The sequence below is a fragment of the Sphingomonas sp. URJC2 genome (assembly GCF_059803575.1).
The window spans coordinates 1-56,163 of the sequence record NZ_JAPFGX010000014.1 but is presented as its reverse complement, the minus strand read 5'-3'; the positions used below and the strand labels follow the sequence as shown (position 1 = coordinate 56,163).

General features: G+C 68.5%; 56 protein-coding genes (1 of these 56 only partly in view). 30 read left to right on the top strand and 26 right to left on the bottom strand.

The window, feature by feature from the left end; genetic code table 11:
• The 6 genes from OPU66_RS07465 to ribA all read left to right on the top strand — a co-directional run.
• Window positions 1-695: the end of an FtsK/SpoIIIE family DNA translocase gene (locus tag OPU66_RS07465; RefSeq protein WP_498552989.1), read on the top strand. Its footprint begins 1,621 nt before the window's first position; only the last 695 of its 2,316 coding nucleotides appear in the window; the start codon falls outside the window, past its left edge; it ends in the stop codon at window positions 693-695.
• A complete protein-coding gene (locus OPU66_RS07460; protein ID WP_498552981.1) occupies window positions 679-1,311 on the top strand; it encodes a hypothetical protein in 633 nt (210 codons plus the stop codon). The genes OPU66_RS07465 and OPU66_RS07460 overlap by 17 nt, the downstream gene beginning before the upstream one ends.
• A gap of 79 nt (window positions 1,312-1,390) precedes the next feature.
• A complete protein-coding gene (locus OPU66_RS07455; protein ID WP_498552980.1) occupies window positions 1,391-3,310 on the top strand; it encodes a S9 family peptidase in 1,920 nt (639 codons plus the stop codon).
• A 74-nt stretch (window positions 3,311-3,384) separates the two neighbouring features.
• Window positions 3,385-4,056, top strand: a complete 672-nt coding sequence (locus OPU66_RS07450) for a LolA family protein (RefSeq protein ID WP_498552979.1) — start codon at window positions 3,385-3,387, stop codon at window positions 4,054-4,056.
• Window positions 4,057-4,254: 198 nt separating this feature from the next.
• A complete protein-coding gene (locus tag OPU66_RS07445; protein ID WP_498552978.1) occupies window positions 4,255-5,046 on the top strand; it encodes an exodeoxyribonuclease III in 792 nt (263 codons plus the stop codon).
• The gene (gene ribA, locus OPU66_RS07440; protein WP_498552977.1) at window positions 5,043-6,095 is read left to right on the top strand and encodes a GTP cyclohydrolase II; all 1,053 of its coding nucleotides are present in this window, start codon (window positions 5,043-5,045) and stop codon (window positions 6,093-6,095) included. Before OPU66_RS07445 ends, ribA begins: the two co-directional genes overlap by 4 nt.
• 60 nt (window positions 6,096-6,155) lie before the next feature.
• Here the strand turns inward: ribA and OPU66_RS07435 are convergent, their stop codons facing one another.
• Window positions 6,156-6,824: an HAD family hydrolase gene (locus OPU66_RS07435; protein WP_498552976.1), complete on the bottom strand. Its 669-nt coding sequence runs from the start codon at window positions 6,822-6,824 to the stop codon at window positions 6,156-6,158.
• A complete protein-coding gene (locus OPU66_RS07430; RefSeq protein WP_498552975.1) occupies window positions 6,821-7,516 on the bottom strand; it encodes a YggS family pyridoxal phosphate-dependent enzyme in 696 nt (231 codons plus the stop codon). The genes OPU66_RS07435 and OPU66_RS07430 overlap by 4 nt, the downstream gene beginning before the upstream one ends.
• Window positions 7,517-7,539: 23 nt before the next feature.
• On the opposite strand from OPU66_RS07430, the gene OPU66_RS07425 reads away from it, so the two are divergent.
• The gene (locus OPU66_RS07425) at window positions 7,540-8,151 is read left to right on the top strand and encodes a thiamine phosphate synthase (RefSeq protein WP_498552974.1); all 612 of its coding nucleotides are present in this window, start codon (window positions 7,540-7,542) and stop codon (window positions 8,149-8,151) included.
• On the opposite strand, the gene OPU66_RS07420 is transcribed toward OPU66_RS07425, so the two are convergent.
• Entirely contained in the window at window positions 8,141-8,842 is a 702-nt protein-coding gene (locus OPU66_RS07420; RefSeq protein ID WP_498552973.1) for a porin, read from the bottom strand. The two genes, OPU66_RS07425 and OPU66_RS07420, sit on opposite strands and share 11 nt — an antisense overlap.
• A gap of 192 nt (window positions 8,843-9,034) precedes the next feature.
• On the opposite strand from OPU66_RS07420, the gene OPU66_RS07415 reads away from it, so the two are divergent.
• From OPU66_RS07415 to OPU66_RS07400, 4 genes are read left to right on the top strand one after another with little or no spacing between them, the layout of a single operon-like run.
• A complete protein-coding gene (locus OPU66_RS07415; protein WP_160591820.1) occupies window positions 9,035-9,514 on the top strand; it encodes a DUF3576 domain-containing protein in 480 nt (159 codons plus the stop codon).
• A gap of 6 nt (window positions 9,515-9,520) precedes the next feature.
• A complete protein-coding gene (gene leuS, locus OPU66_RS07410) occupies window positions 9,521-12,025 on the top strand; it encodes a leucine--tRNA ligase (RefSeq protein ID WP_498552972.1) in 2,505 nt (834 codons plus the stop codon).
• Window positions 12,022-12,525: an LPS assembly lipoprotein LptE gene (gene lptE, locus OPU66_RS07405; protein WP_498552971.1), complete on the top strand. Its 504-nt coding sequence runs from the start codon at window positions 12,022-12,024 to the stop codon at window positions 12,523-12,525. The genes leuS and lptE overlap by 4 nt, the downstream gene beginning before the upstream one ends.
• A gap of 22 nt (window positions 12,526-12,547) precedes the next feature.
• Window positions 12,548-13,576, top strand: coding sequence for a DNA polymerase III subunit delta (locus OPU66_RS07400; protein WP_498552970.1), 1,029 nt, complete (start codon window positions 12,548-12,550; stop codon window positions 13,574-13,576).
• 39 nt (window positions 13,577-13,615) lie between these two features.
• On the opposite strand, the gene OPU66_RS07395 is transcribed toward OPU66_RS07400, so the two are convergent.
• From OPU66_RS07395 to OPU66_RS07370, 6 genes are read right to left on the bottom strand one after another with little or no spacing between them, the layout of a single operon-like run.
• Window positions 13,616-14,509, bottom strand: coding sequence for a ParB/RepB/Spo0J family partition protein (locus OPU66_RS07395; protein ID WP_498552969.1), 894 nt, complete (start codon window positions 14,507-14,509; stop codon window positions 13,616-13,618).
• Between the two features lie 40 nt (window positions 14,510-14,549).
• Window positions 14,550-15,329, bottom strand: coding sequence for a ParA family protein (locus OPU66_RS07390; protein WP_498552968.1), 780 nt, complete (start codon window positions 15,327-15,329; stop codon window positions 14,550-14,552).
• Complete coding sequence (gene rsmG, locus OPU66_RS07385; protein ID WP_498552967.1) at window positions 15,326-15,943, bottom strand: 16S rRNA (guanine(527)-N(7))-methyltransferase RsmG; 618 nt, start codon at window positions 15,941-15,943, stop codon at window positions 15,326-15,328. The genes OPU66_RS07390 and rsmG overlap by 4 nt, the downstream gene beginning before the upstream one ends.
• Entirely contained in the window at window positions 15,940-17,775 is a 1,836-nt protein-coding gene (gene mnmG / locus OPU66_RS07380; protein ID WP_498552966.1) for a tRNA uridine-5-carboxymethylaminomethyl(34) synthesis enzyme MnmG, read from the bottom strand. The genes rsmG and mnmG overlap by 4 nt, the downstream gene beginning before the upstream one ends.
• Before the next feature lie 57 nt (window positions 17,776-17,832).
• Window positions 17,833-19,128, bottom strand: coding sequence for a tRNA uridine-5-carboxymethylaminomethyl(34) synthesis GTPase MnmE (mnmE, locus tag OPU66_RS07375; protein WP_498552965.1), 1,296 nt, complete (start codon window positions 19,126-19,128; stop codon window positions 17,833-17,835).
• The gene (locus OPU66_RS07370; protein ID WP_498552964.1) at window positions 19,125-19,358 is read right to left on the bottom strand and encodes a DUF6489 family protein; all 234 of its coding nucleotides are present in this window, start codon (window positions 19,356-19,358) and stop codon (window positions 19,125-19,127) included. The genes mnmE and OPU66_RS07370 overlap by 4 nt, the downstream gene beginning before the upstream one ends.
• 92 nt (window positions 19,359-19,450) lie before the next feature.
• On the opposite strand from OPU66_RS07370, the gene OPU66_RS07365 reads away from it, so the two are divergent.
• Window positions 19,451-20,146 (top strand): dienelactone hydrolase family protein, encoded by a 696-nt coding sequence (locus OPU66_RS07365; protein WP_498552963.1) that lies wholly within the window; start codon window positions 19,451-19,453, stop codon window positions 20,144-20,146.
• Between the two features lie 173 nt (window positions 20,147-20,319).
• Here OPU66_RS07365 and OPU66_RS07360 read toward each other — a convergent pair whose 3' ends face one another.
• From OPU66_RS07360 to hemE, 4 genes are all read right to left on the bottom strand, one after another.
• Window positions 20,320-21,024 carry a YjbE family putative metal transport protein gene (locus OPU66_RS07360; protein ID WP_498552962.1) on the bottom strand — a complete coding sequence of 235 codons (705 nt, stop codon included), beginning with the start codon at window positions 21,022-21,024 and terminating at the stop codon, window positions 20,320-20,322.
• A 67-nt stretch (window positions 21,025-21,091) separates the two neighbouring features.
• Window positions 21,092-22,348, bottom strand: coding sequence for a transcription termination factor Rho (gene rho / locus OPU66_RS07355; protein WP_160591845.1), 1,257 nt, complete (start codon window positions 22,346-22,348; stop codon window positions 21,092-21,094).
• A 254-nt stretch (window positions 22,349-22,602) separates the two neighbouring features.
• Window positions 22,603-23,046: a CopD family protein gene (locus OPU66_RS07350; RefSeq protein ID WP_498552961.1), complete on the bottom strand. Its 444-nt coding sequence runs from the start codon at window positions 23,044-23,046 to the stop codon at window positions 22,603-22,605.
• On the bottom strand, window positions 23,046-24,074 hold the full coding sequence (hemE, locus tag OPU66_RS07345) for a uroporphyrinogen decarboxylase (protein WP_498552960.1): 1,029 nt from the start codon (window positions 24,072-24,074) through the stop codon (window positions 23,046-23,048). Before hemE ends, OPU66_RS07350 begins: the two co-directional genes overlap by 1 nt.
• A 273-nt stretch (window positions 24,075-24,347) precedes the next feature.
• On the opposite strand from hemE, the gene OPU66_RS07340 reads away from it, so the two are divergent.
• The 11 genes from OPU66_RS07340 to OPU66_RS07290 all read left to right on the top strand — a co-directional run bounded on the left by OPU66_RS07340 (window position 24,348) and on the right by OPU66_RS07290 (window position 31,273).
• Window positions 24,348-25,163 (top strand): pyruvate, water dikinase regulatory protein, encoded by an 816-nt coding sequence (locus tag OPU66_RS07340; RefSeq protein WP_498552959.1) that lies wholly within the window; start codon window positions 24,348-24,350, stop codon window positions 25,161-25,163.
• Window positions 25,157-25,750, top strand: coding sequence for a Maf family protein (locus tag OPU66_RS07335; protein ID WP_498552958.1), 594 nt, complete (start codon window positions 25,157-25,159; stop codon window positions 25,748-25,750). The genes OPU66_RS07340 and OPU66_RS07335 overlap by 7 nt, the downstream gene beginning before the upstream one ends.
• Window positions 25,747-26,556, top strand: coding sequence for a shikimate dehydrogenase family protein (locus OPU66_RS07330; RefSeq protein WP_498552957.1), 810 nt, complete (start codon window positions 25,747-25,749; stop codon window positions 26,554-26,556). Before OPU66_RS07335 ends, OPU66_RS07330 begins: the two co-directional genes overlap by 4 nt.
• Complete coding sequence (gene coaE, locus OPU66_RS07325) at window positions 26,553-27,242, top strand: dephospho-CoA kinase (protein ID WP_498552956.1); 690 nt, start codon at window positions 26,553-26,555, stop codon at window positions 27,240-27,242. Before OPU66_RS07330 ends, coaE begins: the two co-directional genes overlap by 4 nt.
• Window positions 27,155-27,868, top strand: a complete 714-nt coding sequence (gene dnaQ, locus OPU66_RS07320) for a DNA polymerase III subunit epsilon (protein ID WP_498552955.1) — start codon at window positions 27,155-27,157, stop codon at window positions 27,866-27,868. Before coaE ends, dnaQ begins: the two co-directional genes overlap by 88 nt.
• 50 nt (window positions 27,869-27,918) lie before the next feature.
• Window positions 27,919-28,500, top strand: coding sequence for a ribosome hibernation-promoting factor, HPF/YfiA family (hpf, locus tag OPU66_RS07315; protein WP_498552954.1), 582 nt, complete (start codon window positions 27,919-27,921; stop codon window positions 28,498-28,500).
• Between the two features lie 112 nt (window positions 28,501-28,612).
• Window positions 28,613-29,080 (top strand): PTS sugar transporter subunit IIA, encoded by a 468-nt coding sequence (locus OPU66_RS07310; RefSeq protein WP_498552953.1) that lies wholly within the window; start codon window positions 28,613-28,615, stop codon window positions 29,078-29,080.
• Window positions 29,070-29,549, top strand: a complete 480-nt coding sequence (locus tag OPU66_RS07305) for a PaaI family thioesterase (protein ID WP_498552952.1) — start codon at window positions 29,070-29,072, stop codon at window positions 29,547-29,549. The genes OPU66_RS07310 and OPU66_RS07305 overlap by 11 nt, the downstream gene beginning before the upstream one ends.
• Complete coding sequence (locus OPU66_RS07300) at window positions 29,546-29,887, top strand: DUF1491 family protein (RefSeq protein ID WP_498552951.1); 342 nt, start codon at window positions 29,546-29,548, stop codon at window positions 29,885-29,887. The genes OPU66_RS07305 and OPU66_RS07300 overlap by 4 nt, the downstream gene beginning before the upstream one ends.
• A gap of 169 nt (window positions 29,888-30,056) precedes the next feature.
• Window positions 30,057-30,692 (top strand): cell wall hydrolase, encoded by a 636-nt coding sequence (locus tag OPU66_RS07295; RefSeq protein ID WP_498552950.1) that lies wholly within the window; start codon window positions 30,057-30,059, stop codon window positions 30,690-30,692.
• A 71-nt stretch (window positions 30,693-30,763) separates the two neighbouring features.
• Window positions 30,764-31,273, top strand: a complete 510-nt coding sequence (locus tag OPU66_RS07290) for an MmcB family DNA repair protein (RefSeq protein WP_498552949.1) — start codon at window positions 30,764-30,766, stop codon at window positions 31,271-31,273.
• A 127-nt stretch (window positions 31,274-31,400) separates the two neighbouring features.
• Here OPU66_RS07290 and OPU66_RS07285 read toward each other — a convergent pair whose 3' ends face one another.
• Window positions 31,401-31,991 (bottom strand): ankyrin repeat domain-containing protein, encoded by a 591-nt coding sequence (locus tag OPU66_RS07285; RefSeq protein WP_498552948.1) that lies wholly within the window; start codon window positions 31,989-31,991, stop codon window positions 31,401-31,403.
• A gap of 61 nt (window positions 31,992-32,052) precedes the next feature.
• Here OPU66_RS07285 and OPU66_RS07280 point away from each other — a divergent pair, with 61 nt between their 5' ends.
• From OPU66_RS07280 to OPU66_RS07270, 3 genes are read left to right on the top strand one after another with little or no spacing between them, the layout of a single operon-like run.
• Window positions 32,053-32,649: an SCO family protein gene (locus OPU66_RS07280; RefSeq protein WP_498552947.1), complete on the top strand. Its 597-nt coding sequence runs from the start codon at window positions 32,053-32,055 to the stop codon at window positions 32,647-32,649.
• A 1-nt stretch (window position 32,650) separates the two neighbouring features.
• Window positions 32,651-33,088, top strand: a complete 438-nt coding sequence (locus OPU66_RS07275) for a YcgN family cysteine cluster protein (protein ID WP_498552946.1) — start codon at window positions 32,651-32,653, stop codon at window positions 33,086-33,088.
• Window positions 33,051-33,803 (top strand): M48 family metallopeptidase, encoded by a 753-nt coding sequence (locus tag OPU66_RS07270; protein WP_498552945.1) that lies wholly within the window; start codon window positions 33,051-33,053, stop codon window positions 33,801-33,803. The genes OPU66_RS07275 and OPU66_RS07270 overlap by 38 nt, the downstream gene beginning before the upstream one ends.
• On the opposite strand, the gene OPU66_RS07265 is transcribed toward OPU66_RS07270, so the two are convergent.
• From OPU66_RS07265 to OPU66_RS07245, 5 genes are all read right to left on the bottom strand, one after another.
• On the bottom strand, window positions 33,732-35,849 hold the full coding sequence (locus tag OPU66_RS07265) for a transglycosylase domain-containing protein (protein ID WP_498552944.1): 2,118 nt from the start codon (window positions 35,847-35,849) through the stop codon (window positions 33,732-33,734). The two genes, OPU66_RS07270 and OPU66_RS07265, sit on opposite strands and share 72 nt — an antisense overlap.
• 105 nt (window positions 35,850-35,954) lie before the next feature.
• Window positions 35,955-36,350 (bottom strand): peptide-methionine (R)-S-oxide reductase MsrB, encoded by a 396-nt coding sequence (gene msrB, locus OPU66_RS07260; RefSeq protein WP_498552943.1) that lies wholly within the window; start codon window positions 36,348-36,350, stop codon window positions 35,955-35,957.
• A gap of 64 nt (window positions 36,351-36,414) precedes the next feature.
• Window positions 36,415-37,503 (bottom strand): NAD(P)/FAD-dependent oxidoreductase, encoded by a 1,089-nt coding sequence (locus OPU66_RS07255; protein WP_498552942.1) that lies wholly within the window; start codon window positions 37,501-37,503, stop codon window positions 36,415-36,417.
• Window positions 37,482-38,198 (bottom strand): methyltransferase domain-containing protein, encoded by a 717-nt coding sequence (locus OPU66_RS07250; protein ID WP_498552941.1) that lies wholly within the window; start codon window positions 38,196-38,198, stop codon window positions 37,482-37,484. The genes OPU66_RS07255 and OPU66_RS07250 overlap by 22 nt, the downstream gene beginning before the upstream one ends.
• A complete protein-coding gene (locus OPU66_RS07245; RefSeq protein ID WP_498552988.1) occupies window positions 38,195-39,283 on the bottom strand; it encodes a type III polyketide synthase in 1,089 nt (362 codons plus the stop codon). The genes OPU66_RS07250 and OPU66_RS07245 overlap by 4 nt, the downstream gene beginning before the upstream one ends.
• Before the next feature lie 78 nt (window positions 39,284-39,361).
• Between OPU66_RS07245 and mutS the strand changes: the two genes are divergently transcribed.
• Both mutS and OPU66_RS07235 read left to right on the top strand, forming a co-directional pair.
• Window positions 39,362-41,959, top strand: a complete 2,598-nt coding sequence (gene mutS / locus OPU66_RS07240) for a DNA mismatch repair protein MutS (RefSeq protein WP_498552940.1) — start codon at window positions 39,362-39,364, stop codon at window positions 41,957-41,959.
• A gap of 71 nt (window positions 41,960-42,030) precedes the next feature.
• Entirely contained in the window at window positions 42,031-44,778 is a 2,748-nt protein-coding gene (locus OPU66_RS07235; protein ID WP_498552939.1) for a [protein-PII] uridylyltransferase, read from the top strand.
• A 73-nt stretch (window positions 44,779-44,851) separates the two neighbouring features.
• Here the strand turns inward: OPU66_RS07235 and OPU66_RS07230 are convergent, their stop codons facing one another.
• The gene (locus OPU66_RS07230; RefSeq protein ID WP_498552938.1) at window positions 44,852-47,578 is read right to left on the bottom strand and encodes a TonB-dependent receptor; all 2,727 of its coding nucleotides are present in this window, start codon (window positions 47,576-47,578) and stop codon (window positions 44,852-44,854) included.
• A gap of 204 nt (window positions 47,579-47,782) precedes the next feature.
• Entirely contained in the window at window positions 47,783-49,297 is a 1,515-nt protein-coding gene (locus OPU66_RS07225) for a S10 family peptidase (protein ID WP_498552937.1), read from the bottom strand.
• A gap of 146 nt (window positions 49,298-49,443) precedes the next feature.
• On the opposite strand from OPU66_RS07225, the gene queF reads away from it, so the two are divergent.
• On the top strand, window positions 49,444-49,890 hold the full coding sequence (gene queF / locus OPU66_RS07220; RefSeq protein ID WP_498552936.1) for a preQ(1) synthase: 447 nt from the start codon (window positions 49,444-49,446) through the stop codon (window positions 49,888-49,890).
• Window positions 49,891-49,925: 35 nt separating this feature from the next.
• Window positions 49,926-50,348 (top strand): acyl-CoA thioesterase, encoded by a 423-nt coding sequence (locus OPU66_RS07215; protein WP_498552935.1) that lies wholly within the window; start codon window positions 49,926-49,928, stop codon window positions 50,346-50,348.
• A 6-nt stretch (window positions 50,349-50,354) separates the two neighbouring features.
• Here OPU66_RS07215 and OPU66_RS07210 read toward each other — a convergent pair whose 3' ends face one another.
• The 5 genes from OPU66_RS07210 to hflK all read right to left on the bottom strand — a co-directional run.
• A complete protein-coding gene (locus tag OPU66_RS07210) occupies window positions 50,355-51,050 on the bottom strand; it encodes a hypothetical protein (protein ID WP_498552934.1) in 696 nt (231 codons plus the stop codon).
• Window positions 51,047-52,648 carry a helicase HerA-like domain-containing protein gene (locus OPU66_RS07205; protein WP_498552933.1) on the bottom strand — a complete coding sequence of 534 codons (1,602 nt, stop codon included), beginning with the start codon at window positions 52,646-52,648 and terminating at the stop codon, window positions 51,047-51,049. The genes OPU66_RS07210 and OPU66_RS07205 overlap by 4 nt, the downstream gene beginning before the upstream one ends.
• 100 nt (window positions 52,649-52,748) lie before the next feature.
• Entirely contained in the window at window positions 52,749-54,254 is a 1,506-nt protein-coding gene (locus OPU66_RS07200; RefSeq protein WP_498552932.1) for a DegQ family serine endoprotease, read from the bottom strand.
• Between the two features lie 110 nt (window positions 54,255-54,364).
• On the bottom strand, window positions 54,365-55,231 hold the full coding sequence (gene hflC / locus OPU66_RS07195) for a protease modulator HflC (RefSeq protein ID WP_498552931.1): 867 nt from the start codon (window positions 55,229-55,231) through the stop codon (window positions 54,365-54,367).
• On the bottom strand, window positions 55,228-56,163 hold a 936-nt coding region (hflK, locus tag OPU66_RS07190; RefSeq protein WP_498552930.1), incomplete at its 5' end, for an FtsH protease activity modulator HflK. The genes hflK and hflC, both read right to left, overlap by 4 nt.

Below are 56,163 nucleotides of genomic sequence, written 5' to 3'. Positions count from 1 at the left end.
ATGAGGAAGAGCAGCTGGTCTATGAACCGCTGCCGCAGATCGTCGTCATTGTCGACGAACTCGCCGACCTGATGATGACGGCGGGCAAGGAAGTCGAATTCCTGATCCAGCGGCTGGCGCAGAAGGCGCGTGCGGCCGGCATCCATCTGATCATGGCGACGCAGCGCCCCTCGGTCGACGTGATCACCGGGGTCATCAAGGCCAATCTGCCGACGCGGATCAGCTTTCAGGTCACCTCCAAGATCGATTCGCGCACCATTTTGGGCGAACAGGGTGCCGAACAGCTGCTCGGCAAGGGCGACATGCTCTACATGCCCGGCGGCAAGCAGATCGCCCGCGTCCACGGCCCGTTCGTGTCGGACGACGAGGTGCGCGCGATTGCCGATCACTGGCGCGCCCAGGGCAAGCCCGATTACATCCAGGCGGTCACCGAAGAGCCGGAAGATGGCGGCTTCGAACTCGACGGCGCGCCGTCGGGCGACGACAGCCCCGAGGATCAGCTTTACCGCCGCGCCGTGCAGATCGTGGCGGAAAGCCAGAAGGCCTCGACCTCCTATGTCCAGCGCCAGCTGCGCATCGGCTATAACAGCGCCGCGCGGCTGATCGAGCGGATGGAAAAGGACGGCAAGGTCGGCCGCCCCGACCATGTCGGCCGCCGCGAAGTGCTGATCGACACCGATGGTCATCCGGTCTGAACTGATCGCGCTGCTGGGCGCGCTGCTGGCCGTCCCCGCGGCAGCAAGCGCCCCGGCGGCACCCGACGAAGCGGCGCTGATCGCCCGCCATGCCGATCTGGTCCGGCGCAGCGGGCCGGTGCTTGAGCTGCGCACCGGCCGGGGCTGGGAAAGGCTGGAAAGCAGCGACTGCGCGGCCACCCCCGACAGCTGCGTCGTCTACACACTCGACCGGGTCTGGGCCGGGCAGCGGCTGTTCGGCATCCGGCTGCAATTCTACGAGGGCGAGGATTACATGGTGATCGCCGCGCATGGCGGCGGGATCCAGACCGGCGCACGGCCGACATTCGCGCCAGCGGGCGGCTTTTTCGCGAGTGCGTTCAGCGACCAGACACGCGGCGATGGCGGCTGGGTGCGGCTGTGGCGGGTGGGCGACGAACAGCCGGTCCGCATGATCGGCACCGGCTTGGGCGAGCCGGCCGATCTGGTGTGGCACGGCGATGCCTGCCTGTCCTTCACCGTCACCGGCGGCGGTCCGCTGGGCGGGCGGGCGGCAGACGACCGGAAACGCTGGTATCTGCACGCCGCCCGGCCCGAATGGCGGCTGAGCGCGCGCCGCCCGGCCGCGTGCCGATAGGGGGACACATCGACAGCCGGGCCGGCAGCCTTTACGCCTTGGGGCAAATCGGAAATCCGACACACAAACGGGAGGGATCATGTTCAAATCCGTGCTGCTTGGCTGCGCCGCGCTGACCGCCACCGCCGCCTTCGCGCAGACCGCCCCCAAGCCGGAGGCGCTGAGCGCCGACGGCATCCCCGCGGTCCCCGCCGCGCTTGCCGACCAGACCCGCCCCTATCTGGAGGTCCGTTCGGGCGCGTTTAGGGCGTGGCACCCGACGCGGCGATCGGCGCTGATCACCACCCGTTTCGGCAATGTCCCGCAGATCCACGAAGTCGCCCAGCCGATGGGCGCGCGCACCCAGATCAGCTTTGAAGCCGATGCGATTGCCGGCGTGTCGGTCGCGCGCGGCCGGGGTGACGTGACGGTGGTGCAGAAGGATGTCGGCGGCAGCGAGTTCTGGCAGCTCTACACCCTTGCCGACGGGCGGCTGAAGCTGCTGACCGACGGCAAGAGCCGCAACTCGCTCAACGCCTGGAGCCATGACGGCCGGCTGATCGCCTATAGCTCGACGCGGCGGAATGGCGTGGATTCGGACCTGTATGTGATGGATCCGCGCGATCCCGCCACCGACCGGATGGTCGCCCAGGTCAAGGGCGGCGGCTGGGGCATCGCCGATTTCGCGCCCGACGGGAAGAGCGCCATCGTCGCCCAATATGTGTCGGTGACCAAGACCAACCTGTTCCGCATGGATCTGGCGACCGGCGCGATGACGCCGATCGGTGATCATCGCCGCGACATCGCCTATTCGGGTGCGAAATTCGCCCCTGACGGCGTGTTGTGGGTCACCTCCGACGACGGATCGGATTTCCAGCGGCTCGGCACGCTCGATCCCGCGACCGGCCGGTTCACCCCGGTGTCGCCGGAGCCGCGCTGGGATGTCGACGGGTTCGACATCGCCGCCGATGGCAGCTTCATCGCCTATCTGGTCAACGAGGCCGGGGCGAGCCGGCTGCGCATTCTCGACACCCGCACGCGCGCCGTCCGCACCGTCGATGCGCTGCCGCAGGGCGTCGCCGGCGGGATCGAAATCGCGCCCTGGGGCATGATCGGCCTGACGCTCAGCTCCGCGACCGCATCGGCCGACATGTATGCGGTCGATCCCGCGACGCTGGCCGTCACCCGCTGGACGCAGAGCGAGACCGGCGGGCTCGATCCGGCGCGCAACCGCCCGGCCGAGCTGGTGACGGTCAAGAGCTTTGACGGGCTTGAGGTGTCGGGCTTTCTCTATCGCCCCGATCCGGCGCGCTTCCCCGGGCGGCGGCCGCTGATCTTCTCGATCCATGGCGGCCCGGAAGGCCAGTCGCAGCCGGGCTTTCTGGGGCGGAACAATTATTATCTGAACGAGCTGGGCGTCGCCCTGTTCTTCCCCAATGTGCGCGGCTCGACCGGCTTCGGCAAGAAATTCGTCTCGCTCGACAATGGCCCGTTCAAGCGCGAGGATTCGGTGCGCGACATTGGCGCGTTCCTCGACGTGCTCGGCCGCGACGCCGGGCTTGATCCGGCGCGGTTCGGCGTGTCGGGCGGCTCTTATGGCGGCTATATGTGCTATGCGAGCGCGATCCGCTTCGGCGACCGGTTCAAGGCCGCGCAGTGCACGGTCGCGATCTCGAACTTCGTCACCTTCCTTGAAAACACGCAGGGCTATCGGCGTGACCTGCGCCGCGTCGAATATGGCGATGAGCGCGATCCCAGGCAGCGGCAGAAGCTGATCGAGATTTCGCCGATGACGCGGGTGGACGAGCTGCGCATCCCGTTGATGGTCGTGACCGGCGGCAATGATCCGCGCGTCCCGGCATCGGAGGCGGACCAGATCGTGAAGGCGGTGCGCGCCAAGGGGCGGACCGCCTGGCATCTGCTCGCCGCCGATGAAGGCCATGGCTTCGCCAAAAAGGCGAATCAGGACTATCTGATGTGGACGACGCTGATGTTCTGGGACCAGAATCTGCTGAAATAAGGCGCTTGGCGGGGGGTTCAGCGCCGGTTCAACGGTGCCGGGCCAGTGTCGGCCCGCCCCCCGTCACAGGAGAAATGATGTTGCTGCGCCCCCGCCAGTCCCTGCACCTGTTCCTGAGCCTTGGCCTGACGGGCGCCCTGACGGGCATCATGCCGGCCCTGCCGGCCGCCGCGCCGGCGATGGCACAGGCCCCCGCACAGCCGGGGGGCGATCTGGCGCGGGTCGGCGCGCATCTGCGCGGGCTGAGCGCGATGACCGCCGATTTCACCCAGACCGACCGCACCGGCAAGACGCTGACCGGGACGCTGTCGCTCAAGCAGCCGGGCAAGATCCGGTTCCAATATGCGCCGGGCGTGCCGCTGCTCGTGGTCAGCGACGGGCGGGCGCTCAGCTTTGTCGACTATCAGGTGCGGCAGGTGTCGCGCTGGCCGATCGGCGGGTCGCCGCTGGGCGTGCTGCTCGATCCGAGCAAGGATCTGGCGCGGGTCGCGCGCATCGTCCCGTCGGGCCAGCCCGATGTGCTGAGCGTGCTGGTCCGCGATCCGAAACATCCCGAATATGGCGCGATCACCCTCGCCTTCACCCAGCGCGGCGATGCGCCCGGCGGGCTGCTGCTGCAGGGCTGGGTCGCGCTCGATGCGCAGAACAACCGCACCACCGTGCGTCTCGCCAACCAGCGGCTGAACCCGCCGCTCAGCGACACATTGTTCCGTTTCACCGATCCGCGCCGCGACCGGCAGCGCTGAACCGCCATTCATCGCAGCGACAGCTTGGGGTGCTAGAAAGGCTTCGTGGTCAAAGAGCTTGGCGGGACTTCCCCCTGTTCCCCGCCCGGAGCCTCTGACCCGCCAGCGTGATGACGCTCGGTCGGCCCCCGCTCCACGCCCCCGGAGCGGGGGTCTTTCCTTGTCGAAGGCCCCCCGCCTGCCTAATGATCGCCCGCGATGGACAGGCTGAAACTCGCTTCGTGGAACATCAACTCGGTCCGCTTCCGGCTGGCCATCGTCGAACGCTTCCTGACCGAGGAAGCGCCCGACATTCTCTGCCTTCAGGAAACCAAGGTCGAGGATGGCAGCTTCCCCGCCGCCGCATTCGCCGCACTCGGCTATCCGCATATCCTGCTCAACGGCCAGCGCATGCATCACGGCGTGGCGATCATCAGCCGCGTGCCGCTGACCGCCGACACGCGCCATGACTGGCAGGACAATGGCGAGGCGCGGCATCTGGGCGTGCGCCTGCCCAATGGCGTCCGGCTGGAAAATGTCTATGTGCCCGCCGGCGGCGACATTCCCGACCGCGATCTCAACCCCAAATTCGGCCAGAAGCTGGATTTCATCGCGCGTATGACGCGCTGGTCGGACACGCTCGATGTGCCGACGATCATGGTCGGCGATTTCAACATCGCGCCGCTGGAAAGCGATGTGTGGAGCCACAAGCAGCTGCTCGACGTGGTCAGCCACACGCCGGTCGAGGTGGAGGCGCTGACCCGGCTGCAACAGGCGCATGGCTGGGTGGATCTGGGCCGCCGCTTCGTGCCCGCCCCGGCGCGCTATTACAGCTGGTGGAGCTACCGCGCGCGCGACTGGGCGGCATCCGACCGGGGGCGGCGGCTCGACCATATGTGGGCCAGCCCCGATCTCGCCGCCACCGCCACCGCCCACCATGTGCATGAGCCGTGCCGGGGCTGGGAAAAGCCGTCCGACCATGTGCCGCTGGTGACGGAGTTCCGCTTTTGAGCGCGGCGGCCCGGGCGATTGACGGGCTGCGCCGCGGCTGGCCGGTGGTGATCGGTGCCGCCGGGCAGGCCATTGCGCTGCTGCCGGTCGAAACCGCCGATGCCACAAGGCTGGCCGCGTTCGACCCCGATCGGCGCGCCGATCTGCTGCTGTCGGCCAGCCGCGCGGCGACGCTCCGGCTCGCCAATCAGGCGGCGGCGGCCACCCCCGGCCAGGCGGTGCAGGTGATGCGCGCGCCCTGGATCGATTTCGATGTCGCGGTTGCGCTTGCCGATCCCGCGCTCGATCTGGCGACCCCGCTCAAAGGGCCGTTCCGCGCGATCCCGGTTGCCGCGCCCGATCTGGCGGCGGCGGCGCTTGAACTGGCGCGGATCGCCGGGCTGCTGCCGGCCTTTTTCGTCAGGGAAACGGCGGCAACCGCCGACATGCTCGGCCCGGCGGACATCGCCGCCGCCGAGGATGCCGCCAATCTGCACATCGCCACGCGCGCGCGGCTGCCGGTGTCGGCGGCCGAAGGGGCGGAAATCGTCGCCTTCCGCTCCGCCGATGGCGGCGATGTCCATGTCGCGCTGGTGATCGGCCAGCCCGATGGCACGCCCCCGCTCGTCCGGCTGCACAGCGAATGCCTGACGGGCGATGTGTTCGGCTCGCTCAAATGCGATTGCGGGCCGCAGCTTCAGGCCGCGCTCCACGCCATGGCTGGATCGGGCTGGGGCATACTGCTTTACCTGCGGCAGGAAGGGCGCGGCATCGGCATCGTCAACAAGCTGCGCGCCTATGCGCTTCAGGATCAGGGGTTTGACACGGTTGATGCCAATGTCCGGCTGGGCTTTGCCATCGATGCGCGCGATTTCCGCGTCGCGGCGCGGATGCTGGCCCTGCTCGGCCAGACGCGGGTGCGGCTGATGACCAACAATCCCGACAAGGTGGCGGAGCTGGGCCGGGCGGGCATCGACGTGGTCGAGCGGGTGCCCCACCGGATGACGCCCAATCCGCACAATGCCCGCTATCTCGACACCAAGCGCGACCGGACCGGCCACCAGCTTTAGGGCGGGGTGAGCTCACCCGGCTCGAAAATGCCCGGATACGGCCGGGCCTGGACACCAGGATCAGGCCATCCCGATCAGCCGGCGGACCTCGTGGAAATCATGGGCGACGACATTGACGCCCCGCGCCTTGAGCCGCGCTTCATGCCCGTCAAGGCAGTGGTTGCCGGCGGCCAGCCCGATCACATAGGCCCCCGATGCCACGGCCCCGGTCGCGCCGACCTCCGAATCCTCAAGGATGACGGTGCGGGCGATGTCGACGCCCAGCGCATCGGCGGCGTGCAGATAGATGTCGGGGGCCGGCTTGCCGCGCGCGACATGTTCGCGCCCGCTGAACAGCCGGTCGCCAAACGCATCGGCCAGCCCCAGATGCGCCAGATGGGTGGCGATCCAGTTCACCCGGCTGGACGAGGCGATGGCGCGCGGCAGGGCCGGCGGCAGCGCGCGGACGAAATCGACCGCACCGGCCACCGCCTCCAGCCCTTCGCGCAGCACCCGGGCATCTTCCTCGGCCCGGCCCTGATGGAACCCCTCGGGCAAAGGGTGGCCGATATGCGCCTCGATCGCGTCGTAAAATGCCTGTCCCGACAGGCCGGAAAAGCGCGTCAGCGCATCCTCGACCGACACCGGATGGCCAAGCTCGGTCAGCAGTCCGGCAAGATGGGCGTTGCCGACATACTCGCTTTCGATCAGCACGCCGTCGAAATCGAAGATGATCGCATCGAACCTCATGCGCGCGGCCCGAACAGCGCCGAGCCGACACGGACATGGGTTGCCCCCAGCGTCACCGCCGTCTCGAAATCGTCGGACATGCCCATGCTGAGCAGCGCCAGGCCATGGTCACGCGCAATCTTGGCAAGCAGCGCGAAATAGGGTGCCGGCTCGACCCCCAGCGGCGGCACGCACATCAGCCCGGCCGGGGCCAGCCCCGCGCCGCGCGCCTCGGCAAGCAGCGCCGGCAGATCGGCCACCGCGCAGCCGCCCTTTTGCGGTTCGTCGCCGATATTGACCTGCACGAACAGCGTCGGCGCGCGCCCCGCCCGGTCGATGGCGCGTGCCAGCGCGGTGACCAGCGACGGACGATCGAGCGCATGGATCGCGTCGAACAGCGCCACCGCCTCATCCGCCTTGTTCGATTGCAGCTGGCCGACCAGATGCAGTTCGATCCCGTCATGCGCGGCGCGCAGCGCCGGCCATTTCGCCGCCGCTTCCTGCACGCGGTTTTCGCCGAACCGGCGCTGCCCGGCGGCGATCAGCGGGCGGATCGCCTCGGCATCATGGGTTTTGGACACAGCGATCAGCGCAATATCGGCCAAGTCGCGCCGCGCGACTTTGGCCGCATGGGCAATGCGCTGCTGCACGGCGGCCAGCCGGGCGGCAGGGCCGTCGGAATCGGGGGCGATGGGCGTTGCGGCAAGGGTCATGGCCGCTGCTATAGGATAGGGCCATGGCCCAACGCCACCGCCCTCTGTCCCGAAACGCGCCGCTCGCACGCAGCCGGTCGCTGCCGCGATGCTGGCTGCTGACCGATGAGCGGCAGGGCGCGGCGCTGTGGCCGGCGCTGGCGCGGATGCCGCGCGGGGCGGGGATCGTCATCCGCCATTACCGGCTAGACCCTGCCGCGCGGCGCGCGCTGATCACCCGCATCCGGGCCATCGCCCGGCGGCGCGGGCTGGTCGTGGTGCTGGCCGGCCCGGCGCGCGAGGCGGTGCGGCACCGATTGGACGGTGTCTATCAACACCCACGGCACGGCCACCCCCGGCTGATCGAACTGGCGACCGCGCATGACCGGGCAGAGCTGGTCGCCGCCGCGCGGCGCGGCGCGGATCAGGTGCTGCTGTCGCCGGTGTTCGCCACCCGCTCCCATCCCGGAGCGAGGGTGCTGGGTCCGGTGCGGTTCGGCCTGCTGGCGCAGCGGGCGCGGCTGCCGGTGATCGCGCTGGGCGGCATGACGTCAGACCGGGCAAAGCGGCTGGCGGCGCTGGGGGCGCAGGGCTGGGCCGGGATCGATGGCTGGGGCGCGGACCGGTCGAACCGACCGGACCCGATCAGAACTTGAACGCGGTGCCGATATAGACCGCCTGCGCATCCCGGCGGCGATCGTCGACCAGCTTCAGCCGGTCGCGATCCTCGGCGCGGTAGCGGACACCCGCCGTCACGTCGATGTTGCGCGCTATGCGATACGAGCCGCCAAGATCGAACGAGGTCGACTGGCCGCCGGTCAGCTTCGACACCGGATCCATCGGCCGGTCGCGCTCGACCTGGATGCGCCCGCTCCAGCGCGGGGCGTTGTAGCTGAGGCCGAGATCGACGCGCTCGCGGCTGCCCGGCGTACCGGCAGTGTCGATCCGCGCGACATCGCCCGACAGGGCAAATCGTTTCCAGCCGACGGCGACGCCCAGATTATAGGCAATCGGTGTCAGCGTGACCGCGCCGACATTGCTGCGCGTCGCGTCGCCGCGGGCGACGTTGGAGGCCGCGCGTACGGCGACAGTGACCGAGCGGGTGCCGGTGCCGATGGCGGCCGGCGTGAAGCGGAATCCGCTATGGCCCATGCCGGCCCGGGCCAGCGACGCGGCGACGCGCGGATCGGCGGCGGCCGGGGTGAAGGAGCCGATGCCGCCCCGGGCGCTCAGCCGCACCGGGCGCTCGGCAGCAGCGCGGGGCGCGCCGAACACCGGCGACATTGCGGCACCGACGACGGCCAGCGCCGCGCCCCCCGCAATCCACCAGTTTCGACTCATTGCCATCACGCGCTCAAATGCCCCCGATCCATATTTCCAACTATATGATGTTTTTTGGCTTTGCCACCGCCCCGGAGTCGCTTTCCCGGCGAGTGTGGCCGCAAGCCCACAGCACGGGCATGGCAGGGACGCTTGCGGGGGCGGGGCCAGAGCCTATAACGGCGCAAACGCCATAAGCCCCGATCCTGAGGAAAAAGAATGCCGCGCTTGAGCCGTGCCGCCGCGTTGCTGCTGACCGCATCCCTGAGCCTGGCGGGATGCCAGTGGATCAAGGACGATCTGTCCAAGGGCCTGGGCGGCGGCAGCAAGAAGGATCGCAGCCGCGAGGCCGATATCGCCGCATCCAAGGTCACGACCATCGGCGTCAACGCCTATCTGTGGCGCGCCGCGCTGGAAACGCTGTCGTTCATGCCGCTGGTGCAGACCGATTCCAATGGCGGCGTGATCGTGACCGACTGGTATGTGAACCCGGCCGCCCAGAGCGAGCGGATGAAGGTGACCGTCACCATCCTCGATCAGGATCTGCGCGCCGACGGGCTGCGCGTCGCCGCCTCGCGCCAGACGCTGCAGAACGGCCAATGGGTCGATGCGCCGGTGCAGGCCGCGACCGTGCAGAAGCTGGAAGACATCATCCTGACGCGGGCGCGCGACCTGCGCCGCGCCACCATTGCCGAGTAAGCCCCGATGACCGCGCGCTTCAATCCGCGGGCGGCCGATGCACGCTGGCAGAAGGTCTGGGCCGAACGCGGCACCTTCCATGCGTCGGACGACAGCCTCAAGCCCAAAACCTATGTGCTGGAGATGTTCCCCTACCCTTCAGGGCGCATCCATATGGGCCATGTCCGCAATTACACGATGGGCGATGTGCTCGCCCGGTTCCGCCGGATGCAGGGCATGGAAGTGCTGCACCCGATGGGCTGGGACGCCTTTGGCATGCCCGCTGAAAATGCGGCGATGGAAAAGGGCGTCCATCCCGGCGACTGGACGCGCGCCAACATCGCGGCGATGCGCGACCAGCTGAAATCGCTCGGCTTTGCGCTCGACTGGAGCCGCGAACTCGCAACCTGCGAGCCGGAATATTATGGCCAGGAACAGGCGCTGTTCCTCGACCTGTTCCAGCACGGCCTGGTTTACCGCAAGGAATCGGCGGTCAACTGGGATCCGGTCGACCAGACGGTGCTGGCCAATGAACAGGTGATCGACGGCCGGGGCTGGCGCTCGGGCGCGCTGGTTGAAAAGCGCAAGCTCAGCCAGTGGTTCCTGAAGATCACCGACTTTGCCGACGATCTGCTCTCAGGGCTCGGCACGCTCGAACATTGGCCCGAAAAAGTGCGGCTGATGCAGGAAAACTGGATCGGCCGCAGCCAGGGGCTGCAATTCCGCTTCGCCTTGTCGAACGGCGGCGATGTCGAGGTGTTCACCACCCGGCCCGACACCATGTTCGGCGCAAGCTTCGTCGCTGTCGCCGCCGATCATCCGCTGGCGGCCGCAATCGCGGCGGAAAATCCGGCGGCGGCGGCGTTCATCGCCGAATGCCGCGCCGGCGGCACGACCGCCGCGGAGCTTGAAACTGCGGAGAAAAAGGGCTTCGACACCGGCCTCACCGCCGCCCATCCGTTCGATCCGGCGATCCGCCTGCCGGTCTGGATCGCCAATTTCGTGTTGATGGATTATGGCACCGGGGCGGTGTTCGGCGTGCCCGCGCATGACCAGCGCGACATGGATTTCGCGCGCAAATACGGTCTGCCGGTCACCCGCGTGGTTGCCGATGGCGATGCGGTCGACCCGGCATTTGACGGCAATGAAGCCTATACCGGCCCCGGCCGGATCGTGAATTCGCGTTTCCTCGACGGCATGGATGTCGACACCGCCAAGCGCGCGGTGATCGACCGCGCCGAGGCCGGGGGCTGGGGCCGCGGGACCACCGTCTGGCGGCTGCGCGACTGGGGCGTGTCGCGCCAGCGTTACTGGGGCACGCCGATCCCGATCATCCATTGCGACAGCTGCGGCGCGGTGCCGGTCCCGCGCGACCAGCTGCCGGTGCGGCTGCCCGAGGATGTCAGCTTTGACATTCCCGGCAATCCGCTCGACCGCCATCCGACATGGAAGCATGTCGATTGCCCCCAATGCGGGGCCAAGGCGCGGCGGGAAACCGACACGCTCGACACCTTTGTCGATTCATCCTGGTATTTCATCCGCTTCGCCAGCCAGCCCGCAGACCGGCCGTTCGACAAGGCGGTGGCCGAAAGCTGGCTGCCGGTCGCGCAATATATTGGCGGGGTCGAGCATGCGATCCTGCACCTGCTCTACGCCCGCTTCTGGACCCGGGCATTGCAGCGGATCGGGCGTCTTGACGTCAGCGAGCCGTTCACCGGCCTGTTCACCCAGGGCATGGTGACGCACGAAACCTATCAGGGCCCCGACGGCAAATGGCTGAGCCCCGACGATATCGAGAAGCGCGACGGCGGTTTCGTCACCCGTGACGGCCAGCCGGTCACCGTCGGCCGCGTCGAGAAGATGTCGAAATCGAAAAAGAACGTCATCGATCCGACCGGCATTATCGATGCCTATGGCGCGGACGCGGTGCGCTGGTTCGTGGTGTCGGATTCGCCGCCCGAGCGCGATCTCGAATGGTCGGCCAACGGCATCGAGGGCGCGTGGCGGTTCGTCAACCGCGTCTGGCGGCTGGTGGCGGGGCTGGAACCGGCGACGGGCGACGATGACGCGCTGGAGCGCCGGCGGCACCGGACGATTGCCGGCGTCGCTGCCGATATCGAGGCGCTCGCCTTCAACAAGGCGATCGCCAAGCTGTATGAACTGACCGGGGCGATCGAAAAGGCGGCACCCTCTGCCGCGCGCAACGATGCGATCCGCACGCTCGTGCTGCTCGTTGCGCCGATCATCCCGCATCTGGCCGAAGAGGCATGGGAGCTGCTGGGCGAGGACGGGCTGATCGCCGATGCCGGCTGGCCGGCGCATGACCCGGCATTGCTGGTCGAGGACCAGGTGACCATCGCCGTGCAGGTGAATGGCAAGCTGCGCGACACGCTCACCGTGGCGCGGGGCCAGCCGCGCGAGACGATCGAGGCGCTGGCACTCGCCGCGCCCAATGTCGCGCGCATGCTGGAGGGCAAGGCCCCGCGCAAGGTGATCGTGGTGCCCGACCGGCTGGTCAATCTCGTCGCATGACCGGGCGGGCGCTCCTCGCTGCGCTTGGCCTCGCGCTGCTGCTGCCCGGCTGCGGGCTGCGGCCGCTTTATGGCGGCGGTGCCGGCTCGGGCGTCGCGCAGGCGCTGGGCGACGTCAGCGTCGGGCCGATTGCCGGGCGCGACGGCTGGCTGGTGCGCAGCGCGCTGCAGGACCGCTTCCCCGTCGCCGCCGGGGCACAGCCGCGCTACCGGCTGGACATCACGCTTGAGGACAAGATCGAAGGCTTTGGCGTGCGCGCCGACGATGCGGTGACGCGCGAGCGGCGGACGCTGCGCGCCCGCTATCAGCTGGTCGAGCTGGCCAGCGGCAATGTGGTGCTGGATGCGACCGCCGGGTCGGATGCGGGCATCGACGTCGTGCGGTCCGAATATGCGACCATCGCCGCCGAAAACAGCGCGCTCGAACGGCTGGCCAGCGAAGTGGCGGACCAGATCGTCGCCCGGGTGGCGCTGTTTGCATCACGCCAGACCGCGCCGTGACGGACGGGCGGTAACGCGGGCGATGAAGGCTGCGAAGCGCCCTGACGTCGAACGGGCGATCGAGCGGCTGGACGATTCGATCCGGCTGTTCCTGTTTCACGGGCCGGACGAGGCAGGCTCGGCGGCGCTGGCCGACCGGGTCGGCGCACGGCTGGGCGCGGACGCCGACCGGATCGATGCCGATGGCGCACAGCTTGCCCGCGACCCGGCCTGGCTCGCCGATGAAGCCGCCGCCCAGTCGCTGTTCGGCGGGCCGCGCTGGATCAAGGTGCGCACGAGCGGCGACGAGGTGCTGTCGGCGGCAGAGGCTTTGCTTGCAGCGCCGCGCGCGGGCAATCCGGTGGTGATCCTGACCGGCACGCTCAAGCCGGCCTCCAAACTGCTCAAGCTGGCACTGGCCGCGCCGGCGGCGCTGGCCTTTGCCAGCTATGTGCCCGAGGGCGGCGATGCCGTGCGGCTGGCGGTCGGGCTGGGCGCGGCGCGCGGGCTGACCCTGTCGGGGGACACGGCCCGGACGCTCATCGATGCCAGCGGCGGCAACCGGGCCGTGCTGGAACGCGAGCTCGACAAGCTGGCCGATTATCTCGACGCGGATGCGGCCACACCGCGCAGCGTGTCGCCCGACGCGCTGGCGGCCATTATCGCCGCCGACCGCGATGCGGATCCGTTTGACGTGATCGACCCGGTGCTGACCGGGATGGCGCGCGACGTGGCCGACCAGATCCGTCAGGGCGCAGTGGCCGGGCCGGAGGCGGTGGCGGTGATCCGGGCGGCATTCCGGCGGGTGTTGCAGCTGGTCGCGCTCCGGATCGACGCGGATGAGCGCCAGAGCATCTCGGCAGCGCTGGACGCCGCCGGCAAATCCTTGTTCTGGAAAGACAAACCGGTGATCGAAGCGGCGCTGCGGCGCTGGGACGGGCCGGGCCTCGCCACCATCATCGACCGGCTGACCGACGCCAATGCGCAGATGATGCGCCCCGGCAGCCCGGCTGCGCTGATCGCTGCCGAGCAGCTGCTGACCATCGCCCGGGCAGCGGCACGGCGACGCTAGAGCGGTTTCCGGGTCGCCGGGTGAGCCAACCCGGCGCGGTCAGATCCGCTCGCCGGACAGGCGCTGGCAGATCAGATCGAGCTGATCGAGGCTCGAATAGCCAAGGGTGACGCTGCCGGCGGTGCCACTATGGCTGATCTTGACCTTGAGGCCGAGCAGATCGCCCAGTTGCCGCTCGAGCGCGGCAATATCGGCATCGGCCGCCTGCACGCGCGGCGCGCCGCTCTGCGCCGGCGCACCGCCAGTGCGGACGTCGCGGGCCAGCCGCTCGGTCTCGCGCACCGACAGCCCCTTGTCGATCACCATCTGCGCCAGCTTTTCAGGGTCGCGGGCGGTGATCAGCGCACGGGCATGACCCATGGACAGCCGGCCATCCGCCACCGCAGCCCGCACCGGGGCCGGCAGATCGAGCAGGCGCAGCAGATTGGCGATATGGCTGCGGCTTTTGTGGACGATCCGGCCCAGCGCTTCCTGGCTGTGGCCGAACCGGACGATCAGCTTTTTATACGCCTCGGCTTCTTCGATGGCGTTCAGATCCTCGCGCTGGATATTCTCGACCAGCGCCAGCTCAAGCGTTTCCGCCTCGTCGAAATCGCGGACGATGACGGGAACCTGATGCAGCCGGGCCCGCTGTGCCGCGCGCCAGCGGCGTTCGCCGGCGACGATCTGATAGCCGCCGCCAAAGGGCCGCGCGACGATGGGCTGGATCAGCCCGCGCGATTCGATCGAGCGCGCCAGCTCGTCGAGCGCAGCATCATCGAAATGCCGGCGCGGCTGCTCGGGATGCGGCTGCAGCTCGGCGACCGGCACCATCTGGATGCCGCGCGACCGCTCGCCGGCCGGCGCGACCGGCTCTTCGCGCACCGCCTCGCCCAGCAGCGCCGACAGGCCACGGCCAAGCCCGGCGGGCCGTTTGCGGTTTCCCTCGCTCATTCTCGTCCCCTGGCCGTTCGTCGCCCTTGCCTCACCACGCTCACGCCGCGCGCGCACTCGGCGGCAGTCGCCCGATCAGCTCGCGGGCCAGCGCGATATAGGCTTCCGAGCCGGGGCAGCGATGATCATAGATCAGCGCCGGCACGCCATGGCTGGGCGCTTCCGACAGGCGCACATTGCGCGGAATGACGGTGTCGAACACCACCCCGCCCAGGCAGGTGCGGACATCCTCGGCCACCTGCTCGGTCAGGTTGTTGCGCCGGTCATACATGGTCAGCGCAACCCCGAGGATCGCCAGCGCGGGATTGAAGCGCGCGCGGATACGATCGATGGTCTGAAGCAGCTGGCTCAGCCCTTCGAGCGCGAAAAACTCGCATTGCAGCGGCACGAGCAGCGAATCGGCGGCCACCATCGCGTTGATCGTCAGCAGCCCCAGCGAGGGCGGGCAATCGATCAGGCAGATGTCCCAGCGGCCCGGCGCGCCGGTCAGCGCATTGCGCAGCCGGTGGGTGCGCTGGTCCATCTCGACCAGCTCGATCTCGGCCCCCGACAGATCGACGGTCGCCGGCACCAGATCGAGGCGCGGCACCTTGGTGGGCACCACGGCATCGGCAAGGCTGCACTGGGCGGTCAGCAGGTCATAGCTCGAATGGCTGCGCTGCGCCTGGCCGACGCCAAGCCCGGTCGACGCATTGCCCTGCGGATCGAGATCGACAAGCAACACCCGCCAGCCGGTCGCGGCAAGCGCGGTGGCAACGTTGATCGCGGTCGTGGTTTTCCCCACCCCGCCCTTCTGGTTAGCGACGCCAATACAGATCATCGTGCTGCCCGCCTGACCTGGGTCGCGACGACGATCCGTGCCTGATCGTCCGTCACGCTCTGTTTCACGTGGAACACACCCTGCCATGCCCCGCGTGCGGCTTCCAGTTCAGACTGCGCGCTGCGGCCCTTGGGCAGGATCCAGACTGTGGATAAGTCGGCGACATGGGCGGCGGACGCGAAAATCTGCGGCAGTGGCGCATAGGCCCGCGCGGTAATCGCGGCATGGGCACCGGCCGGCAGCTTCTCGACCATCATCTGGTGCACGCTGACATGGGTCAGCCCGAGCGCTTCGGCGGCTTCACGGAGAAACGTCACACGGCGGGCGCGCGGTTCGACCAATGTCACCGGGCGGCCGGCCAAAGCCGCGATCACCAGCCCCGGCAGACCCGGTCCGGAACCAATGTCGAGCCAGGTGGCGGCATCGGGCGCATGATCGATCAGCTGCGCCGAATCGACGATGTGGCGGCCCCACACAATCGCCTCGCTGGGCCGCGCGATCAGATTTTGCCGGCCATTTTCGGCCAGCAGCAGATCGACATAGCGCCCGAGCCGGTCACACGCGGTTTGCGGCCAGCGGGCGGCAAGCCACGCCCGCGCTTCCTCCTCGGTCACGCCGCGCGCTTCTGGCGATGCGCGAGGATCGTCGCCAGCGCCGCCGGGGTAACCCCGCGAATCCGCCGCGCAGCCTCGAAATCGGCGGGCCGCGCCGCTTCCAGCCGTTCGACCATCTCGTTCGACAGGCCGGGGATGGCGCGATAATCGAGATCGGCCGGCAGGATCACCGATCCGGCCTGACGAAGGGCACGGACCTCAGCCTCCTGCCGCTCAAGATAGGGCGCGTAACGGGCATCCTCGATCGCGCCATCGAGGATCGCACGATCGGCCCCGGCCAGATCGGGCGCGGCGCGCAGCAGCGCGGCTGCGTCGACACCGGCATGCCGCGCCCATTCCGCCAGCGGGCGCGGCGCGCCATCGCCCGGCAGCCCGGCCACGCCAAGCGTCTCGGCGCGGACCTTGCGCGCAAACACGCTGGCGATCTCGGCCCGCGCCGCCGCCCGCTGATCGAACAGGGCGCGACGTGGCGCACCGACACAGCCCAGCTCGACGCCGAGCGGGGTCAGCCGCTCCATTGCATTGTCGGCGCGCAGCCGCAGCCGATATTCGGCCCGTGCGGTCAGCATCCGATACGGCTCGGTCACGCCCTGCAGCGTCAGATCGTCGATCATCACGCCAATATAGGATTGCGCCCGATCAAAGATGCACGGCCCCTGCCCGCCGGCATGGCGCGCGGCGTTCAACCCCGCGACCAGCCCCTGGGCGGCGGCTTCCTCATAGCCGGTGGTCCCGTTGATCTGCCCGGCCAGGAACAGGCCCGGCAGTGCGCGCAGCTGCAAATCGGCGGTCAGCGCGCGGGGATCGATATGATCATATTCGACCGCATAGCCCGGCTGGACGATCTCCGCCCGCTCGAGCCCGGCGATGGTGCGGACAAAGGCAAGCTGGCTGGCCGCCGACAGGGATGTCGAGATGCCGTTGGGATAGACGGTGGCGTCGTCCAGCCCCTCCGGCTCCAGAAAAATCTGATGGCCGTCGCGGTCGCCGAAGCGGACGATCTTGTCCTCGATCGACGGGCAATAACGCGGCCCCTGCCCTTCAATGGCGCCGCTGAACAAAGGCGATTCATCGAGCGCAGCACGGATGACGTCATGCGTCGCCGCATTGGTGCGCGTGATCCCGCAGGCAATGGTCGGATTGGGCCGATCATCGACCATGGCCGACATCGTCCAGCCGGGCGGATCGGACGGCTGGCTGTCCAGCCCTGCCCAGTCGATGGTCCGCCCGTCGAGGCGCGGGGGCGTTCCCGTCTTCAGGCGCGCGATCGGCAGGCTCAGCGCGCGCAGCTGATCGCCCAGCCGCTGGGCCGCCGGCTCATTGGTCCGTCCGCCAGTCTGGGTCTCCCGGCCGCAGAACATCCGGCCATTGAGGAACGTGCCGGTGGCAATCACCACCGCGCCTGCCAGCACTTGGCGGCCGTCGCCAAGCTCAACCCCAGTGACGCGCCCGCCAGCGACCAGCAGGGCCGCAACCTCGGCCTCGACAATCTCCAACCCCGGCTGATCGGCCAGCATCTGCTGGATGGCAGCCTTGTAAAGGCGCCGATCCGCCTGCACGCGGGGGCCACGCACCGCCGCGCCCTTCGACGCATTGAGCATCCGGTAATGGATCGCGGCGGCATCGGCGGCGCGGCCGATCAACCCGTCAAGCGCATCGACCTCGCGGACCAGATGGCCCTTGCCCAGCCCGCCAATGGCCGGGTTGCACGACATCGCCCCGACGGTCGCATGGGCGAAGGTGACCAGCGCGGTGCGCGCACCGAGACGCGCGCTCGCAGCCGCCGCCTCGCAGCCGGCATGGCCGCCGCCAATGACGATCACGTCGAACATGACCGTCCTAAAGCCGCGAACATCGCCAAAAGTCAAAAATGTTCCACGTGGAACGGGCTATTTGCCGACGCAAAAGGTGCTGAACAGCGCATCGAGCATCTCCTCAGTGCCCGCCCTGCCGGTCAGCGAATCGAGCGCCTGCCGGCACCGGCGGAGCAGCTCTGCCCGGATCAACTCGTCCGGCTCGCCGCGAAAGGCGATCAACAACTCATGGCATTCGACCACCAAAGCCCGCTGTCGCCGGTTGAGCGCAGCCTCCCCTTCCACCGGCAGCAATGTCCGCGCCGCGGCAATCAGCCGGTCCGCCAAGGTCCCGAGCCCCCGCCCGGTCGTCGCGGACACCGCCAGACGGCCCGGCGGCGGAGTTTCACGGCCGGGCAGATCGGCCCGGGCATGAACCGGAATCACCACGTCCGGCCCATCTTCCCCCACCATCTCCGGCTCAGGCGCAGCGTCGTCGAGCCAGACGAGAATATCGGCGCCGCGCAGCCGTGCGCGCGCGCGTTCGATCCCGATCCGTTCGATGGCGTCCCCGGCTTCGACGCGCAGCCCCGCCGTGTCGGTCAGCACAAAGGCGATGCCCCCGAGCCGCACCGGTGCTTCGATCACATCCCGCGTGGTGCCGGCCATGGGGGAGGTGATCGCCACATCCCGCCCAGCCAGAGCATTGATCAGACTAGATTTTCCGGCATTTGGTGGGCCGGCAAACACCACCCTTACCCCGTCATGCAGCCGCTCCGCCTCAGGCCGCGCGCGCAATGCGGCCATTTCCGCGTCGAGCGCTGCGGCAATATCCGCAATCCGCCCATCCGCGACCGGCACATCGTCTTCGTCCGACTGGTCGAGCGCCGCCTCAACCAGCGCCGACAGCATCAGGACCTGCTGCCGCCATCGCTCGACCTCAGCGGACAGCCGGTTCCCCGCGAGCGCCGCCCGCCTCTGCCCTTCGGTTTCGGCGCGGAGCAGATCGGACAGCGCCTCGACCTGCACCAGATCCATCCGACCATTTTCAAACGCCCGCCAGGTGAACTCGCCGGGCCGCGCCGCGCGCAGGCCGGGCAGGTCGGCCAGCGTCCGTTCAACCGCCGCCACGACCGCACGCCCGCCATGCAGGTGCAGCTCGACCAGATCCTCACCGGTCACGGAGGAAGCCGCAGGGAAAAACGCCACCAGCGCCGTGTCGAGCACCGCCCCGTCCGCATCGCGCAGGGTGCGCAGCGACAGGCGCTGCGGCCCGGGCACCGCCCCGGCCAGCCGAACAAGCACCTGCTGCGCCGCGGGGCCGCTGATCCGCATCACTGCAATCGCTGCCGGCGGCGAACCGCTCGACAGCGCAAAAATCGTCTCCGTCACGCCTTGCGACCGCTCATCCCGTCGAGCAGCTGCTGCCACATGCGGAACCCGGCATCGCTCATCGGGCCCCAGCTTTTGAACATCGCCTCGACCGCTTCGCCGCTCACGCCATTCTTCACCGTATCGACCAGCTGGGCGACATAGGCCTCGTGCACGGGTGTCAGGTCGGGCAGGCCCAGAAAACGCCGCGCCTCTTCGGGCGTGCAATCCACCTCGACATTGAACTTCATCCTGTCCTCCCGCTTGAGCCGCGCCGCGCCGCGCTGCTAACGGCGAAACAGTGACGCGGGGGCGCGCGATCCGCAAGCAAGGGAGAGACGATATGGGCCGCACAATCAGCATCGAGACCCTGGCCGGCGATGGCCGCTTCAAAGGCTATGCCGCCGAACCGGAAGGCCCGCCGCGCGCGGCGATCATCGTCATCCAGGAAATCTTCGGCGTGAACGAAGGCATCCACCGCAAATGCGACCGCTGGGCGAGCCTCGGCTATCTGGCGATTGCACCCGATCTGTTCTGGCGGCTGGAGCCGGGCATCGAGCTTGACCCCGACGTGCCCGAGCAATTCCAGCGTGCGCTCGGCCTGTTCGGCCAGTTCGACCAGAATGCCGGGGTCGCCGATATCGAGGCGACGATCCGCACTGCGCGCAGCATGGGCGCGGCCAAGGTCGGCTGCGTCGGTTATTGCCTGGGCGGACGGCTGGCGTTCATGGCGGCCGCACGCACCGATATCGACGCCAGTGTCGGCTATTATGGCGTCGGCATCGACAATCTGCTGGGCGAGCGCCACGCGATCGCCAATCCGCTGATGCTGCACATCCCGACCGCCGACCATTTTGTCGGCCCCGACGTGCAAAAGGCAATGCATGACGGGCTGGACGATCATCCGCGCGTCGTGCTGCACGATTATGCGGGTCTCGATCACGGCTTTGCCGCCGAAATGGGCCAGCGCCGCAATGACGAAGCCGCGCGCCTCGCCGATGGCCGCACCGAAGCCTTTTTTGCCGAACATCTGGGCTGAAGCGGACGACCCGATTGCCTCGGATCCTTCGCTCCAGGCCTGTGATTTACCGCATTTTCTAAGTCACCGGGTGATTGAACGCGGCTTGAAAATGCTCCCAGCAGACCGGCTGACACATGAAAATGGCCCCGGAGCAGAAGCTCCGGGGCCTTTTTCATGTCGCTCAGATCATCTCAGGCGAACAAGGTGCCGATGCCGACCTTGGGATCGACGACACCTTCATAGACCATGGTGCCCGCGACGTAGAGGATCACGACCAGCCCGACATAGGCGATCCAGCGATACCGCTCGATATATTTCGCGATCACATTGGCCGCGATCCCCATCAGCACCACCGACAGCAGCAGGCCGACAATCAGGATCCCCGGATGGTCACGCGCCGCACCGGCAACCGCAAGCACATTGTCGAGGCTCATGCTGACATCGGCAACCGCAACCGCCCATGCGGCAGCAGCAAAGCTCTTGGCCGGCGCGACGCCCGAATCCTCATCGCCGACGATTTCCGGCGAGTCACCGCTCTGCCCCGCCGGGCGCAGTTCGCGGAACAGCTTCCACGACACCCACAGCAGCAACAGCCCGCCGGCGAAAATCAGCCCGACAATCTGCATCAGCTGGGTGACGATGAGTGCAAAGGCGATGCGCAGCACCAGCGCGGCAATGATGCCGATCATGATCACCTTGCGGCGTTGATCGGCCGGCAGGCCAGCCGCCAGCGAGCCGACGACAATCGCATTGTCGCCCGCCAGCATGATGTCGATCATCAGCACCTGGCCAAACGCGGCCAGTGCGGCGGGCGAACCGAGATTGGAAAAATCGGCCACCACATGCGCCCAGATTCCGCCCGTCGTAGCGGCGGCCATCATCAGCATTTCAATCATCGTTCCGGTCGATCCCCACAGGCTGTGAAGCTTGCCTGCCAGTGCAGGACAGCAACGCAGCCGATCGTTACTGGTTCATCGAATCGAAGAAATCTTCGTTGGTCTTCGAATCCTTCATCTTGTCGAGAAGGAATTCCATCGCATCGACGGTGCCCATCTGCATGAGGATGCGGCGCAGCACCCACATCTTGCTGAGCGTCGACTTGTCGACCAGCAGCTCTTCCTTCCGGGTGCCGGACTTGCCGACATCCATCGCCGGGAAGATGCGCTTGTCGGCGACCTTGCGGTCAAGGACGATTTCCGAGTTGCCGGTGCCCTTGAACTCTTCGAAGATCACTTCGTCCATGCGGCTGCCGGTATCGATCAGCGCGGTGGCGATGATCGACAGCGACCCGCCTTCCTCGATGTTGCGCGCCGCACCAAAAAACCGCTTCGGCCGCTGCAGGGCATTGGCGTCGACACCGCCGGTCAGCACCTTGCCCGAGCTGGGCACGACCGTGTTGTAGGCGCGCCCCAGACGGGTGATCGAATCGAGCAGGATGACGACATCCTTTTTGTGCTCGACCAGCCGCTTGGCCTTTTCGATCACCATTTCAGCGACCTGCACATGGCGCGACGCCGGCTCGTCAAAGGTCGAGCTGATCACCTCGCCCTTCACCGAACGCTGCATGTCGGTCACTTCCTCCGGCCGCTCGTCGATCAGCAGCACGATCAGGAAGACTTCCGGATGGTTGGCGGTGATCGAGCGCGCGATGTTCTGCAGCAGCACGGTCTTGCCGACGCGCGGCGGCGCGACGATCAGCGCGCGCTGGCCCTTGCCCTGCGGCGCGATGATGTCGATCACCCGCGCCGACTTGTCCTTGACCGTCGGATCGCCGAGGTCGAGCTTCAGCTTCTGCTCCGGATAGAGCGGCGTCAGATTGTCGAAATTGACCCGGTGGCGGACCACCTCCGGATCGTCGAAATTGACCGCGACCAGCCGGGTCAGCGCGAAATAGCGCTCGCCATCCTTGGGCCCGCGCACCTCGCCCTCGACCGTGTCACCGGTCCGCAGACCATATTTGCGCACCTGATTGGGCGAGACATAGATATCGTCAGGACCGGCAAGATAATTGGCTTCCGGGCTGCGCAGAAAGCCGAAGCCGTCGGGCAGCACCTCGATCGTGCCCTCGCCCATGATCTGCACGCCATTTTCGGCCTCGGCCTTCAGAATGGCGAACATCAGATCCTGTTTGCGCAGCGTCGACGCCCCTTCGACACCCAGCCGTTCGGCCATCTCGACCAGTTCGGCCGGCGATTTCTTCTTCAAGTCCTTGAGATGCATGTAAAGTCCGGTGGCTAGGGGCTTGGGGTGGAGCGATCGTCCCGGTCCGGTGCCGGTCAACAGCCGGTCATCGGGAGACGACACAAGCAGGCGAACGACGCAGACGCTGATCGACGATGCCCGGTGCGGCGCAGGACGCGTCCGCAGGCATGGACCAACGGGTTAGGCAGCGGCCGGGGGCGAGTCAAGCCGGGGCATCCCCGCCCGAATCGGCCCGACGAGCGCGGCGGTGCCGGCCGGGCGAAACGCCCGCATCAGAACGGTTTCAGCACCACCAGCCAGACGATCAGCACGACGCCAAGTGCGGGCAGTTCGTTCAGCATTCGCAGCCGCCGGTCGGGCAAAGTCGCCCGCCCCTGACCAAGCTTGCGGGCATAGCCGACCGCCCAGCCGTGAAAGCCGCTCAGGCCCACGACCAGCGCGATCTTGGCGTGAAGCCAGCCCGATGCCCACCATTCGCCCCCGGCGGCGAGCAGCAGCCCGAACAGCCAGACCGCGATCAGCGCGGGAGTCAGGATGATCCGGCGCAGCCGCGCCTCGCGCTCCACCCAGCGTGCGGCCTCGTCGGGCCGGGCGAGCGCATCCTGATGATGGATCAGATAGCGCGGAAAGATGAACAGCCCCGCCATCCAGAAGATGACGAAGATGATGTGCGCGGCCTTGAACCAGTCATAGGCGGGTGCAAGCCACGCCGCCATCAGCCGCGCTTCCGCGCGCGCGCCAGCAATTGTTCGACATGCGGAATCGGCGTGTCGAGCAGGATGCCATGCCCCAGGTTGAACACATGCGGCCGCCCGGCAAAGGCATGGAGCACACGGTCGACCGCCGCATCGAGCGGTGCGCCGCCGGCGATCAGCGCCAGCGGATCGAGATTGCCCTGCACCGGCAGCCCTTCGGGCAGATTGGCATTCGCCCAGGCCGGATCGACGGTCTCATCCAGCCCGACCGCATCGACCCCGGTTTCGCGTGCATAGGCCGGCAGTTTGCCGCCCGATCCCTTGGGAAAGCCGATGATCGGCGTGTCGGGATGGCGCGCTCGCAGCGCCTTCGCGATCCGTTCGGTGGGCGCGATCACCCAGGTCTCATACTGATCGGGCGACAGGCTGCCCGCCCAGCTGTCGAACAACTGCACGGCATGCACGCCGGCCTGAATCTGCCGGTCGAGATAATCGACCGTCGCCTGTTCGATCGCGCCGATGATCGCGCCGAACGCCTGCGGATCGCGATAGGCCATGCGTCGCGCCTCGGCCTGTTCGCGACTGCCCTCGCCCGCCACCATATAGGTCGCAACCGTCCAGGGACTGCCGGCAAAGCCGAGAAACGTCACTGCCGGATCAAGCGCCGCCGCCACCAGCCGCACCGTTTCATAGACCGGATCGAGCCGCGCGGGCACCGGCACCAGCTGCTCAAGCGCGGTGTCGACCAGCTTGGGGCTGAGCTGCGGGCCTTCGCCGGCGAGGAAGCGCAGATCCTGGCCGAGCGCATGGGGAATGACGAGAATGTCGGAAAACAGGATCGCCCCGTCGAATCCGAACCGCCGCAGCGGCTGCAGAGTCACTTCGGCGGCGGCCGCGCTGTCATGCACCAGCTCGAGGAATCCGCCCTTTTCCGCCCGCAAGGCGCGATATTCGGGGAGATAACGGCCGGCCTGACGCATAAGCCAGACGGGCGGGGGATCACGACGCTCGCCCCTCAGGACGGCGAGTAAGGGACGATCGCTCTTCATCTTATCCTTTTCTTAAGAATTGAGTGGTTGAGGATGTTAGAGCGCGAGTCATGGGAATTCAGGCACCGTCCTGATCCTGCCAACAATTTGACGGCGTGGGAATCCGCAAAAGCGCCACGAGTCGCGACGGGCTTCCCCATTATCCACATGCTCTGGATGAAAATTCGCCCCTGTGGACGGGATGGTGCGCGAATCAGCGGGTTGCGGGTTCTGAATCGCCTGCCCGATGCTTCCCCTTGCGCGTCACGCGGCTTTTCCACAGGGATATGCCCCGTGACCACGCGCCTGCACCTTCACCTGCTGTCGGATTCGACCGGCGAGACGCTCGAAACCATCGCCAAGGCGGCGCTGGCCCAGTTCGACGGGGTCGAAACGATCAAGCATTTCTGGCCGATGGTCCGCTCCGAGGCCAATCTGGAGCGGATTCTCGAGGAAATCGGCCAGAATCCCGGTCTGGTGCTGTTCACCCTCGTCAATCCCGAGACGCGCCAGCGGCTGGAGACGCGCTGCCGCACGCTCGGCCTGCCGATCGTCGCCGCGCTCGATCCGGTCACCGATGCGCTGTCGTCGATGCTCGGTCAGGCGGCCAAGGCGCGGCCGGGGCGGCAGCATGCGCTCGACGCCGCCTATTTCGCGCGCGTCGAGGCGATCCAGTTCACCATCGCCCATGATGACGGCATCGGCGCCGAGGATTGGGAGGATGCCGACATCGTGCTGGCGGGGATCTCGCGCACCTCGAAGACGCCGACATCCATCTATCTCGCGAACAAGGGCTATAAGGTCGCGAACATCCCGCTGGTGGTCGAATCGCCGCCGCCTGACAGCCTCTACCGGCTTCATCACCCGCTCGTTGTCGGGCTGACGACCAGTGTCGAGCGGCTGGTCGCGGTGCGGCGCAACCGGCTGCTGTCGCTCAATCAGGCCCCCGAGACCGATTATGTCGATCAGGATGCGGTGCGCCGCGAAGTCGCGTTTGCGCGGCGCATCTTCGCCGATCATGGCTGGCCGGTGATCGATGTCACCCGCCGGTCGATCGAGGAAACGGCGGCCGCGGTCATCAACTTCGTCAATGAACGCAACGCATGCTGATCCTCGCTTCGCAAAGTGCGGCGCGGCGGGCGATGCTGAGCGCGGCGGGCGTCCCCTTCACCGCCGAAAGCCCCGGCGTCGACGAGGATGCGGCAAAGCAGGCGCTGCGCGCCGAGGGGCTTGAGCCGCGCGCGCTTGCCGATGCGCTTGCCGAGTTGAAGGCGATGCGCCTGTCGCTGCGCCGGCCGGGGGCGCTGGTGCTGGGCTGCGACTCGGTGGTCGCGCTCGACGACGGGACAGTGCTCGACAAGCCGGCCGACCGCGCCGAGGCCGCCGCGCATCTGCGCGCCATGTCGGGCCGCGTGCATCAGCTGCATTCGGCGGCGGTGATCTGCGAAAATGGCCGCCCGGTCTGGCGGGTCGTCGACCGCGCGGCGATGCATGTGCGCACATTGTCGGACGCGTTCATCGCGGCCTATCTGGAGCAGGACTGGGAGGCGGTGCGCTGGTGCGTCGGCGTCTACCGGGTCGAGGGGCCGGGGGCGCAACTGTTCAGCCGCATCGATGGCAGCCATTTCACCATCATGGGCCTGCCGCTGCTGCCGCTGCTCGATTATCTGCGCATCCGGGGATTGCTGACGTCATGACGCCTTATGCCGAGGTGATCGGGGATCCGATCGCCCATTCCAAATCGCCGTTGATCCATGGTTTCTGGCTCGACCGGCTGGGGATCGACGGGGCGTACCGGGCCGCCCATGTCCGCCCCGACGAACTGGCCGGCTATTTCGCCGACCGTGCCGCCGATCCGGCGTGGCGCGGCTGCAACATCACCGTGCCGCACAAGGAAGCCGCGCTCGCCCATGTCGTCGACCGGGGCGATGTGCGCGGCACGATCGGCGCGATCAACCTTGCCTATCGCGACAGTGACGGGGCGATTGTGGGCGCGAATACCGATGCGGCAGGATTTTATGATCCGATTTCCGCGCTCGATCTGACCGGTCAGCCGGTGACGGTGATCGGCGCGGGCGGCGCGGCGCGCGCCGTGCTGTTCGCGCTCGTCCGGATGGGGGCGGGACCAGTCACGATCCTCAACCGCACGCCGCTGCGCGGGGCGGCGCTGCTCGCGGCTTTCGGGCTGAAGGGGCGCGCTCTGCCTTTGTCCGCGCCGCTGCCGCCCGCGCCGCTGCTGGTCAATGCCTCGACGCTCGGCATGGCGGGGCAGCCGCCGCTCGACATCGACCTGTCGCCCTTGCCCGACGATGCGATCGTCTATGACATCGTCTATGCCCCGCTGGAAACGCCGCTGCTGCGCGCGGCGGCGGCGCGCGGCCTGGATGTGGTCGACGGGCTGGCGATGCTGATCGGCCAGGCCGCCTATGCGTTTGAGATCCTGTTCGGCCAGCCCGCCCCGCGCGAGCATGACGACGAACTCAGGGCGCTGCTCGGCGCATGATCCTGCTCGGGCTGACCGGCTCTATCGGCATGGGCAAATCGACGGTCGCGGCGATGTTTCGCCGCCTTGGCGTGCCGGTGTTCGACGCCGATCAGGAGGTCCACCGGCTGCAGGGACCGGGTGGCGCGCTGGTCGCGGAGATCGAGGCGCTGTTTCCCGGCACCACCGGCCCGATCGGCGTCGACCGGCAGGCGCTCGGCCGTGTCGTGCTGCATGACAAGGCGGCGCTCCACCGGCTCGAATCGCTGATCCACCCGGCGGTGGCGCGGGCGCGGGCGCGCTTTCTCCGGCGTCATGCGGCGCAGCGGCTGGCGGTGCTCGACATTCCGCTGCTTTATGAAAAACAGGGCTGGCGCGCGGTCGATGCGGTGGTGGTGGTCTCCGCCCCGGCGTGGAAACAGCGCCGCCGGGTGCTCGCCCGGCCGGGAATGACCCCGGCCAAGCTCGCCCGCGTCCGCGCGCTCCAGCTGCCCGATGCCGAGAAACGCCGCCGCGCCGATTTCGTGATCGACACCGGCGGGCTGGTGCAGCGCACGCGCGCCGATGTTTACCGTCTCGTCACTTGCCTCCGCGCGCATGGCGTCCGATATTGCCGCCAATGCGCGAAATCGTCTTCGACACCGAAACCACCGGCATCCAGGTCTCCGAAGGGCACCGGATGGTCGAGATCGGGTGCGTCGAGCTGATCAACCGGGTCGAGACCGGCCGGGTGTTCCATGCCTATTTCAATCCCGAACGCTCGATGCCGCCCGAGGCGCAGGCGGTGCACGGCCTGTCGGAAAGCTTCCTGTCGGGGCAGAAATTGTTCGTCGAGCTGTGCGAGGAGCTGCTCGATTTTCTCGAGGACAGCCCGCTGGTCGCGCACAATGCGGCGTTCGATTTCGCCTTCCTCAATCACGAGCTGGGGGTGGCCGGGCGGCTGCACATCCCGCGCGCGCGGATGGTCGACACGCTCGCTCTGTCGCGCGCCAAGCATCCGGGGGCCAAGCACAGCCTGGATGCGCTGTGCGCGCGCTACGGCGTCGACCGCAGCCACCGGATCAAGCATGGCGCGCTGCTCGACGCGCAGCTGCTTGCCCAATGCTATGTCGAACTGACCGGCGGCCGGCAGATCGGCCTTTCCCTCGGTGCCGAGGCCGTGGCCGGCCCCGGGCCGGTGCCAGCGCCCGCAACCGGGCAGCCGGCGTCGCGCCCGGCGCGGCCGCCGCGCCCGCATGCCGCATCGCATGACGAGCTTGCCCGTCATGCCGCCTTTCTCCAGCAGATCAGCAACCCGTTGTGGCTGGAGGGTGTGGCGGCCCCGGCCGCCTGAGTGGAAGACGCCGGCAGCCACCCGGTTCCGGCGTGGTGAAGGAGAGAAAGATGGAAGTCCGCGTCTCAGGCCATCAGGTCGATGTCGGAGAATCGCTGCGCGCCCATGCCGAGGAGCGCGTTCACAGCATCGCCGAAAAATATTTCGCCCGCGCGATTTCCGCCCAGGTCCGGTTCAGCAAAGGGCCGCACGACCATCGGTTCGACAGCGAAATCGTGATCTATGTGCCTGGCGGCGTCGTCCTCAAGGGCAGCGCGCGCGCCAGCGAGGCCCAGCCGGCCTTTGAAGAGGCGCTGGGCAAGATCGAAAAGCAGCTGCGCCGCCACCACCGCCGGATCAAGGACCGTGGCGGCCAGGCCGCGGCCGTTCAGGCGGCGTTCGACGATGCCGGCTATACGGTGTTCAGCCTGCCGGAGCCGGAAGAGGATGAACATGTTGCCGACAATGCGCCGATCATTGCCGAAACCCGCGTCGATGTGCCCGATGCCAGCGTGTCGGATGCCGTGCTGATGCTGGACCTGCGCAACACCAACGCGCTTTTGTTCAAGAACAGCGCGACAGGCATATTGAATATGGTCTATCGGCGCGGCGACGGCACGATCGGCTGGGTGGAGCCAGAGCGCACCGCCTGATTCCGGGTCAGGCCTGATTCGGGGGCCGGGAGCGATCCCGGCCCGGACGTGATCGAAAGGATTGCGTTTCCTCATTTGCGCGCCCGACTGTTTCGGGCGCTTGGGTTGTGTGATGGACGATTTCAGCCGGTTCCTGCCGAGCGAGGCGGTTATGGCCGACCTGGCGGCGGCCAATAAGAAAGCTCTTTTCCAGTCGCTTGCGTCGCTCGCCGAACGGGTGATGGGGCTGGATGGCAAGCAGGTGCTCGACCGGCTGAACGAGCGCGAACGGCTGGGCACCACCGGTTTCGGGGGTGGCGTCGCCATTCCCCATGGCCGGATGCCGGGGCTGGACCGGGTGCGCGGCGCGTTCGTGCGGCTTGCCCGCCCGGTCGATTATGGCGCGATCGACGATCTCCCGGTCGACATGGTGTTCATGCTGATGTCGCCCGCCGATGCCGGGGCCGATCATCTGAAGGCGCTGGCGCAGGTCAGCCGCCGGCTGCGCGACCGTGGCTTTCTGGCCAAGCTGCGCGGGGCGGCGTCCCCCGATGCGCTCTATGCGCTGTTCACGGCCACCGAAACCCGCGATGCAGCCTGACGAGAGCGGCGTCGCCGGCGGCCGGGGCGCGGAGGCGCATTACCGCGCGCTTGAAAGCCTGTATCTGGCCGCGCCGATCAACCGGCTGTTCCGTTCGCGGCTCGAAATCCCGGAAGAAGGCGTCGCACGCATCCATTTCGAGATTGACGAGAGCGTCTATCACGCCGCTGGCGCCGCCCATGGCACCAGCTATTTCAAGATGCTCGACGATGCCGCCTTTTACGCGGCCAACAGCCTGGTGACCGACCGGTTCCTGCTCACCACCGCCTTCAACCTGCTGTTCACCCGGCCGCTTCATGCCGGGCCGGTGATTGCCGAGGGGCGCTGGGTCAGCGGCCGCCGCCGCGTGCTCGTCGCCGATGCGCGGCTGATCGGTCCCGATGGCGAGGAAGCGGCGCGCGGCACCGGCACCTTCATGCGGTCGCGCATGGCGCTGTCGTCGCTGCCCGGTTACGCGGCCGGGGCATGACGCCCCGGCTGTCCAGCCGGATGACGATCGATGCGCTGTGCCGCCGCGTCGCGGCCGAGGGCGGCTTTGCGACCGTGCTGGCGCGTGGCGACGATCAGGCCGGGGCGATCCTGATCGCCTGCGCCGAACGCGGCGTCGTCCGCCAGCTGCTCGAACGCGCGCTCGATCCCGCCGGCCGCTATCGCTGGAGCCCGTGCGGACCACAGGATATGGCGTCTGCCGAGGCGCTGGCCGACTATATGGCGCGTCGGCGCGCGCGCGATCCCGACCTGTGGTTAATTGAACTGGACATCGCACAAGCCGAACGGTTCGCCGCTGAAATGACCGCGACGGATTGACCCCGGCGGTCGTTGCGCCGAAAGGCCGCCATCCGCATTGCGCCAGATCGCCCGCCGAACGCCAGCCCGTTCCGGAGCGATAGCGTAGTCGGGGGGAAGATCAGCAGGGCACCGCCAGTATCCCGCGGCCCTGTGAGTCGATCGACCCACCGCACAGAACGAATTCGGAATGAGTAACGCCCAGCGCATCGCCGGCCTGATGGCCATGACGATCGCCACCATCTTCGGAATCGCCGGGGCTCCGGGTCTCGCGCTTCCTGCCGACCAGAAGGTCGGCGCTCTTGCGGGCCAGACCGTGCCCGCCGACGTGACCGTTTCCACCGACGGCATCGTCCCCAGCCTGGCCGTCGATGCCAGCGCGCTTCAGAATTCCCCGTCCGCCGATCAGCCGGCGAGCCTTGCCGAAATGGTCGCTGCCCAGCCGATGCCGGCGCGGCTCGACCGCGAGCTCGAATGCCTGGCGGCCTCTGTCTATTTCGAATCGAAGAGCGAACCGCTCGAAGGCCAGCTGGCGGTCGCCGAAGTGGTGCTCAACCGCGCCAATTCGGGCGGGCGCTTCCCGTCGTCGATCTGCGGCGTGGTGTTCCAGCCGAGCCAGTTCTCGTTCGTGCGCGGCAACGGCTTTCCGCCGATCAAGCGCGACAGCAGCGCCTGGGAACGGGCGGTGGCCATCGCCCAGATCGCAATCGCCGAGCGCTGGGAAACGCGCGCCGCCGATGCGCTGTTCTTCCACGCCGCGCATGTGCGCCCGGCCTGGCGCAAGACCCGCGTCGCGACGCTCGGCAACCATCATTTCTATCGCTGATCGCCCCCGGCCGGGGCCCTTGCGGACCGGCCGGGCTGGCCATCGTTCCTGACATGTTCTAAACGGGCGGGATGGCCGATCATCTCGCCGCCCGCCCGTCCGTCCCCGATCCGGCAGTCATCCTGCCCGCATCGCCGGTCTTGGCGGCCGATGTCGCGCGCGGCGTCGCGCGGATGCTGCTGCGCCATGATTATACCGCGCTCACCGAAGTGCCGCTGGGCAATGGCCGGCGCGCCGACATCATGGCGATCAACAGCCGCGGCCAGATTCTGATCGTCGAGATCAAGGTTTCGCGCGCCGACCTGCTCGGTGACGGCAAATGGCCGGAATATCTCGATTATTGCGATCATTTCTGCTGGGCGGTGCCGGCCGGATTTCCGCTCGAGCCGTTCGACGCGCCGGCATTCCGGCCCGAACTGGCCGGGCTGATCGTCGCCGACCGCTATGACGCGCAATATTGGCGCGAGGGCGCGGTGCAGCCGATGCCGCCGGCGCGCCGGCGCGCCGAAACGCTGCGTTTCGCACGCCGCGCCGCCCGCCGGCTGATCGCGCATCTCGACCCCGACGCGGGGCAAATCTGACGGCCTAGAGCGGTCGATCCAACTGCATCGGATCGGTCGCTCCAGGCCTTTGATTTACCGCATTTTCCGGGTCGCCGGGTGATTCAACCCGGCTTGAAAATGCTCTAGCCGGCGGAACCGGTCGGGGTCACATCGGCCCGGCGGCCGGCTTTTTCGCCTTGGGCTTGATCTCGTCCATCAGCTTCAGGATCACCTGCGACCGGCCGTCGCGTTCGGCATATTGGCGGGCCGACATGCCTGTCGCGGTGTCGCGCTTGGACGCGTCCGCGCCCTCGGTCAGCAACAGGCGGGTCATTGCGATATCGCGCCGCTGGACGGCGATGATCAGCGGGGTCTCGCCCTGCCCGCTGGGCAGGTCGACCTGCGCTCCGCGCAGGATCAGCAGCTCGGCCCCTTCGGTGAAGCCGATGCTGGCCGCGATGCTCAGCGGCGTCTGCCCGCGTGCGTCCTTGGCGTTGGGATTGGCGCCTTTCTGCAGCAGAAAGGCCAGCCAGCTGCTGTCGCGCGCGCGGGTGACGATGTGCACCGCGCGCTCGCCGGTCGACAGGTCGCGGGTGTCGATCAGCGTCGACGGGTTGTTGCCCAGCAATTCCTGCGCCTTGCCGCCGTCGCGCTCGCGGACGGCTTTCAGGAAGTTGTAGCTGTCGGAAAACTGCGCCACGGCGGGCACCGAGATCATCAGTGCCGCGACGGCCGGGATAAGACGTGCTGCGTTCACGGGCCTACTCGTCTGGTTACACTTGCAACCCCGCGCCTAGCACAGCATGTGTCCGGGCGCGATGACCTTCCCCCTGTTCCGCTGCGCCGCCCGTGCGGCCCTTGGCCCGATGCTGATGATCGCCGCCTGTTCGGCCCCCGCGCCGACGCCGCCGCTCGGCGATGCGCGGATCGGCGGGCCGCTCCCACTCGTCACGCAGGACGGCAAAAGGCTGGCCGAGGCCGATCTCGCTGGCAAATACCGGCTGATCTATTTCGGCTACAGCTATTGCCCCGATGTCTGCCCGGTCGACCTGCAGAATCTGATGGCGGGCTTTGCCGCGCTGGAAAAAAGCGACCCGGCGGTCGCCGCGCGCATCCAGCCGATTTTCGTCAGCATCGATCCGGCGCGCGATACGCCCGCCCAGCTCAAAACCTATGTCCGCGCCTTTCACCCCCGGCTGATCGGGCTGACCGGCAGCGATGCCGAGATTGCGCGCGTCGCCAAGGATTATGCGGTCTTCTACCAGCGCGAAGGCAAGCCGGGGGCGGCCGATTATCTGATGAACCACAGCCGCATCGCCTATCTGATGGGTCCGGACGGCAAGCCGATCGCGCTCGCCCCGCATGATGCCAAGCCCGAGGTGATTGCCGCCGAACTGAAGCAGTGGGTGCGCTGATTTGGCGGCGGTAACGGGCCGCTTCTGGGAGGACCAGCCGCTTGAGGCGCTCGACCGCGCCCAGTGGGAGGCGCTGTGCGACGGGTGCGGCAAATGCTGCGTCCACAAGCTGGAAGACGAAGAAACCGGCGAGATGTTCGCCACCAATGTCGCTTGCAAGCTGCTCGACCGGCACAAGGGCCAGTGCCGCGATTATCGCCATCGCCGCGCCTATGTGCCCGAATGCGTGCGGCTGACGCCGCGGCTGGCGCGCACGCTCGACTGGCTGCCCGAAACCTGCGCCTATCGGCTGCGCGCCGCGGGCCAGCCCTTGCCCGAATGGCATTATCTGGTGTGCGGCGACCGCGAGGCGGTGCATCGCGCGGGCATGTCGGTGCGCGGCTGGACGATTTCCGAAGACGATGCCGGCGAGCTGGAAGACCATATTCTCCCGGGCTGAACCGCGCTTCGGGCCGGACGCGACGCCGCTGCGCATCGTCCGCAACGCCCGTGCGCGCGCGCTGCGGCTAAGGGTCGATCCGCGCGACGGCAGCATCCGCCTGACCGTGCCGGCGCGGGCGAGCGTGACCGCGGCGCGGGCCTGGGCCGAGCGCCAGCGCGACTGGATCGAGGCGCAGCTGGCGGCCATCCCCGCCGCCGGGGTGTTCGCCCCCGGCGCGACGATCCCGTTTCGCGGCGGCACGCTGCTGCTCGTCCATGTGCCCGGGCGGCGCGGTGCGCGGCTGAGCGGGGATCCGGCGATGAGCGCGGGCGCGCGGTTGGAACTGGGCGGGCCGGACGAGATGTTCGCCGCCACCGCCATGCGCTGGCTGCGGCGCGAGGCGTTGCGGGTGCTCGATGCCGACACCCGCGCGCTGGCAGCCTCGATCCCCGTCGCTATCGGGCGTGTCGGCGTCGGCGATCCGCGCAGCCGCTGGGGCAGTTGCAGCGCCAATGGCGATATCCGTTACAGCTGGCGGCTGATCCTCGCGCCCGATCCGGTGCGCCGTTCGGTCGTCGCCCATGAGGTGGCCCACCGGCTGCACATGGATCACGGGCCCGCGTTTCGCGCGCTCGAGGCGCAGCTGGCCGGGCCGGACCTGTCAGCGGGGCGCGACTGGCTCCGCCGGCACGGGGCGACGCTGCACCGCTGGGGCGCGCTCGGCCGGGCGTAGCACGGCATCGGCACGGGGCCGGTCGCGCGGCAGTGCCGGATCGGCCGGCACCTCGCGCGGCGTGCGGCCAAGCGCGCGGTCGATGAAATTCTCGTCCAGCCGCTCGGGCGTGGCCGCGCCGGGATCCTCGACCGCCGGGCTGTCGTCGGGCTGGATGGGGTTGCCATCCTCATCCACCAGCGGCGGATCGCCTTCGCCCAGATAGGCCTCGGCATCGGGCTCGAGCTGCCATTCGGGCAGCTTCGCCTCGGTCTCGAACTGTTCGACCGGGCGGCGGGCGACGGCGACGCGCATGAAATCGGCAAAGGCGCGCGCCGGGGCGGTGCCGCCCTGCAACCCGCGCACCGGCCGTGCATCGTCGCGGCCCATCCACACGCCGGTCGTCAGGCCCGAGGAAAAGCCCATGAACCAGCCATCCTTATTGGAACTGGTGGTGCCGGTCTTGCCCGCGACCGGGCGGCCGATCTGCGCGGCGCGGCCGGTGCCGGCGCTGACCGCGCTCTGCATCAGATCGGTCATCCCCGCCGCAACCCAGGGCGCGACGAGCACGCGCGAACTGTCGCTTTGATGGCGGTAAAGCACGCGTCCGCCGGTCGTCGTCACCTTGGTGATGCCATAGGGCGCAACCGCAACCCCCTTGGCGGCGACGGCGGCATAGGCGCGCGTCATGTCGATCAGCCGCACATCGGATGTGCCGAGGACCATCGAGGGCTCCAGATTGATCGGCGTCGAAATGCCGAACCGCCGCGCCATGTCGGCGATGGTGCCGGTGCCGACATCCTGGCCGATCTTCGCCGCCACGGTGTTGATTGAATAGGTGAAGGCGGTGCGCAGCGAAATCGACCCCGAGAAGCGCCCGGAGTTGTTGCGCGGGCTCCAGCCGTCGATGGTCACCGGTTCGTCGACCACCTGATCCTCGGGCTTGTACCCGGCCTCGAGCGCGGCGAGATAGACGAACAGCTTGAACGCCGATCCCGGCTGGCGCGTCGCTTGCGCGGCGCGGTTGTAGATCGAGGTGACATAATCCTTGCCGCCGATCATCGCGCGCACCGCCCCGTCGCGGTCGAGCGCGACCAGCGCGCCCTGCGCCGCGTCGGGCGTATGGCTGCGGATCGCGGCGTCGGCGGCCTTCTGCATCGCCGGATCAAGCGTGGTCCACACGTCGAGCGGTTCGACCGTCTCGTCGATCAGCACCTCAAGCTGGGGCAGCGCCCAGTCGGTGAAATAGCGGACGCTGTTCTGGTTCGCATCCTCGTTCAGCCGGACATTGGCGGCATCGGCGGCGCGCATGTCGGCGGCGCTGATCACCCCGGCCTCGCGCATTTCGCTGAGCACGATTTCGGCGCGGGCGAGCGCGGCCTCGGCATCGGCGGTCGGCGAATAGCGCGACGGCGCCTTGACCAGCCCGGCGATCACCGCCGCCTCGCCCAGCGACAGCCGGTTGCCCGGATGACCGAAAAAGCGCCGCGCCGCCGCGTCGATGCCGAACGATCCGCCGCCGAAATAGACCTTGTTCAGATACAGTTCGAGAATCTGGTCCTTGGAGAATTTGCGCTCCATCGCCAGCGCGAGCAGCCATTCGCGCGCCTTGCGCCCGAAGGTGCGGGTGTTGCTGAGGAACAGGTTGCGGGCGAGCTGCTGGGTGATCGTCGATCCGCCCTGCACCCAGCGGCCGCGCTGCACGCGCACCATCGCCGAGCGCGCGATGCCGATGGGATCGACGCCGGGATGATAGCGGAAGCGCCGGTCCTCGACCGAGACCATCGCATCCTTCATCACCTGCGGGATCTGGTCATAGGCCAGCCATTCGCCATAGCTTGGCCCGAGCGAGACGAGCACCGTGCCATCGGCGGCGCGCACGCGGATCATCTGCCCGTTGGGCGAGGATTTGAGCTCGGAAAAGCTCGGCAGCGTCGAGGCCTGGAGATAGACGGAGACGACCAGCGCGATGAACCCGGCAAGCGCCACGCCCAGCCCGATCTGCACCGACCGGACGAACACGCGCCGCGCGCGGGATTTCTGACTGCGGGGACGCTGGGCCGGCATGGATGCGGAGGTGCTAGCGGGTCCGCCGCCGGGCGACAAGTGCGGGCCGGCCCCGATCAGTCTGGCCCCGATCAGCCTTCACGGCACGTCGCCCGTCGGCCGGGGTCATTCGTCGGGCGAAAAGCTGAGCGCGGCGCTGTTGATGCAGAAACGCAGGCCCGTCGGCTCCGGCCCGTCGGGAAAGACATGGCCGAGATGCCCGTTGCACCGCGCGCAGCGGACCTCGATCCGGCGCATGCCGTGCGACACATCCTCATGCCCGGTCACCGCATCGGGGGCGAAGGGGTGGGTGAAGCTGGGCCAGCCCGATCCCGAATCATATTTGGCGCCGCTGTCGAACAGATCGGCCCCGCAGCCCGCGCAGCGATAGGTGCCGTCGCCATGATGGTCGCAATAGACGCCGGTAAAGGCGCGTTCGGTCCCCGCCTCGCGCAGCACATGATATTGCTCGGGCGACAGCTTTTCGCGCCAGGCCGATTCGGGCAGCTCGATCTTGTCCATGGCGGCAATGTGGGGGCATGGTCCGGCGGCTGCAATGCCCCCGGCGCGCGACCGGATTCGCCTTTCAGCCGGTGATCCGCGTCGCCCGCGCCACCAGCCCGGCCAGCCCCGGGGCCAGCCGGGTGAGGCCCAGCAGCGCGGGGGCGAGGGACGGTCGCTCCGCCGCCATCAGCACGGTGCGCGCGACCAGGATCGGGCGGCGGGTGCGGGCGGCGAAACCGGCCTGAAACCGCTCCGCACCATGGCCGGCGGCCAGCGCCTGTGCCGCAGCGATGCCGCTGGCCAGCGCAATGCCCATCCCCTCGCCGGCCAGTGACGGAATGACGCCACATTGATCGCCCAGCCGGTAGATGCCGGGCACCGTCCGCCCGGTCCGCCAGCCATAGGGGACGGCGGCGATGGCATCGATCGGCTGGTCCGGGGCCAGATAGGCGATCCGCTCGCCCAGCGCCGGGCTGTCGCGGCCGATCGCGGCGAGCAGCCCGGCCGGGCCGCCCGCCTCGGTCAGCCGCGACTTGCGCAGCGCCAGGCACAGATTGGCGCTGCCATCTTCCTGCAGCGACAGGCCGGCATAGCCGCGGTCGAACAGGTGCAGCTCGATCGCGCTGCCCAGCAGCCGCGCCAGCCCCGGTGCCGGGCCAAGCCGCACGCGCAGGCCGAGCGAAGGATCGCGGTCGCCGCGCGGCCGGCCATGGCCGCGCAGATCATATTTGCCGGTCGCCAGCAGCAGCGTGTCGGCGGCCAGCTCGGTCCCGTCGGTCAGCCACAGCCGCCGGTCCTCGGCGCGGGCGACGGCGATGCCGCGCTCAACCCCCGCCCCGGCGCTGGCCGCCAGATCGAGCAACGCCGAATCAAGCTGCCGCCGCGACACGCCCAGCGCCGGGCGCGGCAGCGGCGCATCGGCGCGGCCCTGCGGCGTGAACAGGCGCAGATGGTCAAGAGTCGCGCCGCGCAACTTTGTCAGCCCCAGCCGCTCCAGCGCCGACAGGCTCTGCCACGACAGAAAGCCGCCGCAGATCGCATCGCCCATCTCCCGCTGCCGCTCGATCAGCAGCGGGCGCGCGGCCCGGTCCGCGCCGGCCTGTGCCAGCGCGATGGCGGCGGCCGATCCTGCCGGCCCGCCGCCCAGGATCAGCGTTCCGCAGCGACGCACAGGCGAAACGGAAACACGCGCGCGATCCGGGCGGTGACGCCGGCATCGGCAAGGATCGGCGGCCATTCCGCCGGGCGATAGGCGCGGGCGATGGACAGCCGGCCATCGGCGCGCACGATCGGGTGCCAGCGCATCAGCGCGGCGAGCAGCGGATAGCCATGATAGGCAAAGCGGTGGCGGTGCAGATCGTTGATCAGCCAGCCCATCCGCGCATGTTGGTCCATGAAGCGCAGGAAATCGCGCAGCTGGCCGGCATCCATGTGATGCGCGACCAGGCTGGAGACGATCATGTCCCATGGCTCGCCGGCCAGATCGGCATAGTCGCCGGTCAAATAGCGGATCGGCAGCCCGGCAGGGGTCGCCGCCGCCGCCGCGGGCGCGCTGCGCGGGTTGAGATCGACGCCCACCAGCTCGCAGCGCTGGCCGCGCCGTGCGGCGTCGCGGGCGATGGCGCGCAGCATATCGCCCTGCCCGAACCCGACATCGAGCAGCCGGAACGGCCGCCCCCGGCTGACCCGGCGCACAAAGGCGAGCGTCGGCCGCGCCGCCAGCGTCACCCGGTTGACCCGCGCCAGATCGGCGAGCACCGCCGCATAGACATCGCCCGGCAGGTCGGGGGCATCCATCTGCTCCCCGGCCTCGCTGCGCACCGCAAGGCCGCGGGCGGAAGCAGGGCTGGGGGCGGCCATGGTCATGCCGCGCCAAACCTGAAGCCTTCCGCCGCCAGCCCCGGCCCGAAGGCGAGGGCGACGCCGTGGCGCACCGGCCGGCCGATCATCTGCGCGAGCGCGAACATCAGCGTGGCCGAGGACATGTTGCCATGGTCGCGCAGCACCGCGCGCGATGCGTCGAGCGCGTCGCCCGGCAGGTCGAGCGCGGCCTCGACCGCATCGAGGATCGACCGCCCGCCGGCATGAACCGCCCAGCCATCGACCGGGGGCGCGGCCTCGTCGCCTGCGCCGCCGCCGAGCAGCAGCGCGCGCAGATCGGCGGCGGCGAGCGCGCGGGCGATGCGGCCCGGCACTTCGCCCGACAGGTGCATGGCAAAACCCTGATCGCCAATGTCCCAGCGGATGAGATCGGCGGATTCGGGCAGCGTCGCGGCAAAGGGCGCGTCGATCCTGAGGCCCCGGGCCTCGCCCGACACCAGAGCGGCGGCCGCGCCATCGCCGAATTGCAGCATCGCCAGCAGCGGTTCGAGCGCGCCCGTTTCCTGCAGATGGAGCGAGGACAGCTCGACCGTCACCACCAGCACCCGCGCCCCCGGCTCCGACCGGACGATGTGGCGCGCGCTGCGCAGCGCCGTCACTGCGGCATAACAGCCCATGAACCCGATCAGCAGCCGTTCGACCGAGGGCGCAAGGCCAAGCGCGCTGGCGATGATCTGGTCGATGCCGGGCGCGGTGAAGCCGGTGCAGCTGGCGACGACGATATGGGTGATCGCCCCCGGATCGGCGGTCACCGCCGGGCCAAGCGCAGCGATGGCACGGAGCGCGAGCGCCGGGGCGGCATCGGCATAGATCGCCATGCGCGCCGCCGTGCCGGGCAGCACCGGATCGGCATAAAATCCGCCCGGGGCGACCGGGCTGCCGCCGTCCGCCCCGACGGGCAGCACCGAGAATCGCCGTTCGATCCCGGCGCGCGCCGCCATGCGGTCGAACAGCCGGCGCTGACGCGGATCGGCAATCCGCGCCGATGCCCAGCCGATAAATGCCCGGTGAATGTCATGGCCCGGCGTCGCCGTCCCGATCGCGTTCAGATAGGCATGCGGCAAGGGCAGCGTCCCGATTGACCTGTGTTACACTGCCCGACAACGCGCCGGTTGGAAAGCCGGGTCCGCCGCGCTAATCGCCGGGGAATGACGAGCGCCCCTACGCCGATGATGGCCCAGTATCTTCGGCTCAAGGCAGAAGCCGGCGACTGCCTGCTCTTCTACCGCATGGGCGATTTTTTCGAATTGTTCTTCGACGATGCCCGCCGCGCGGCCGCCGCGCTCGACATCGCGCTCACCGCGCGCGGCGAACATGACGGGCAGAAGGTGCCGATGTGCGGCGTCCCCGTCCATGCCGCCGAAACCTATCTCGCGCGGCTGATCAAGGCCGGTTTCAGCGTGGCGATTGCCGAACAGACCGAAAGCCCGGCCGAGGCGCGGGCGCGCGGATCAAAGGCGCTCGTCGAACGCGCGATCGTGCGCTTCGTCACTGCCGGAACGCTGACCGAGGATGCGCTGCTCGATGCCCGGCGCGCGAACTGGCTGGTCGCGCTGGCCGAAGCGGGCGGGCAGACCGGGCTGGCGGCGGCCGACATTTCGACCGGCCGGTTCGAGATTGTCGAGCTGGCGCCCGAGCTGCTCGATGCCGAACTCGCCCATTATGCCGCCGCCGAGCTGATCGCGCCCGAAGGCTGGCCGCGCTCTGACGTGCAGCTGCGCCCGCGCGCCGCGTTCGACAGCGTGGCCGGGGAAAAGCGGCTGTGCGACCTGTTCGGGGTGGCGACGCCCGACGGGCTGGGCGGGTTCGGCCGTGCCGGGCTGGCGGCGGCGGGCGGGCTGATCGCCTATCTCGACCATGTCGGGCGCGGGCGGCTGCCGTTCCTCCAGCGGCCGCAGCAGCGCATGGTCGCGCAGCACATGCTGATCGACGCGGCGACGCGCGACAGCCTGGAAATCGTCCAGGCGCAGGGCGGCGGCCGTGCCGGAAGCCTGCTCGATGCGGTCGACCGCACGGTGACGGGGGCGGGGGCGCGGCTGCTGGCCGCCGATCTCGGCGCGCCGCTGACCGACCGGGCGGCGATCGAGGCGCGGCTCGATCTGATCGGCCTGTTCCATGATCCTGCGCTGCGCCACGATGTTCGTGCCACGCTGCGCGCCCTGCCCGATCTGGGCCGGGCGCTTGGCCGGCTGGTCGCCGGGCGCGGCGGTCCGCGCGAGCTGGCGCAGCTGCGCGACGGGCTGGCCGAGGCGCGGCGGCTGCGCGACCGGCTGGAACGGCTGCCCGCGCCGCCGGCGCTGCTCGTCGCCTTGCTGCCGGCGCTGGGTGGCCATGCCGCCTTTGTCGACCTGCTGACCCGCGCGCTGGTGCCCAGCCCGCCGCTCGACGCCGCGCAGGGCGGCTATATCGCCGAAGGCTATGATGCCGCGCTCGACGCGCTGCGCGGCATGGGCGGGGAAGGGCGGCGCGCCATCGCCGCGCTCGAGGCGCGGTTCCGCGACCAGACCGGCATCGCCGCGCTCAAGATCCGCCACAATGCCGTGCTCGGCTATCATATCGAGGTGCCGGCGCGGCATGCCGACCGGCTGATGGCCGCCGATTCGGGCTTTACCCATCGCCAGACGCTGGCCGGCGTCGTCCGCTTCAACGCGCCGGACCTGCACGATCAGGCGCAGAAGGTTGCCCATGCCGGGGCCCATGCGCTCGCCGCTGAGGCCGCGCATCTGGAAGAGCTGACCGCCGAGGCGCTGGCACGGCGCGAGCCGATTGCGGCGGCGGCCGATGCGCTGGCGCGGCTCGACGTTGCGGCCGCGCTGGCCGAACGCGCGGTCGAGGGCGGCTGGACGCGGCCCGATTTTGTCGACCGCCCGGTGCTGGAGATTGGCGGCGGCCGCCATCCGGTGGTCGAGGCGGCGGTGGCCGCGACCGGGGGCCGGTTTGTCGCCAATGATTGTGCGCTCGGCGACGATTCGCGGCTGTGGCTCGTCACCGGGCCGAACATGGGCGGCAAATCCACCTTTCTGCGCCAGAATGCGCTGATCGTGCTGCTTGCCCAGGCGGGCAGCCATGTGCCGGCCGAAACCGCGCGGCTGGGCATTGTCGACCGGCTGTTCAGCCGGGTCGGCGCGTCCGACAATCTCGCGCGCGGGCGGTCGACCTTCATGGTCGAAATGGTCGAGACTGCCGCGATTCTGGCGCAGGCGACGCCCAGCAGCTTCGTGATCCTGGACGAGGTCGGGCGCGGCACCTCGACCTATGACGGGCTGGCCATCGCCTGGGCGGTGGTCGAGGCGGTTCATGGCCTCAATCGCAGCCGCTGCCTGTTCGCGACCCATTATCACGAGCTGACCCGGCTGGCCGGCAGCCTCGATTCGCTGTCGCTCCACCATGTCCGCGCGCGCGAGTGGAAGGGCGATCTGGTGCTGCTGCACGAGGTCGCGCCCGGCCCGGCCGACCGCTCCTATGGTCTTGCGGTCGCCAAGCTGGCCGGGCTGCCGCCCACGGTGCTGGCCCGCGCGCGCGACGTGCTCACCCGGCTGGAGGCGGGGCGCGCGCGCACCGGCGGGATTGCCGCCGGGCTTGACGATCTGCCGTTGTTCGCCGCCGCGCCGCCCGAGCCCCTGGCCGCCGACCCGCTGGCCGAGGCGCTCGCCGCGCTCGACCCTGACGCCATGACGCCGCGCGACGCGCTGGAGGCGCTTTATGCGCTGAAACGGCTGGCGCGGGACGGCAGGCAGGACGGCTGATCCGCCCGCTTGCGGCCAGAAAGCCGCCCGGTCCGGTTGGGCTTTCCCGGCAAAGCGCCTAAAGCTCTGTCATGGCCGCGCGTCTTGAAACCCTTGCCAATCGCCGGGCGATCATCGACCGGCGTGCTCTGTCCGACGCGCTGGCAGCACTTGAAGGCGATCCGCCCGCGCTGCGGCAGCAGATGGTCGCGCTGCTCAAACAGGCGCTCGAGGCCGGGCGGGCGGAGATCGCCCGCCGCCTGCAGGCGCGCCCGTCCCACGGGCTGGAGGCGGCGGCCGGGCAGGCATTTCTGATCGATCAGCTGCTGCGGCTGGTGTTCGACTTGACGACCAAGCGGCTTTATCCGGTCAGCAACCCGACGGCGGGCGAACGGCTCTGCCTGATGGCGGTCGGCGGCTATGGCCGGGGCGAAATGGCCCCCTATTCGGATGTCGACATCGCCTTTCTCACCCCCTGGAAACAGACCGGGTGGAGCGAACAGGTCATCGAATCGATGCTCTACACGCTCTGGGATCTGGGGCTGGCGGTCGGCCATTCCAGCCGCTCGCTCGACGATATGGTGCGGCTGGCGCGGACCGATCTGACGATCCGCACGGCGCTGCTCGAATCGCGTTATGTGTGGGGCGATCAGGCGCTGGCCGACGAGGCGCAGGCGCGGTTCCGCCGCGAGGTGGTGGCCGGCACCGACCGCGCCTTTGTCGCCGCCAAGCTGGCCGAGCGCGACGAGCGCCACAAACGGATGGGCGACAGCCGCTATGTCGTCGAACCCAATATCAAGGAGGGCAAGGGCGGGCTGCGCGACCTGCACACCCTGTTCTGGATCGGCAAATATGTGAACCGGCTCGACCGGGTCGAGGGGCTGGTCGATGCCGGGCTGCTGACGCCCGCCGAGCTGCGCCAGTTCCAGCGCGCGGAGAATTTCCTTTGGGCGGTGCGTTGCCATCTGCATCTGGCCGCCCGTCGCGGCGAGGAACGGCTGACCTTCGACCTGCAGCGCGAGATTGCCGAGCGCATGCATTATGCGCAGCGTCCTGGCCGCGCCCCGGTCGAACGCTTCATGCAGCATTATTTCCTGCACGCGAAGATGGTCGGCGACCTGACCGGGGTGTTCCTTGCCCATCTGGACGAGCAATTCGCCCGTGCCGGCCGCCGGTTCACCCTGGCGGCGATCCCGCGCCGGCCGCGCAAGCTCAACGGCTTCCGGCTCGAACGCGGGCGGCTGGCGCTGCCCGATGACGGCTTCTTTGCCGAGGATCCGGTGCGGCTGATCGAGTTGTTCGCGCTCGCCGACCGGCACGGGCTGGAAATCCATCCTCAGGCGATGCGGGCCGCGCGGCGCGATGCGCGGCTGATCGACGGGCGCGTGCGCGCCGATCTGCGCGCCAATGCGCTGTTCCTCGACGTGCTGACCAGCCCGCGCGATCCCGAAACCGTGCTGCGCTGGATGAACGAGGCCGAAGTGTTCGGCCGCTTCGTGCCCGATTTCGGCCGCGTCGTCGCGCAGATGCAGTTCGACATGTATCATCACTATACGGTCGACGAGCATTCGATCCGCGCGATCGGCCTGCTGGCGCGGATCGAGGCCGGGCAGCTGAAGGCCGATCATCCGATCGCCAGCCAGATCATCCACCAGATCGTGTCGCGCCGCGTGCTCTATGTCGCGGTGCTGCTGCACGACATTGCCAAGGGCCGGGGCGGCGATCACAGCGTGCTGGGGGCCGATGTCGCGATGCGGCTGTGCCCGCGCCTCGGCCTCAGCCCGGCGGAAACCGAAATGGTCGCCTGGCTGGTGCGGCATCACCTGCTGATGTCGGCGACGGCGTTCAAGCGCGACCTGGCCGATTTCAAGACCATCCTCGATTTCGCCGAAACCGTGCAAAGCCCGGAGCGGCTGCGGCTGCTGATGCTGCTGACCATCGTCGATATCCGCGCGGTCGGCCCCGGGGTGTGGAATGGCTGGAAGCGCCAGCTGCTCGCCGATCTGTTCGAAGCGGCGGAGGAGGTGCTGCGCCTCGGCCACAAACAGACCGGGCGGCGCGAGCGCATCGCCGCCAAGCAGGAAGAGCTGAAGGAGCGGCTGGGCTGGAGCGCGCAGGCCTTTGCCGCCTTTGCCGACCGGCTGCCCGAGCCTTACTGGATCGCCGAGCCGGCCGATATTCTGGAACGCAATGCCCGCCATGTCGCGGATGCCGGCGACAGCACCCTGTCGATTGCCGCCCAGGTCTATCCCGAACGCGGGGCGACGCTCGTTACCGTCTATGCCGCCGACCATCCCGGGCTGTTCTACCGGATCGCGGGGGCCATCCATCTGGCGGGCGCCAGCATCATCGATGCGCGCATTCACACGACGCGCGACGGCATGGCGCTCGACAATTTCCTTGTTCAGGATCCGTTCGGGCGACCGTTTGACGAGGATGACCGGCTGGCGCGGCTGCGTGCGGCGATCGAGGATGCGCTCGCCAACCGCAACCGGCTGGCCGACCGGCTGGCGGCCAAGCCGCTGCCGCGCCCGCGCGCCGACGCGTTCCGCATCGAACCGGTGGTGCTGATCGACAACAAGGCGTCGAACCGCTTCACGGTGATCGAGGTCAATGCCCGCGACCGCCCGGCGCTGCTCAACGCACTTGCCTATGCGCTGTTCCAGTCCAAGGTGACGATCCATTCGGCGCACATCGCCACCTATGGCGAGCGCGCGGTCGACACTTTCTATCTGACCGACCTGATCGGCGACAAGATCACCACCCCCGCGCGCCTCAAGACGCTCGAAAAGCGGCTGCTCGACGCGGCTGAGGGTGTGGTCGACAAGGTCGCGGCCTGACCGAATCACAAAAAAGGGGGAGCGGCACATATGTGCCGCTCCCCCTCATTCACGCCCGTTGCGTGCAGCCGGATCAGAAGCGGCTGCGCAGCGTCAGACCATAGGTGCGCGGTTCGCCGAGGAACGCCGAGAAGATCTGCGTGCCGCCGGGAAACTGGGCCGCCGGGAAGGCGGTCAGGTTGGTGCCGCCCGCCTGGAAGGGCGAGTTGAACGCCACCTGGGTGAAGCGGGTGTTGAACAGGTTCTGCGCCCACAGTTCGAGCGACCAGCGCTCGTCCTTGCCGCGCAGGCCGATACGGGCATTCACCACCGTGAAGCCGTCCTGTTCCTTTTGCGGGAACAGGTCGGAGCCGGTGTTGAAGTCGTTCTGCGTGCGCGCGTCGAAATAGACGAGACCCGACATGCCGTTGCTGCCGATCGGCGGCGTCCAGCTGAACGAGGCCGTCGCCACCGACTGCGGTGCCAGCGACAGCTGCTGGCCCGGCAGCAGGCGGAGCGCCGGATCGAGCGGTGCGCCATCGTCGGTGCCGACCAGGTTCGATTCGAACTTGGTGTCAGCATAGGTGTAGCCAAGGCTGATCGACAGATAGCGGGTCGGCCGCAGCGAGGCTTCGAGTTCGACACCCTGGCTGAGCACGCCCGGGACGATGTTGTTGGCCCCGCACTGGCCGGTGGTTGCGCTCGTGTCGCGGTCCCCGCCGCCCAGATCGCTGCCGCAGCCATTGATGTTCTGGACGATGAAGAACGCGCCGTTGAAGGTGTTGAGCTGGAAGTTCTGGAATTCCTGCCGGAAGATCGCCGCGTTGAGCGAGAAGGTCCGCGTGGAATATTTCAGGCCCAGTTCGAACGCGTCGTTGATTTCCTGGTCGAACTGGAGGTTGCGAACCAGCGCCTGCGCACCGCCCAGGCTGGCAAAGGTCGCGACCGGCGCCTTCAGCCCCGAACGGTCGAGGTTGAAGCCACCCGCCTTATAGCCGCGCGAATAGCTGCCATAGACCAGCAGATCGTCGGTCGGCTTCCACGACAGCACGCCGGTGCCGGTGAACTCGCTTTCGTTACGACGATCATTGATCGTCACCCCGTTGAGCTCGGCGGTCGAGTTGCCCTGGCAGCTGAGGCCGAGGATCCCACTTGCCACACTGGCGAGCGGCGTCGCCAGCAGCCCGCTGAGCAGCGCTTGGTTCTGCGTGCAGACGGTGTTGTCGTTGCCGAAGCTGGCGTTCAGCCGCTTGCGCTCATTGGTGTAGCGCAGGCCGATCGTCAGATCGAGGTTGCTGGTGATGTGGAAGATATTGTGGGTGAACAGCGCCCAGTTGCGGCTGTTCTGGAAATAACGGTCGCGGATGGTGCCGCGGTCGTTGAGCGTGTCGAGGCGGTCGAGCCCGGCCACCGCCAGCGCGCCGCCGGCCCCGAGCGGGGTCAGCCCGGCATTGAGCGCCGCCCGCCCGGTCGGCGACAGACAGCCGGTGTTGCCCGGCGAGAAGAAGGGCGACAGTGCTGCGTTGACGAAGCGGCAGCTGGCGAAGCGGCCATATTGCGAGCCGAACCGCAGATTGTCGGTCAGCGTCAGATCTTCATCCGAGAAGAAGCCGCCGACGAGCCAGTCGAGCTTGTCGTCGAACGCCGAGCCGTTGAGGCGCAGTTCCTGGGTGAAGGTCCTGAACTCGCGCTGCTGGGCGCTGTCGCCCGGCGCGCGGTAGAGAATGTCGACAAAGCCGTAATCGACATCGCCCGCCTGATTGGTGCGGTAGCTGCGATAGGCGGTGATCGAGGTCAGCGTTGCGCCGCCCAGATTCCAGTTCACTTCGCCCGACAGGCCCCAGTCCTTGGTGATGCCGGCATAGGAGCGGAACGGCGTGATGGCGATTTCGCGCGAATAGGGGTTGCTGAACTGTGCCGTCGGCTGGCCGAGTGCGGTCAGCACCGGGATGATCGAGTTGGCGTTGCTGAGCAGCCCGCCGACCTGCGGCACGGTCGCCTGGTCGAGATAGACGGCGGCGCAGCATTCCTCGTTGCGGTCGGTATAGTCGCCGATCAGGCGGACGGTCAGATCCTCGCTCGGCTCGAACAGCAGCTGGCCGCGCAGGAACAGGCGGTCGCGGTTGTTGAGGTCGCGCCCGCTGACCGTGTCGCGCAGAAAGCCGTCGCGCCGTGAATAGACGGCGTCGACGCGGGCGGCGAGCGTGTCGGTCAGCCCGCCGGTGATCGCGCCGGCCATGCGCAGATAATCATAATTGCCGTATTCGGCCTCGACATAGCCGCCCAGATCGAAGCTCGGCTTTTTCGAGATGACATGGATGAGACCGGCCGAGGCGTTGCGGCCGAACAGCGTGCCCTGCGGGCCGCGCAGCACTTCGATCCGCTCGATCTCGCCGAGTTCGTTGAGCCCGATGCCCGAGCGCGAGCGATAGACGCCGTCGATGAACACCGCGACCGAGCTTTCGAGGCCGGGATTGTCGCCGACCGTGCCGATGCCGCGGATACGCGCCGAGCCGTTGGCTTCGGTGCCGGTCGACGACACGAGCAGCGACGGCGCGATCTGGTTGAGCTGGCGGATGTCGAACGCGCCCGAGTTGCGCAGCGATTCACCGGTCACGGCCGACACGGCGATCGGAATGTCCGACAGCGCCTCGGCACGGCGGGTGGCGGTGACGACGATGTCGCCGGCATTCAGACCGCGATCATCCTGCGCGGCCGCGGCCTGGTCCGCGGCCTGGCCCGAGGTCTGGGCGTCCTGGGCAAAGGCCGGGGCGGCCGTGAGCAGGCAGGCAGCAGAGATCAGCCAAGATGCTTTTTTCATCAACCCCTCCATAGGATTTCTTGTTGTTTGGCACGAAAGCTAGAGGCGCTTGTCGCCCATATCCAGCGTCGTCAGCGTCTATGCGCACGAAATTTCGCCCCGGCGCGGCGTTTTTGTCACACTGAGGGATCGTGATCACGTCTGACGCTACGGCAACGGTCGGGCGGTCGGGGCGCGGGACCGTGTCCCGCACCCCGGTCAGCGTCAACGGCTGCGGATAAAGGCGCGGATGTCGCGGGACAGCTTGGCCCGGTCCTCGTCGCGCACATACATCATGTGGCCGGATTCATAATATTCGAACTTGATCCGGTCGGCCGGGAAGCCGGTGCGGCTGAGCGCATATTCGGCCCCGAAGAACGGCGTGGCGAAATCATAATAGCCCTGACCGACAAAGATGCGCAGCCCGCTATTCTCGCGCAGCGACCGGCCCAGATAGGGCGCGACCGACTTGTAATAGACATCCTCGCCCCGGCCGAGATCCCAGTCCCAGGGCTGGACCGAGCCGATGGTCACATATTGGCGGTCGGTCTTGAACCCCAGATCGTCGCGGACATAGCTGTTGATCGCGGCCGCATAGCCGGCATCGATGCCGTAAAAGCTCGGATCGTTGTCAAAGCCTTCGCCGGCATTGTCGCGGTCGCGCCCGGTATAGCGGCTGTCGAGCCGCCCGACGACCAGCCCCCGGTCGCGCAGCAGTTCCTTCCAGAACCGGCCCGGTGCCGGGCGCAGGTCGGTGCGCTCCAGAAACTCTTCCGACAGGCCGGTGAAGCGGGCGAGCTGGCGGCGCACCGCCGCACGCTCCTCACCCTGCAGCGCCACGCCCTTGAGCAGCGCGGTGGCATATGGGCCGGTGGCAAAGGCGCGCGCCTCGGCGACGAAGGCGGCGAGGCTGGCCGGGCGGTCGGCGACCTTGTTGTGATACCAGGCGACCGCCGCCATCGACGGCACCGCGATCACATAGGGCATGTCATTGCCCTCCACCTCGGCCTGAGCGCCGAAATCGAGGATCGCCGAAATCAGGATGATCCCGTTGAGGCCGACATCATTATACTGGCCCTCCAGCTCGTTCGCGACCGCGGCCGAGCGGGTGGTGCCATAGCTTTCGCCGCCAAGGAATTTGGGGCTGTTCCAGCGGCCATTGTCGTTGAGCCACAGGCGGATGAACTGGGCGACCGCCTTGGCGTCCTTGGTCACGCCCCAATAATCCTTGGGGTCGGTCTTGCCGAGCGCATGGCTGAATCCGGTGCCGACCGGGTCGATGAACACGATGTCGGTGACGTCGAGCAGCGCATCGGGATTGTCGACGATCGGATAGGGCGGCGCGCCATCGTCGCGGCCATCGGACGGGATGGCGACGCGCTTGGGGCCGAACGCGCCCATGTGCAGCCAGACCGATCCCGAGCCGGGGCCGCCGTTGAACAGGAAGGTGACCGGCCGGCTGGGGTCGCGCGGTTCCTTGACATAGCTGTAGTAATTGATCGCCGCCTTGGGCGTGCCGTCACTGTCCTTCAGGAACATTTCGCCGGCGGTCGCGGCATAGCTGATCCGCTGGCCGCCAAAGGTGCCGGTGCGGCGCACGGTGACGATCTGGGGCGCGCGTTCGGCGGACTTTTCCGCGCGGCTGTCATCCTTGGGCTTCTCCTGCGCGGCAAGCGGGGCGCCGAGCGGCGCGGCCAGCAGGCTTGCGGCGAGCAAGGCGGCGATCTTGTTCTGCAACATTCTCTCTCCCTTTGTCACCGCGGTCCCGGGCCGGCGGCGCGGTGCTTATCTGTCACCGCGCGGGCGCGGGCAAAACCCATTTTCGACGAATCGCACCGCCCCCCGTGCGGTTTGGCGCGCGCCGCGAAAGCCGCTATGGGCCGGGCATGACCCCCTTGCATCTTGGCCAGACCTCCGCCCTGCCCGCCCGGCCTGAGGACGCGGTGCTCGATTATGTGCCCAATCCGCGCCCGGGCCGCCCCTATCTGGTGCGGTTCACCGCGCCGGAGTTCACCTCGCTGTGCCCGGTGACCGGCCAGCCCGATTTCGCGCATATCGTGATCGATTATGCGCCGGCGGCGACGATCGTCGAATCCAAGTCGCTGAAGCTGTTTTTGGGCGCGTTCCGCAACCATGCGGGCTTTCACGAGGATTGCACGGTCGGCATCGCCGAACGGCTGGTTGCCGAAATGCAGCCGCTGTGGCTGCGCATCGGCGGTTACTGGTATCCGCGCGGCGGCATTCCCATCGACGTGTTCTGGCAGTCCGGCCCGCCGCCCGAGGGGCTGTGGCTGCCCGATCAGGGCGTGCCCGGCTATCGCGGCCGGGGGTGATGACCCGTTAATGACAATGGTGTAAGCTGCCCAACATGACGACCGCCGCGCCGCACGAGCACCCGATTCGCATCCTGCCCGACGACATTGATTTCATGGGCCATGTGAACAACAGCCGCTATCTCAACTGGGTGCAGGATGCGGTCGTCAGCCATTGGCGGCGCTTCGCCCCGGCGGACGAGGTGGCGGCAAAGCTGTGGGTCGCGCTCAAGCACGAGATCACCTACCGCAAGCCGGCCTTTATCGACGATCAGGTGATCGCGACGGTGGTGCTGGAAAAGGTCGAGGGCGCGCGCGCCTTCTACGAAACGCTGATCAAGCGCGGCGAAGAGGTGCTGGCCGAAGTGCGGTCGAGCTGGTGCTGTATCGACGTCAACACCCGCCGCCCGGTGCGGCTGGCCGCCGATCTGATCGCCCGCTTCATGCAGCGGATGGAAGAGGTCGGCGACCGCGCCTGATCGCGGCTACTGGGCATTCCGGTCCAGCCGGATCGCCCGGCCATGGCGCGTCAGGACGAGCGCGCCGCCATCGAATGGCAGTTTTTCGCCCCGGAAATCGGCGACGCCCATGTCATTGGGTTCGAACCGGAACTGGATGCGCCGCGCCGGCCCGGCCAGCCGGTGCGCGGCGAGCGGTACCGGAAAGGCCGGCAGGTCGGGCACGATCGAAAGCGGTGTCCGCCCGGGCGCGAGTGGCACGCGGCCATCTTCTTCCGCCTCCACGAACACCGGCCGGGGGGCATCGGCATAGGTGATGGCCAGCGTCAGCGGCGCGCCCTGCAGCAGATCGGGATCGCTGAGCGAAACATGCAGCGCGCCGTCCGCGCTCGGTGTGTCGCTGATGACTGCAAAGCGCGGCGGGCGCACCGCCGGCTCGGTGGTCAGCACCACGCCACCCGCCTCGGCCCGCCAGCTGCCGCGCGCCGCCTCGTCCAGCCCGCCATAGCTGAGCGCGAAGCGGAACCGGCCATCGGCCCCCAGCTCCAGCTGTGCGGCGATTTCCGGCTGATGCGCGACATAGACGCCCGGCGCCGCTGCCTCCGTCGGCGCCGCTGCCCCCGCCGGGGCGGCAATCGTCACCGCCAGCGCCACCCCGATCTGCCATGCGCTCGTCTTCGGTCGCCGTCCTCCATGTCGTTCACCACCGCCCGCCGCGATCATTTCAGCAGCGTGCCCAGCATGCCGCGCAGCAGTTGCCCGGCCAGCCCGCCTTCGCTGCGCCGCCGCCGGCCGCCGCCGCCGAACATCGCGCGGCCGATTTCGTTGGCGACCTGCCGGCCGAGCGACGAGGATGCCGCGCGGGCGGCCGAACGCAGCGCAATGTCGAGCGTGGTCTGGCCCGACCGCCCCTGATCTGCCGGCGCATCCTCCGGCGCGTCGCTCGCGGCGCTGGCCTGAGCCGCGCGGGCGGCAGCAGCTTCGGCGCGCGCGGCAAGCAATTCCTCGGCCGATTCGCGGTCGATGCGGGTGTCGTAACGCCCGCCAAGCGCATCGGCGGCGCGCACCGCCGCGCGTTCCTCGGGCGTCAGCGGGCCGACACGCGACGCGGGCGGCTTGATCAATGTGCGCGCGACCGGGCTGGGCGCGCCATCGGGTTGCAGCAGCGACACCAGCGCCTCGCCCACTTTCAGCTCGGTGATCGCGGTCGCGACATCGACGCCGGGATTGGCGCGGAAGGTCTCGGCGGCGGCGCGGATCGCCTTCTGGTCGCGCGGGGTGAAGGCGCGCAACGCGTGCTGGACGCGGTTGCCAAGCTGGCCGGCGACGCTGTCGGGGATGTCGACCGGATTCTGGGTGATGAAATAGACGCCGACGCCCTTGGAGCGGATCAGCCGCACCACCTGCTCGATCTTCTCGACCAGCGCCGGGGGCGCTTCGTTGAACAGCAGATGCGCCTCGTCGAAAAAGAACACCAGCTTCGGCCGGTCGGGATCGCCGACTTCGGGCAGCCGCTCGAACAGTTCCGACAGCAGCCACAGCAGGAAGGTCGAATAGAGGCGCGGGCTGGCCATCAGCCGGTCGGCGGCGAGCAGATTGACCACGCCGCGCCCGGCCTCGTCGGTGTTCAGGAAATCGTTGAGGTCGAGCGCCGGCTCGCCGAAGAAATGGTCGCCGCCCTGGGCGCGCAGCTGGAGCAGGGCGCGCTGGATCGCGCCGACGCTCTGCTTCGACACATTGCCGAAACTGGTCGTCAGCTCGGCCGCCCGCTCGGCGCAATGGGCGAGCATCGCCTGCAGATCATCAAGGTCGAGCAGCAGCAGCCCGTCATGATCGGCGACGTGAAAGGCGATGGTCAGCACGCCTTCCTGCGTGTCGTTGAGGTTCATCAGCCGCGCGAGCAGCACCGGTCCCATGTCCGACACGGTGGCGCGCACCGGATGGCCCTGTTCGCCGAACAGATCCCAGAATTGCACCGGCATGTCGCCATAGGCCCAGTCGGTCATGCCGATCTCGGCGGCGCGCGCGGCGAAGATCGCATGGGTCTTGGCAAGCGGCGATCCGGGCATGGCCAGCCCGGCCAGATCGCCTTTCACATCGGCGACGAAGCACGGCACCCCGGCCCGGCTGAAGCCTTCGACCAGCCCTTGCAGGGTCACGGTCTTGCCGGTTCCGGTCGCGCCGGCGATCAGCCCGTGGCGGTTGGCGCGGCGGAAGTTGAGCAGCTGGGGGCTGTCGGCCAGCCCCGTCGCGCCGATGCCGGCGCCGATGAAGATCCCGTCCTCGGCCATCATCCCCTGCTCCCCCTTGTCCCCGGCCATTGCCGCGGCCTTCGCTTGGTAGCGCCGCGGCGGTCATGGGGGCAAAGAAAAACCCTCCCCCGCGCCGGGCGGGAGAGGGCTTTCGGCACTGGTTGCGACGTTACTTCTTGATCCGCACGCCGATATAGCGCGGCGGATTGGCCCCGCGCTGGACGAGCAGCAGCACGCTGCCGCGCTCGGCGGCCTTGGCCTCCGCCACGGCGGTGCGGACATCGTCAAGGCTGGCGGCCGGGCGGCGGTTGATCGCGATGATGATGTCACCGCGCTGCAGCCCCTTGGTCGCCGCGTCGCTCGACGGATCGATGCCGCCGATCACCAGCCCGCGCGTATTGGCGGGCGCGCCGACCTGCCGCGCAATGGCCGGGGTCAGCGGCTGCACCGCCAGGCCGATGGCCGCCTGCGCCGCTGCCTGCGTATCCTCGTCATTCTCTTCATTGCCGAACTGGCCGTCTTCGCCGCCGAAACGCTGCGCCAGCTGCTCTTCGGGCGGGCGTTCGCCGACCGTGACCGTCACCGTCATCCGGCGGCCGTCGCGCAGCAGCTCGATCGGCACCTTGGCACCGATGGCGCTGTTCGACACCAGATAGGACAGCGTCTGGTCCGGGGTCACCGGCTCGCCGCCCACCGAGACGACGACATCGCCCTGGCGGATGCCGGCGCGTTCCGCCGCCTGCCCCGGCTCGACCCCGGCGATCAGCTCGCCGCGGTTCTTCTCCAGCCCGAGCGACTCGGCAATCGTTTCGTCGATCGGCTGGATCTGGACGCCCAGATAGCCGCGCTTGACGCGCCCGCCCTTCATCAGCTGGTCGATCACCGGCTTGGCCTGTTCGGCCGGGATGGCGAAACCGATGCCGACATTGCCGCCGGAGGGCGAGAAGATCGCGGTGTTGATGCCGACCACATTGCCGTTCAGGTCGAACATCGGCCCGCCCGAATTGCCCTGATTGATCGAGGCATCGGTCTGGATATAGCGGTCATACGCCCCGCCCTGACCGGTGTTGCGGTGCAGCGCCGACACGATCCCGGCGGTCACCGTGCCGCCCAGCCCGAACGGGTTGCCGATCGCCATCACCCAGTCGCCGACGCGGGTGCGCGTCGAATCGCCGAATTTGACGAACGGCATGTTGGTCGCATCGATCTTGAGCACCGCCAGGTCCGAGGCGAGATCGCGGCCGATCAGCCGCGCCTTGAACTCGCGCCGGTCGGGCAGGGTGACGGTGATCGATTCGACCACCGCGCCCTCGCGCCCGGGGGCGACGACATGGTTGTTGGTGACGATATAGCCATCGGCCGAAATGATGAAGCCCGAGCCGAGCGACTGGGCCTGGCGGGTGACCGGCCGCCCCGCCTCGCCGCCGCCGAACAGATCGGCAAAGGGGGTGCCGGCAAAGGGATTGGCGGCGCGGACCTGAACGCGCTGGGTGGTCGAGATGTTGACGACCGCCGGCTGCAGCCGCGCGGCCAGATCGGCAAAGCTCTGCGGCGCGCCGCTCGGCGCGGTGGCCGCTGGCTGGGCCTGCTGGGCACCGAGCGGCTGATGCAGCGTCAGCGAAGTGGCGACACCGCCAAGCAGCAGCGCGGAAGTGATGGCATAGGCGTAGCGCACGTGATCTTATCCTCTCGTGTCACAGCGGTGCGGACCGGATCCGCAGCCTTTTCCCCGTGAAGCAGGGCGGCTGAACGGATTTTGAATGACGTTTGTCATCGACGACATCATCACCGACCGCGTCCGTTGAACTCCCGCAAATAGGCGTTGCCCGGCGACAGGATGATGTTCGTCCCCGCTTCCGGCGTCTGGCCATTGGCCCCGAAGGTCAGCCGATAGCTCTGCATCGCCCGGTAGAATTCGTAGAAATCGGCGTCCTTGCCGAAACTGCCGGCATAGGTGCGCGCGGCTTCGGCATCGGCCTCGGCGCGGATGATCTGCGCCTGCTTGCGGCCCTGGGCATCGATAGTCAGCGCTTCCTGCTCGCGCGCCGAGCGCATCCGCTCGAACGCCGAATCGAGCGGCGTGCCTTCGGGCAGGTCGGCGCGCTTGATCCGCACATCGACGATTTCGGCCCCATATTGGCGCGCGACCCGGTTCAGCCCGGCCTGGATATTGTCCATGATCTGGCCGCGTTCCGGACTGAGCAGGCGGGAAAACGGCACCTTGCCCAGTTCGTTGCGCAGCGCCGATCCCAGAATCGGGCGCAGCTGGTCGGCAACGCGCTTTTCGTTGCCGGCGGTGATGTAGGTGCGCAGCGGATCGATGATGCGGAACCGCGCATAGGCATCGACATTCAGCCGCAGCTGGTCCGTCGACAGCACCTGCTGCCGGTCCATTTCGATGTCCATCACCCGCTTGTCGACCCACACGATCTGGTCGACGAACGGCAGCCGCGCGATCAGCCCGGCCCCGGATTTGCCGAAATTTTCGCCGGGCTGGTAGCGGTTGACGATGCTGATCGGCTCACCGAAGCGCACGATCACCGCCTGCCGCGTTTCGGGAACGACGGCCAGCGTCGCCGCCAGGATCACGAGCAGGGCGATCGCCGCGACCGCCAGCACCGCCGGATTGCGCCAGTTCAGGGCCGGGTTCACTGGGCCGGCTCCTCGATCGGGCGGGCGCGCCGCGCCGCTTCGGACAGCGGCAGATAGGGCACCACGCCGGGGGCCTCGACGATCGTCTTGTCGACCTTGGACAGAACCTGCTCCATCGTCTCGTAATACATGCGGCGGCGGGTGACGTCGGGCGCCAGCCGGTATTCCTCATAGACCTTGTCGAACGCCGCGGCTTCGCCCTGGGCACGGGCCGTGACCTGCTGCGCATAGGCGCGGGCGTCGTTCAGGTAGCGGATCGCCTGCTGCTGCGAGGCGGACACGCGCTTGAAGCTTTCATTGACCGCCTGGGGCGGATCGGCCTGGCGGATGGCGACGCCCTGGATGCGCACCCCGGCCCGATAGTCGTTCAGGATTTCCTGCATCCGCTGCGCGACCTGGGTTTCGATGGCCGTGCGGCCCGACCCGATGGCATCGTTCAGATTGACCGTGCCGATCACCGCGCGCATCGCGCTTTCGCCGACTTCGCGGATCGTTTCCTCAGGCTCTGCCAGCTGGAACAGGAACAGCGACGGATCGCTGATGTTCCAGCGCACCGAATAAGCGAGATCGACGATGTTCTGGTCGCCGGTCAGCATCAGATTTTCCGATTCGGCGGCGGGCGAGCCGATATCGACCGTGCGGATCGCCTCGATATCCTGTTTGACGACCCGGTCGATCGGGGCCGGAAAGCTGAAATTCACGCCCGGCCCCATGGTGCCGGCATAGCTGCCGAGGCGCAGGATCACGCCGCGTTCCTGCGGGCCGATGCGATGGATGCTGGTGAACAGGATCCACGCGCCCGCCAGCGCCAGCAGCGCATAGAGCCAGATCGGCCGTCCGCCGAAATCCGGCATGCCGCCGCGCCCGAAGCCGTCGCGCCCCCGGCGCAGCAGCTCGTCCAGCGCGGTCGGCCCGCCGGGGCGCGGCCCGCG

Bases quoted from the DNA above. Each gene is read 5' to 3' on its own strand.
- OPU66_RS07460 (WP_498552981.1), top strand. From the start codon at position 679: ATGGTCATCCGGTCTGAACTGATCGCGCTGCTGGGCGCGCTGCTGGCC.
- OPU66_RS07455 (WP_498552980.1), top strand. From the start codon at position 1,391: ATGTTCAAATCCGTGCTGCTTGGCTGCGCCGCGCTGACCGCCACCGCC.
- OPU66_RS07450 (WP_498552979.1), top strand. From the start codon at position 3,385: ATGATGTTGCTGCGCCCCCGCCAGTCCCTGCACCTGTTCCTGAGCCTT.
- OPU66_RS07445 (WP_498552978.1), top strand. From the start codon at position 4,255: ATGGACAGGCTGAAACTCGCTTCGTGGAACATCAACTCGGTCCGCTTC.
- OPU66_RS07435 (WP_498552976.1), bottom strand. From the start codon at position 6,824: ATGAGGTTCGATGCGATCATCTTCGATTTCGACGGCGTGCTGATCGAA.
- OPU66_RS07430 (WP_498552975.1), bottom strand. From the start codon at position 7,516: ATGACCCTTGCCGCAACGCCCATCGCCCCCGATTCCGACGGCCCTGCC.
- OPU66_RS07425 (WP_498552974.1), top strand. From the start codon at position 7,540: ATGGCCCAACGCCACCGCCCTCTGTCCCGAAACGCGCCGCTCGCACGC.
- OPU66_RS07420 (WP_498552973.1), bottom strand. From the start codon at position 8,842: ATGGCAATGAGTCGAAACTGGTGGATTGCGGGGGGCGCGGCGCTGGCC.
- OPU66_RS07415 (WP_160591820.1), top strand. From the start codon at position 9,035: ATGCCGCGCTTGAGCCGTGCCGCCGCGTTGCTGCTGACCGCATCCCTG.
- leuS (WP_498552972.1), top strand. From the start codon at position 9,521: ATGACCGCGCGCTTCAATCCGCGGGCGGCCGATGCACGCTGGCAGAAG.
- lptE (WP_498552971.1), top strand. From the start codon at position 12,022: ATGACCGGGCGGGCGCTCCTCGCTGCGCTTGGCCTCGCGCTGCTGCTG.
- OPU66_RS07400 (WP_498552970.1), top strand. From the start codon at position 12,548: ATGAAGGCTGCGAAGCGCCCTGACGTCGAACGGGCGATCGAGCGGCTG.
- OPU66_RS07395 (WP_498552969.1), bottom strand. From the start codon at position 14,509: ATGAGCGAGGGAAACCGCAAACGGCCCGCCGGGCTTGGCCGTGGCCTG.
- OPU66_RS07390 (WP_498552968.1), bottom strand. From the start codon at position 15,329: ATGATCTGTATTGGCGTCGCTAACCAGAAGGGCGGGGTGGGGAAAACC.
- mnmG (WP_498552966.1), bottom strand. From the start codon at position 17,775: ATGTTCGACGTGATCGTCATTGGCGGCGGCCATGCCGGCTGCGAGGCG.
- OPU66_RS07370 (WP_498552964.1), bottom strand. From the start codon at position 19,358: ATGAAGTTCAATGTCGAGGTGGATTGCACGCCCGAAGAGGCGCGGCGT.
- OPU66_RS07365 (WP_498552963.1), top strand. From the start codon at position 19,451: ATGGGCCGCACAATCAGCATCGAGACCCTGGCCGGCGATGGCCGCTTC.
- OPU66_RS07360 (WP_498552962.1), bottom strand. From the start codon at position 21,024: ATGATTGAAATGCTGATGATGGCCGCCGCTACGACGGGCGGAATCTGG.
- rho (WP_160591845.1), bottom strand. From the start codon at position 22,348: ATGCATCTCAAGGACTTGAAGAAGAAATCGCCGGCCGAACTGGTCGAG.
- OPU66_RS07350 (WP_498552961.1), bottom strand. From the start codon at position 23,046: ATGGCGGCGTGGCTTGCACCCGCCTATGACTGGTTCAAGGCCGCGCAC.
- hemE (WP_498552960.1), bottom strand. From the start codon at position 24,074: ATGAAGAGCGATCGTCCCTTACTCGCCGTCCTGAGGGGCGAGCGTCGT.
- OPU66_RS07335 (WP_498552958.1), top strand. From the start codon at position 25,157: ATGCTGATCCTCGCTTCGCAAAGTGCGGCGCGGCGGGCGATGCTGAGC.
- OPU66_RS07330 (WP_498552957.1), top strand. From the start codon at position 25,747: ATGACGCCTTATGCCGAGGTGATCGGGGATCCGATCGCCCATTCCAAA.
- coaE (WP_498552956.1), top strand. From the start codon at position 26,553: ATGATCCTGCTCGGGCTGACCGGCTCTATCGGCATGGGCAAATCGACG.
- dnaQ (WP_498552955.1), top strand. From the start codon at position 27,155: ATGCGCGAAATCGTCTTCGACACCGAAACCACCGGCATCCAGGTCTCC.
- hpf (WP_498552954.1), top strand. From the start codon at position 27,919: ATGGAAGTCCGCGTCTCAGGCCATCAGGTCGATGTCGGAGAATCGCTG.
- OPU66_RS07310 (WP_498552953.1), top strand. From the start codon at position 28,613: ATGGACGATTTCAGCCGGTTCCTGCCGAGCGAGGCGGTTATGGCCGAC.
- OPU66_RS07305 (WP_498552952.1), top strand. From the start codon at position 29,070: ATGCAGCCTGACGAGAGCGGCGTCGCCGGCGGCCGGGGCGCGGAGGCG.
- OPU66_RS07300 (WP_498552951.1), top strand. From the start codon at position 29,546: ATGACGCCCCGGCTGTCCAGCCGGATGACGATCGATGCGCTGTGCCGC.
- OPU66_RS07295 (WP_498552950.1), top strand. From the start codon at position 30,057: ATGAGTAACGCCCAGCGCATCGCCGGCCTGATGGCCATGACGATCGCC.
- OPU66_RS07290 (WP_498552949.1), top strand. From the start codon at position 30,764: ATGGCCGATCATCTCGCCGCCCGCCCGTCCGTCCCCGATCCGGCAGTC.
- OPU66_RS07280 (WP_498552947.1), top strand. From the start codon at position 32,053: ATGACCTTCCCCCTGTTCCGCTGCGCCGCCCGTGCGGCCCTTGGCCCG.
- OPU66_RS07270 (WP_498552945.1), top strand. From the start codon at position 33,051: ATGCCGGCGAGCTGGAAGACCATATTCTCCCGGGCTGAACCGCGCTTC.
- OPU66_RS07265 (WP_498552944.1), bottom strand. From the start codon at position 35,849: ATGCCGGCCCAGCGTCCCCGCAGTCAGAAATCCCGCGCGCGGCGCGTG.
- msrB (WP_498552943.1), bottom strand. From the start codon at position 36,350: ATGGACAAGATCGAGCTGCCCGAATCGGCCTGGCGCGAAAAGCTGTCG.
- OPU66_RS07250 (WP_498552941.1), bottom strand. From the start codon at position 38,198: ATGACCATGGCCGCCCCCAGCCCTGCTTCCGCCCGCGGCCTTGCGGTG.
- mutS (WP_498552940.1), top strand. From the start codon at position 39,362: ATGACGAGCGCCCCTACGCCGATGATGGCCCAGTATCTTCGGCTCAAG.
- OPU66_RS07235 (WP_498552939.1), top strand. From the start codon at position 42,031: ATGGCCGCGCGTCTTGAAACCCTTGCCAATCGCCGGGCGATCATCGAC.
- OPU66_RS07230 (WP_498552938.1), bottom strand. From the start codon at position 47,578: ATGAAAAAAGCATCTTGGCTGATCTCTGCTGCCTGCCTGCTCACGGCC.
- OPU66_RS07225 (WP_498552937.1), bottom strand. From the start codon at position 49,297: ATGTTGCAGAACAAGATCGCCGCCTTGCTCGCCGCAAGCCTGCTGGCC.
- queF (WP_498552936.1), top strand. From the start codon at position 49,444: ATGACCCCCTTGCATCTTGGCCAGACCTCCGCCCTGCCCGCCCGGCCT.
- OPU66_RS07215 (WP_498552935.1), top strand. From the start codon at position 49,926: ATGACGACCGCCGCGCCGCACGAGCACCCGATTCGCATCCTGCCCGAC.
- OPU66_RS07210 (WP_498552934.1), bottom strand. From the start codon at position 51,050: ATGATCGCGGCGGGCGGTGGTGAACGACATGGAGGACGGCGACCGAAG.
- OPU66_RS07205 (WP_498552933.1), bottom strand. From the start codon at position 52,648: ATGGCCGGGGACAAGGGGGAGCAGGGGATGATGGCCGAGGACGGGATC.